A 43800-nucleotide genomic window follows, 5' to 3' on the forward strand; every position below is an offset into this window, starting at 1 on the left:
CTGAAGATTTCAATATTGTTTTCACCTCTGCTTGTGCAATTACAGGGAAGGTACGAGCATATAGAAGGAATAGAACAAAGAAGAAACCAATAGTTCCTACGAACGTTCCTATATCAACAAATGTTGGTTGGAACATTGTCCATGAAGAGGTCAACCTATCTTTTGTAATGTTTACTACGATAATGTTGAAACGCTCAAACCACATTCCGATGTTAATCACTAATGCAACAATAAATGTCCAAATAATATTTCTTCTCAATTTCTTAACCCATAAGGTCATTGGAACAACAAAGTTACAGATAATCAATGCCCAGAATGCCCACCAATAAGGTCCTGTTGCAGCACCGTATGAAAGGTAAGTGTAATCCTCATAAGGAACACCAGAATACCACATCACAAAATACTCAGTAGCATAAGCAACTGTTACAATACCTCCCGTTAGTAGGATTACTTTGTTCATATATTCAATATGAACTATTGTAATATAGTTTTCTAGGTTAGAAACTTTTCTCATTATTATAAGAAGCGTTTGTACCATTGCGAATCCTGAGAAAATCGCACCTGCCACGAAATATGGAGGGTAAATAGTACTATGCCATCCAGGAACTACAGAAGTTGCGAAGTCAAAAGATACAATGGTGTGTACAGAAAGTACAAGTGGAGTCGCTAAACCTGCTAACACAAGTGAAACTTCCTCAAAACGTTGCCAATCCTTTACACGCCCACTCCATCCAAAACTAAGAATTCCGTAAATCTTTTTCTGGAAAGGGCTTTTAGTCTTATCACGAATCATTGCGAAGTCAGGAAGTAATCCTGTCCACCAGAATACCAATGAAATTGATAAATAGGTAGAAATCGCGAATACGTCCCAAAGAAGAGGTGAGTTAAAGTTAACCCATAGCGATCCAAATTGGTTAGGTATTGGAAGTACCCAATATGCTAACCACGGGCGACCCATGTGTATAATCGGGAATAAACCTGCTTGAACAACGGCGAAAATTGTCATTGCTTCCGCAGAACGGTTTACAGCCATTCTCCATTTTTGACGGAAAAGTAAAAGTACTGCAGAAATAAGTGTTCCTGCGTGACCAATACCTACCCACCAAACGAAGTTAGTAATATCCCAAGCCCATCCAACGGTCTTGTTCAAACCCCAAACTCCAATTCCAGTAGAAACTGTATAAATAATACAACCTAATCCCCATAAAAATGCAATAAGGGCTATGGTAAAAACAATCCACCAAGATTTATTTGCTTTTCCTAGTACAGGAGCTGCTACATCTGCACTGATGTCTTGATAGGACTTTTCGCCCAGAACCAGTGGTTCTCTTATAGGTGCTTCGTAGTGTGACGACATATTTAATTATTAAATAATTGGTTCTTGATTAAATTATTATGCTTCAGAAGTGTTTTTAACTATCATTTGGTAGAAAACGTTTGGTTTAGTACCAACATTTTCAAGAAGATAGTACATTCTGTCATCTTTTTTCTTCTTAAGTATTTCTGATTCTTCATCATTTACATCTCCAAATACCATGGCTCCAGTTTCACAAGCATTTGAACATGCTGTTGCAAATTCACCATCTCTTACTGGCCTACCCTCACGCTTAGCGTCTAGTATAGTTTTCTGAGTCATTTGGATACATAAAGAACATTTCTCCATTACTCCACGAGAACGAACTACCACATCTGGGTTAAGTACCATTCTACCAAGGTCGTTATTCATGTTGTAATCAAACTCATCATTTTCACTGTATAAGAACCAGTTGAAACGACGAACTTTGTAAGGACAGTTGTTAGCGCAGTAACGAGTACCAACACAACGGTTATAAGCCATATGGTTTTGCCCTTGACGCCCATGAGATGTTGCCGCTACTGGACAAACAGTTTCACAAGGTGCGTGGTTACAGTGCTGACACATTACAGGCTGGAATGCTACTTCAAGGTTTTCATAGTTTGGCACCTCTACGGCTTCATAACTATCAAAAGCAGGAAGGTTTTCATACATCTCAGCTTCTTCCTTAAAGGTTTCCCCTGCAGAGTAATATCTATCGATACGCAACCAGTGCATATCACGGAACTTTCTAACTTCAGTTTTACCAACTACTGGTACGTTGTTTTCGGCGTGACATGCAATAACACAAGCTCCACATCCCGTACAAGCATTAAGATCTATAGATAAGTTAAAGTGAGTTCCGATAGTAGTATCGAATGGACTCCAGATATCCGCTTTTTTATCGCGAATTGAAATCGGAGCGTGATCGTAATCTACAACTGGAACAGCATTCCACTCGCTTACATCTTTAGTATTAAAAATTTCTAAAGTAGTATCTTTTATAATATCGTTACTACGTCCAGCCATTGTGCTTTGCAACTGCACACAAGCAAACTCGTGCATTCCGCTAGCTTTTTCGATATTTACCTTTTGAACATCAGAGAAATTCTGGTAAAGCGGGTAGGCATTAATACCTGTTTGCATTTCTTCTTGAATAGCAGCCGTTTTACCATAACCTAAAGCTAGACCAACAGATCCTTTAGCTTGTCCAGGTTGGATAATAACAGGAATTTTTTCAAGAACAACACCACCTACCGATACGTTTACATAACTACCGTTTAAGGCACCATTTGCAACGTTCTTATTAACAAGTCCTAACTCCTTAGCGTCTGCAGCTGAAACCGTAAGGTAGTTATCCCAAGATGCTCTTGTAATTGGATCTGGAAACTCTTGTAACCAAGGGTTGTTTGCTTGTTGACCATCACCAATACCTGTTGATGTATACAATGTCAACTCGTAACCTCCTTCTTGAGATAAAGCTGCAAGCGCACCATTAGATGTACTTTCTTGCATTAAACCAGAACCTTCAGTAGCTGGCTTAATTTCTTCCATTTTCATTTCTACATCACTAGAAACAAAACCATCGTGAAGCGCTTCATTCCAAGAACCTCCAGACAAAATAGAACTTGTCCAAACTTCTTTAATGTAATCGTAATATTTTTTTGAATTACCTGTCCACTGTAATATGCTATCTTGGAATTGACGCGTATTGAATAATGGACGGATAGTTGGCTGAGTAAGGCTATAAGTACCTTTCTTAATTTGTGCATCACCCCAAGACTCTAGGTAGTGAGGAGTTGCAGCAACTAATTGTGCCAATGATGCTGTTTCATCTTGCTTCATACTGAATGCAAGACTCATTTCAAGCTTTTGGTAAGCTTCAGCAAATTCTTTGCTATTTGGTAGCGAGTAAACTGGGTTTACACCTACTGTAATTAATCCTTTTATACTTCCCGAAATAACGCCGTTAACAACACTCATCACTTCGCTAGTACTTCCTTGTCTAACAAGTAATGGTTTATTAACATCAATTGCCTCACTATTAGCATTGAAATCCAAAGCTAACGTTTGCGAAGCTACATCTGGTAAGCCAGTCACTAATAATGCTTTTCCTCCAGCTTTCTGAAGTTGAGCTTTTGCTTTATTTACTGCGTCAGCAATATTTTCTGGTAAACCAGAAGTACTTCCACCAGTTAAAGCCTTAAGTATTTGTAATTGTTGAGATGGAGTTGCAGCAACACGCTTATCAGCTTTAGCACCAGTCAATGTAAAGTTAGCCTCAAACTGAATATGTCGAGACATTTTTCCATTTTTAGGCACTCTTCCTTGAGCATATCCTTTGCTATAGCTTCCTCCTTGCCAATCTCCTAAGAAATCTGCACCCACAGAAACAATAACTTCAGCTTTTGAAAAATCGTAATCTGGTAATGCGCGAGTTCCGAATTTATTTTGGAAAGCATCTAATGCAGCTGAACTAGACACGGTATCATAAACAACGTGACGCACATTAGGATACTTAGTAGTAAATTCAGAAATTAACTTAGATGTAGATGGACTCGCGAATGTTTGAGTAAGTAGAACTATGTCTTTCCCAGACATTTCGTTCATCTTCTGCGCAATAGCAGTATCAAACTCCGGCCACGACACTTCAGATCCACCAACCATAGGACCAGTTAATCTGTTTTTATCATATAATGATAAAACCGATGCGTGAACACGAGCATTTACACTTCCTCCATTTTTAGCTAAATCATTCTTCTCAATTTTGATAGGACGACCTTCGCGTGTTTTTACCAATATATTGGCAAAATCGAAACCATCCGCCATTGTAGAAGCATAATAATTTGCTACACCTGGAACAATTTCATCTGGCTGAACAACATAAGGGATAGATTTCACTACAGGTCCTTCACAAGCCGCTAAAGTTGCAGCCGCTGTAGAAAAACCTACATATTTTAAGAAATCACGACGCGTGGTAGAAGAAGCAGATAAAGCTTCTTTGTTTCCAAGAAATTCGTCCGTAGGTATTTCAGTTACAAACTCATTGTCTTGTAGCGCCTTCACAATAGTGCTGTCTTCATTCAGCTCTTCAACACTTTTCCAGTATTTCTTGTTTGATGCCATATTGCTATTTGTAATTATCCTTTTTTATTTATTAATAGTGACACTTGCCACACTCCAATCCACCCATTTCGGCGATTGTCAATTTTTCCACACCGTACTTCTTAGAAAGCTCTTCGTGTATCTTAGCGTAGTACTCATTAGACTCTAAGTTAACATTGGTCTCTTTGTGGCAATCAATACACCATCCCATTGTAAGTGGCGCAAACTGCTCCATAACCTCCATGCTCTCAACTTCCCCGTGACACTTTTGACAATCAACTCCCGCTACTGTTACGTGTTGTGAGTGGTTGAAATACGCGAAATCAGGAAGATTGTGAATACGAACCCATTTTACAGGCTTGGTTTCGCCAGTATATGCTTGTTGCTCTGGATCCCATCCAACAGCATCGTACAACTTAGCGATCTCACCATCGTAAAATTCTTTTGAGTACTCTTCAGTAGCAGTATCTTCTGCAACTTCAGAAATATTTTTATGACAGTTCATACAAACGTTTAACGAAGGTATACCTGCTGTTTTACTCTTTCTAGCTGAACTATGACAGAAGTTACAATCTATCTGATTGTCTCCTGCGTGAATTTTATGTGAATAGTGAATTGGCTGAACCGGAGCATATCCTTGGTCAACTCCTACTTGCATTAGGTACCCGTAAGCGAAGTAGCTTCCAAAAAGAATAAAGAAAATAGACGTAACTAATACCAAGAATTGATTCTCAGCAAAAGCCTTCCAGATTGGAGTACGCTTTTCTCTTTCTTCATAAACCACACCGTTAGCTTCAGCAATTCTCTTCAAGGTAGTAGATACCATATAAAGAAGAATAACCAACAACAAGAACACAAGAACTAGCGCACCTAACACTAAAGCATTAGAAACACCCTCACCTCCTCCTGTACTTGCAGCACCTCCAGCAGGAACTTCAGCAACAACAGGTGCAGCTTTTGGCTGACTTGTATACGCAAGGATGTTATCGATATCCTCATCAGACAGTCCCGGGAAAGCCGTCATGACAGCTTTGTTATTTTCTTCAAATAATCTCACTGCAGTTGCATCACCTGAAGCAATAAGAGCCGAACTATTTCGAATCCAGCTGTACAACCAATCACGGTCAAACTTATCGGCCACACCTCTTAAGGCAGGACCAACCGCTTTTTTGTCCATCTTGTGACAGGCAGCACAGTTTGCCTTAAATAATGATTCACCCGCAGCAACATCACCCCCAGCATCAGCCGGCGCATCCGCAGAAGTAGCTTCCGCTTCATCTTGAGAATACGAGGTAGTTGAAAAAGTTAGTGTAAGCACTAACAATAGAAGTGGCAATTTTGATCGTAGATGTATAAAATTCACCTTTTTCATACTAATGGTTAAATTATTGTCGATAGTTTGGCACAGAATTAGTTAGGTTATGTTTTAACAGAATTACTCTTTCCGTACCGCAAATAAAGGAGCAAAAATACATTATTAAGTCGATTTTGGAAATGCAAACAAAGTGTTAACCATTAATTTATATTAGTTCTAAATAATAAATTTGCGCTTCACTCAGTTATTAAGTTTTACATTTGCATTAAAGATATAATTATATGAAATCAACAACTTCTCACAAGATTTTTATAGCCAGCATTTTACTGATTTTAATATCAGCTAATAGCTATTCACAGAGCGCAACGCTTCAGGTAAATCAGGATCCAAAAATCACACAATTGTTAGATTTGAAAAAGAGTCTTGAAAAAGACAATAAGCTAACAGATGGCTACACCATACAACTTTATTACGGTGAATTGGATAAAGCCAACCAAATACTACGAAAATACAAGGGTAGTTTTAGCAATTGGCCTGCTTCTATTGAATACGAAACCCCGAACTACAAAGTATGGGCTGGAAGTTTTGATACCCGTATAGAAGCGGAAAGAGCTTTGCTTAAAATACAACAAAGCTTTAGTTCTGCTTTTATCTTAAAGCCAGAAAGAAGAAAGTAACTTTACACTTCCAATTACTCCAGTCTAGAAAACGAAATTTTATCCATTTTTCTAGACTTCTCAATTTCCATCGGTTTATTTTTAAACCAATTTATCATGCAGTAATAGCCGAAAATACTAGCTTACTCATAATGAAATATTATTAAGTTAAGATTTATCAAATTGGGTTTTGAAGTTACAATTAAAACTAATACCTGCATCGTTTACACAACCTTTCATAGCATTTGGATAAAACAATATAAGTTGGTTACCTGGAATAAACTACCAAGAAAAGCCCAGGCCATTTATATCATAATCTTTTGTTAGGAAACATACTTGGTCATTATATCTATGCTCGCAATTTATTTTACCCAAACCAGCAGTATCTTCCTCCTTAAATTTTGTAACTCCCTCCATTGCCCAACTTCCTTCTAGATAAGTAAATAAATTAATTGTTTTTTCTTCAGTAGTTTTTAGGATAATAATATCCTCCCGCGGAATAGTCTCGGTAGTTTGTAATCTAGTCAAGACGCCAATAACAAAAATCGAAATATATAGACCTTTTTGAGCGACAGTTTCATTCGGATGGTTGGTTTACTAATAGACTTTTAAATAATGCAATTGCCAAACTATAATTTAAGAAATAGTTAAAGTATACAAATCTGAAAAAAGGGAAAATCCCCAGCATAATACAGGGAATTACCTATTTTAATTTTGAAGATTTTTGCATAATTTTAAGAAATTAACTAACTTTAATCGTCAAATTATGAAATTACAACCACGCAACCACGCAACCACGCAACCACGCAAAAGTATAAATTTTTATGCTTAATGTTTTTTTTAATATTGCTAACTAACACAACTTTAATAGGACAAAACACTCAAGATTATTTTTTAAAAATTAAACAAGGGTATGATTTAGGTGTGATACAGAAAACAATAAAACCTGATTCAACCTTATCGCTATCAATGACCAATAGTAGTTTTGCAGCGGTCATGAATCAGAAACCCATCTACAAATTCGAAAAACCTTTTCCAAATTTAAACAGTGCGTTTTTAGATTTGGTATATCTTATTACTTTAGATGAAACAGCAACAACGACTGATATAATTAGTAGAAATGAAGTACAGTACCTAGAAATAATTGAAGATGATATTCAATTAGCAGATGAACCTATGCCCTTTGCCATAGTGCCAAATGATTATACAGACGCTCTTTTTGGTGGTAAAAATACCTCTCTAGATTTAATAAAGGCTCCTTTGGCTTGGACTATTTCAACAGGAGAAAATGTATTGGTTGGTGTCGCAGATACAAAAGTAGATTTGAACCATTTTGACATACCTGTTATTCAAGAAATAAATCAACCTATCACCAACACAGATAAACATGGTACTGGAGTTGTTGGGATGATTGCGGCTAAAACAAACAATGGTTTAGGCATAGCAAGTTTGGCTCATAACGCATCAATTGTTTCAGCTCCGAGATTAGGAGATCAAGCAGTATATGCTTTACCACAAATCCCAGGTGTTAAAATTATAAATTGTAGTTGGCAATCAACTTGCACTTACAATATAGCATTGGTCTGCGATGGCCAAATTCAAGATTCCAAAAACCTTTTAAAACAATAGATCATGAAAAAGACATTTTTATTAATTATTATGTGTGCTATATGTTCAACCAACTTTGCTCAAGATATAAGATTGTTTGAGAATCAATGGTTCTTATATTCTCTAGAGATTGAGGGAGTAAATCACCCCGTTCCGCAAAATAACGAAGTAGGTGATGTAGAGTTGAACATTATGGAACTATTATTTACAACAGAGTTTTGTGATTTTCTTATTCAAGGAGACGAGATAACTATTTCCAACAACGAGATAATAATACCAAATTTTATTATTACCGGCTTAATTACTTGTGAAATTCAAGAAAACATTGATTATATTGATTTATATTTCTTCCAATTCTTCAACGTTGAATTTGAAAATAGAATTTTTGAGTATGCCATTGACACAGACGGTAGTGGATTTGCACTAACCCTCACTAACCAAGAAGGCTACAAAGCATATTATGGCAGTGTACCTCTAGGAGTTTCCAAGTTTAAAACCGCAGGGTTAACGATATATCCGAATCCCACTAATGAATTGTTGGTGATAAAAGCTTCAAATGGAACAGGCAAATTTAAAATCCAAATTTATTCAACGGAAGGAAAACTTCTAAAATCACAAAATTTACATTCTAATGGTCAATTATCAATAAACGTCTCAAACCTTTCCAGCGGCATCTATTTTTTAAATATTGAAGATGAAGAAGGGAATACTGAAACAAAAAAGTTCCTTATAGAGTAAACTGTTAATTATACCTACAAGGAGATTGCTTAGTGCCTCGCAATGACACCTTTCAGGATACTTAGGATAAAATAGTTTAAACAAAAAAAACGCTCTGGAAAGTTAATTTTCAGAGCGTTTTAAATATTTATAGAAACTAGTAATTACTTCAACTTCTTTTTCACTGCTACTTCTTGGAAAGCTTCAATAATATCGTTTTCTCTAATATCGTTGTAGTTTTTAATTTGAATACCACAGTCGTACCCTTTAGATACTTCTTTCACATCGTCTTTGAAACGTTTTAAAGAAGCTAGTTCACCTGTGTAAACCACAACACCTTCACGAATCAATCGAATACCCGAGTTTCTAAAGATTTTACCTGTAAGCACCATACAACCTGCAATGGTTCCAACTTTAGATATTTTGAATGTTTCACGAATTTCGGCTGTACCAGTAATCTCTTCTTTCATCTCTGGGGATAGCATTCCTTCCATTGCATCCTTTACGTCGCCAATTGCATCGTAAATGATAGAGTATGTACGGATATCTATTTCTTCCTTATCAGCTATCTGACGCGCATTACCCATTGGACGCACGTTAAATCCAATTATAATTGCATCGGAAGCAGAAGCTAACAACACATCGCTTTCGGTAATTGGCCCAACAGCTTTATGGATTATATTAACCTGAATTTCTTCAGTAGATAGTTTTTGGAATGAATCTGTCAATGCTTCCACCGAACCATCAACATCACCCTTAAGGATAATATTAAGTTCTTTAAAGTCTCCAAGAGCAATACGTCTACCAATTTCATCAAGTGTAATATGACGTTGTGTTCTTACCGACTGCTCACGTTGTAATTGGGTACGTTTAGTAGCGATAGATTTTGCTTCACGTTCATCTTCAAACACATTAAACTTATCACCCGCTTGAGGCGCTCCATCTAAACCTAGTACGGATACTGGAGTTGACGGACCTGCTTCCTGAACATTTTTACCACGTTCATCTTGCATAGCTTTAACTTTACCACTATGCTGACCAGCTAGTAAGTAGTCTCCTACCTTTAATGTACCTCCTTGCACTAGAACCGTTGAAACATAACCACGACCTTTGTCAAGGAATGCCTCTACTACAGTACCATCTGCTTGGCGGTTTGGATTTGCTTTAAGCTCTAATAATTCAGCTTCAAGCAATACTTTTTCTAGTAATTCTTTAACACCAACTCCTGTTTTAGCAGAAATATCGTGTGATTGTATTTTTCCACCCCAATCTTCAACCAATAGGTTCATTTGAGCTAGTCGTTCTTTAATCCTTTCTGGATTAGCAGTAGGCTTATCTATTTTGTTTATCGCGAAAACTATTGGCACACCCGCAGCTTGTGCGTGACTTATTGCCTCCTTAGTTTGTGGCATAATATCATCATCTGCCGCTACAACAATAATTGCAATATCAGTTACTTGAGCACCACGAGCACGCATCGCTGTAAACGCTTCGTGACCAGGAGTATCAAGGAAAGCCAGTTTTTGACCTCCATCAAGCTCTACGGCGTACGCACCTATATGCTGCGTAATACCTCCAGACTCACCTGCAATTACATTTTCCTTACGTATGTTATCTAGCAATGACGTCTTACCGTGATCAACGTGACCCATTACTGTTACAATCGGAGCTCTTGGCAATAAATCTTCAGGAGCATCCACGTTGCGCTCTATAGACTCTTCAATATCTGCAGTTACAAATTCAACGTCGTATCCAAATTCATCTGCCACTATACTTAGTGTTTCTGCATCTAGACGTTGATTCATCGTTACCATCATTCCCAAACTCATACAAGCTGAGATAATTTTGGTAACAGGAACATCCATCATAGTTGCCATTTCACTAGCAGTTACAAACTCAGTAACCTTAAGAAGCTTACTTTCTGCTTCTTGTTGCGCCATTTCATCCTCAGTTTTCTGACGGTGGAAATCTCGTTTTTCACGACGGTACTTAGCACCCTTCCCTTTAGAAGACTTCCCTTGAAGTTTTTCTAAAGTTTCGCGCACTTGTTTTTGTACTTCTTCTTCGCTAGGCTCTTCTTTAGGAGTATTTGGACGCGGCTTTCTGCCTTTTCCACGATTATCTCTAAAGTTTCCACCTCCGGCAGTTTTAGGAGCTTCTTTACTTATACGACGACGCTTACCTTTTTTGTCTTTGTTAGCGTCGGTCTTAGGATCTTTTTTCTTTTCAGGTTTTTTAAACTGAGAAAGATCAATTTTTTGACCTGTAAAGTTTGGACCTTCTAGTTTGCGGTATTTTGTAGTTACCGTATCCGAATCTTTTTTTGAAGGCTCCACTTTGGCTTCTTCTTTAGATTCAACCTTAGGCTCGACTTTCGGTTCTTCTTTAATTTCTTTTTTAGAAACAGGAGATTCAGCAGGCTTTTCTACTTCTTCTTTCTTAGTAGGAGGAGTTGGTTTTGTTTTTGGCTTTTCTTCTACAACATTTTCTTTCTCAGCCTTTTCTTCTACCTCAGGTTTTTCCTCAACTTTTGGTTTTTCGGCTTTAGGTTTTTCGGCTACAACTTCAGGCTTTTCTTCTTTTTCAACCTTTACCTTTTCTTCTTTAGCAGGCTCCACCTCAACTGGCTTTTCAGCAGCTTTAGGCTCTTCTTTTTTAGGTTTCCCTGTAGAAAGATCAATCTTACCTATTTGTTTAGGACCCTCAAGTTTAGCGCCAGCTCTGATTACTCGAGAGGCTTCTTCTTTCTTTTGCTTTTCTTCAAGCTCACGCTCACGCGCTAATCGAAGCTCTTCTTTCTCCTTGCGCTTTTCCTCACCAATTTCCTTGGATTCTACTTTTTTACTTTTGTCGGTTTCAAACTCTTCAAAAAGAACTTCGTATTCATCGCCCGTTATTTTAGTGTTTGGACTTGCGACCACATCGAAACCTTTTGTGCTCAAAAATTCCACGGCACGATCCAACGAGATATTAAATTCACGTAATACCTGACTTAGTCTTTTTTTCTTTACTCCAGCCATAAATGCTTTTTCCTGTTTTTCTTTTTAAAAAATTTGTATAAAAGTAGTCAAAGTTTCAACTACTCTTCAAATTCTTCTTTTAATATATTAATTACATCAAGAATGGTTTCTTCTTCCAAATCGGTTCGTTTAACCAAATCCTTGATATCGTGTTCTAGTACACTCTTAGCTGTATCTAGACCTATTTTATGGAATTCTTCGATGATCCAGCCTTCTATTTCATCTGAGAATTCACGCAACTCTACGTCTTCTTCTGCGCCTTCACGAAGCACATCTATTTCATAGCCTGTTAATTGACCTGCAAGGCGAATGTTATGCCCTCCACGACCAATTGCTTTACTCACTTCTTCAGGACGAAGAATTACCTCAGCTCGTTTAGTCTCTTCATTTATTTTAATTGAAGTTACTTTTGCTGGGCTTAATGCACGAGTAATATAAAGGTTAATATTACTTGTATAATTTATAACATCGATATTTTCGTTTCCAAGTTCACGTACAATACCGTGTATTCTTGAACCTTTCATACCAACACAAGCTCCTACAGGATCAATACGATCATCGTATGAATCTACAGCAACTTTTGCTTTTTCACCAGGAATACGAACTACTTTTTTAACAGTAATTAAACCGTCAAATACTTCTGGAATTTCTTGTTCGAATAATTTTTCAAGGAAAATTGGGTTTGCGCGCGACATAATAATTGTCGGTTTATTTCCTTTTAAATCAACGCTTTCAATAATTCCACGAACGTTATCTCCTTTTCTGAAAAAGTCTGAAGGAATTTGTTTATCCTTTGGAAGGATAACTTCATTCCCTTCATCGTCTAACAATATAACGGCACGGTGACGAATGTGATGAACCTCAGCAGTGTAAATTTCTCCTTCAAGATCTTTAAATTGCTTATAGATGATAGTATTATCGTGCTCGTGAATTTTTGAAATAAGGTTTTGACGCAATGCCAAAATAGAACGACGCCCTAGGTCGATTAACTTTACTTCTTCCGAAACATCCTCTCCAATCTCAAAATCCGGCTCAATTTTTTGTGCTTCGCTTAAAGAAATCTCTTCGTTTGGATCCTCTACTTCTCCATCTGCAACCACAACACGGTTTCTCCAAATCTCCAAATCCCCTTTATCAGGGTTTACAATTATATCAAAGTTATCGTCACTTCCATATTTCTTTTTCAGTGCATTTCTGAAAACGTCTTCAAGTATCGCCATAAGCGTTACTCTATCTATTTGCTTATCATCTTTAAACTCTGAAAAAGAATCGATTAGTGCTAAGTTTTCCATATCAATTCTATTAAAATGTTATCATCACTTTTGCTTCCATAATATCTTCATAAGGCAGTGTTGCCTCTTTTTGAACGGTAACTTTCCCCTTTCCTACTGGTTTAGGCTCTCGCACAGACCACTTCAAGGTACAACTTTCTTCGTTCGCAGCGATTAATTCGCCTTCAATTTTTTCTTCGTTTTTAGTTTTTATTTTAAGCGTTCTTCCTAAGTTCTTTTTATACTGCCTAGGTAAAGTCAATGGTTCTGAAACACCCGATGACATTACTTCTAAAGAGAAATCATATTCCTCACGGTCCAAATTATGTTCAATTTGTCGGCTAACAGCTATACAATCTTCAACCGTAACGCCTTTATCGCCGTCAAGGATGACCCGTATTTGGTTATCTTCAGTAATATTTAGGTCGATCAAAAACAGAGATTGGTTTTCTGCTAAAGCAGTTTCTAGTAGTTGTGCTACTTTTTCTCGCATCGTTTTTTAGCTATAAAAAGAGGGGACTTTTAGTCCCCTCAGATATTTTCGTATCAAAATCGGTGCAAATATACTATAATTTTTTAATATTATAAAAATCAAGGGTAACCGATTTATTTTTGTAAATTATCATCGCTTAAAAATTAATCCCAAATCTATTTATGAAACGTATTTTAGTTCCCACAGATTTTTCCGAACAAGCTGAAAACGCCCTTAAAGTAGCTATAAAATTAGCTAAAAAACACAATAGTGAAGTTTACGTTTTGCACTCTTTGGAAATTCCAATGCAATACGCTACTGCTAAAGATTCTGGCAGCCTTCCCGAATCGTTGTATTTTATAAAACTTACTGAAAAACGCTTTAACGACCTTAGAAACAGCGAATTCCTTGAGGGAATTACGATAAACGAGACAATTGGTCACAACGAAATTTTTGAAGATATTAATGAAGCTTGTAAGAATTATGACATAGATCTTATAGTTATGGGATCTAATGGTGCTAGTGGATTTAAAGAAATGTTTGTAGGAAGTAATACAGAAAAAGTTGTTCGCACCGCCGAAGTTCCAGTATTGGTGATAAAGAATAATCATTCGGAATTTAATGTGGAAGATTTTGTATTTGCAACTGATTTTTCTGAAAATTCACGCGGTACATTGATTAAAGCTTATGATTTCGCTAAAAAAATTGACGCAAAACTACATTTGCTATACGTGAACACGCCTGCAGGTTTTAAAACTTCTGGCCAAGCTCAGAAATTAATGGAGGATTTTGTAGATGGTATAGGAATTGAAAATTACTCTCTAAACATCTATAACGACACTACCGTGGAAAAAGGAATACTAAATTTCACAAAATTTATAAATGGTGAATTAATTGGAATGGCCACTCACGGACGCAAAGGTATTTCACACTTTTTTAATGGAAGTATCAGTGAGGATATGGTAAACCATGCTAATATGCCAGTAATTACATTTAAGAAATAAAGAAATACCTACTTATTTTTTTGAAGCCTGTGATCTATCAAGTCCACAGGCTTTCTACTTAAAGGTGGAAACCTTAGTGCTTGAATCTCTTCAGATGAGGCATATTCTAACTTAGGCGCTACTCGTAATTTTGCTCTAAAATGATCTTTGATATCTAAAAGAAGCTCTTCGGAAATATTATCGGATGCAATCTTTATTAAAATTTCATCGGTACCTAATTCATTGTGAAACACTTCAATTACGTAGCTTTCAACTTCTGAAAAGTTATTTAAAATATTATACATCGCCGGCGGATACAAGGTAGTTCCCTTATATTTAATCATTTGCTTTTTACGCCCAACAACCGGCCCTAAGCGCATGGTATTACGCCCACACTTGCACTTTTCATCATTTGCTTGAACCATATCACCTGTTTTAAAACGCAATAACGGCATCGCTTCAACACCTAATGTGGTAATTGTAAGTTCGCCCACTTCACGATTTTTTACCGGATTATTATTTTCATCCAAAATTTCAGCAATAATCAATTCCGGATGGTGATGACCGCCAACGTGATATTCACATTCATTAAATGCTGTACTCATTTCGGTAGAAGCATAAGTTGAAAACAACTCAATATCCCAATCTTTTTTAATTTTTTTTGACAGTATATTCAAAGAAAAATCTTGATCGCGAATAGGTTCACCAATGCATATAGCTGCTTTAACACCTGTATTTTTTAAATCTATATTATGCTGTTTTGCATATTCTATAAGTTTTAAAAGAAACGAAGGCACTGTAATTAAGTAAGTAGGATTAAATTTTAAAATCGAATCCCATTGTAGCTCAGGAATCCCAGATCCAACTCGAATGATTCCCGCTCCCAATTTTCGAGCACCTAAAAAGTAAGCCAACCCTGCCATAAACCTGCGGTCGATAGTGGTCATCAACTGCATCACATCGGTCTTCTTAACTCCTGCACACTCAAATGAAATCGCTTCGTTATAGGCTAAGCGATTTAAATCGTTATCGGTAAGTGCAAATATTACAGGGTCACCCAAAGTTCCAGAGGTTGTAACATAGTCTATAATCTCAGCTCTTGGCACACATATAAAATCATCATTATAACGCTGCAGAAAATCTTTAGTAGTAACAGGAATTTTATAAAGGTCTTCGAGCTTCTTTATTTTTAAAACATTAATATTGTTTTCCTTAAAAAAGCGCTTGTAAAATGGAGATTTCTCATTTAGATATTCTAGCGTGTCTTTAAGCTTCTCTTCTTGAAAGGCTTTTATTTCTTCTTTGGATGCTTTTTCTATTTTTGGAATCATTTACTGTTCTTTTTGGAAGCAAGACTTTAAGGCTTACTAAACACCACGCCTTTTTAATTCTGTTAGTTTAATTTCCGAAGATATTTTTTAATTGCCTGTCTATCGGTAACTGTTGTTATTTCTTTGGTCAACGCTTTTTCAAAAGCAAGTTTTGCGGCGGCGTCATATTTTTTTCCAAAGTAATACTTTCCTATTAAATAATAGGCTTTCCAATACTCTGGGTTTTTTTGTTGTAAAGCTAAAATTGTTTCCTGGGAAAGTGTATCTTTTTTCGAAATAGCTTTTTCAACTTTCCGCTCCAAAACTCGGTATTCTTGGTAGTCTTTAAATTCTTTTGAATGTATAAACTTATCTTCAGGAATATTCCCATTCCCGTTTGAAACGGAAGTAATTGCTGGATTGTCTTCCCTATTCATAAAAATCTCGTTTAAATCGTATTCCACAAATTCACCCAATTGATAGGGATTTGAAGAAACCCATACTTTTTTACTTTCAGGTTTAAAAACAATTCCATGATGGGCCAAAAGTTGGTTTAAGGCTTTTTCATTTCCAAAACCTATTTCTTTGTTACCTAACCCCTTTTTATTTCGAAGAATGGAAACCGCATCTTTAACATCAATTTTTTCTTTTTCTGAAATCAGTTCTAGCATTCTTTCAAAACGATACATAGAATGACTCTCTTCTATCCATTTTATATTGCGTTCGTCATTTTGATATTCTTCACTTTGAAAGTGATTACTACATATAAGTTTATTGGTGTTTTCTACTTCATAAATACCAAAATTATCCGGTGAAACTTCAATAACAATTGCTTTTTTATCCTTAGCACTGCCAATAAAAATAGCTTCAGATACAAATACTTCACGCTTTTTTGCAATAGCAATTGCCTCATCTATAGTAGATGCATATTGAAGAATTTCGCGTGTTACTATAGATATTGGTGTTTTAGCAACTAATGGAATTTTAGATTTTCCGGCATTTATAGTAACCGTTAAACCTTGCTCGTTCATTCCAGAAACTACGCCTATCATTCCGCCCCAAGTTACCGACATAAAATTGTGTCCTTTTGAAGGGTTTACAAAAGAGATTATTTTCTCCTTCGCAAAGTCATCTCCAGCATAAAAATCAAAATTTCTTCCAATTAGCAGGTCATTATCGACTGTTTTATCTCCCCAAACAGCGAAAGATGAACAACCAACCAGCATTAAATCTTGCATTGCATGGCCTATATCGTGAGCGCCGTGCAAGTATAGAATTCGCAAATAAGGCTCGCCAATTTCACTGAAATTTGATGATGAATATTGTGAAAGACCATAAATTTCGGCTTTATATTCCTCAGGGATATGTTGATACATTTGGCGATTGTACCAAGCCAAAAACTTACGAAGTAAGAATTGTTGAAACTTTGAAGGGATTATATCTTCCACCATATTGAAGATATAGGCCTCCTGACTTTGAAGTTGTTTCTGCGTAAGGCTTCCAGTTATTTCCCCAATTTGTAAGGGATTTCCTTCTACATATAACTCCCACAGACCTTGTATGTTTTTTAAGAAGAAGTTATTTCCAGCTATAAAAGTAGAATCGTTGATTTTAATTTTTTCAGGAATTGAAGAATTGTAGCCACTAACATCAGGTCTATTATTAATAGATTTTGACACTCCACACGAATTCAAAAGAAATATTAACAACGCAAATGCAAGTAACTTTCCTGAAATCTTCATCCTTATAAATTTTGATTATTCAGCTTGGCTACCCTATTATTTGTTTTCTTATAAGTACGATTTTCTTTATAATCAATCCACTTCTGCCCAAATGATTTACGCATTATATTTTCGAAATGTCGCATAAAGAATACGTTGTAAAGCATATTTCCAAAACGCCCTAAATGCCGTGGAAAAGCCCGAAGTGTCATAGAAAAACCTCCATTTAGATATTTTATATAGTGCCAGTAGCCGCTTGGCATATAAAGCGCATCACCGTGTTCCATTGTCGCGTGAATTCCTTCAACATATTTTAACGCAGGATACTTTTCAAAATCGGGATTATCTAAATCGATGGTTTCTAAATTATGTACTGCAAATGGAATTTTATATAAATACTTAGTTTGCTCGGGAGAGAAAAGCAAAACACTCTTAGTCCCCTGAAAATGGAAATGCACTAAATCTGCTAAGTCCATGTCGTAATGTGGTAACACCTTAGACCCTTCACCTCCAAAGAATAGTACCGGAAGACGTTTAAAAAACTTTAAACCAATATTTGGGTATTCAAAATCTTTTAGAAGTTCTGGCAACTTCACCTTAAGATCGTAGAAGAAAATTCGTAAATCGGTAGGTTTGGATTTTATAAGATCGATATAGTCAGACATTTTCATTTCAGTAGCAGGCTCGGCCGAGTTCTGCTTCCCTTTTGTAGGCTCATTATTATAAAGCGGAACCACTTGATCTCCAGCGTGTTTTTGAATATAGTCCAAGTTCCACATTTTAAATGCCTTCCAATCTTTTGTGAGTCCTTCAATTAAAACAGGCTTTTGAGGTTTGTAATATTTCTCAATAAACTCTTCCTTAGAAATATTCCGAACCCTTTCAATAGGTTTTGATTTGATTTGTGACATCTCTAAACTCTTTAAGTTATCCTTTCCGTATTTGAAGCTTCTAAAATTTTATTTAAAAGGTATTCCCCTCCTAATATTTCCGAACAAGTTACTACTCCACTAATTGTAACGCCCAAAATCCCGTGCATATTTAAACTTTGCCCAGTAAAATAAAGATTGTTGATTTTAGTTCGTGGAGACACGAAAGATTTTAATGGACTATTAGCGTCTTTAACAAAGCCATACATCGATCCTTTACTACACCCTATATAATCACGGTAAGATAAAGGGGTTGAAGCGTAAACTGCTTCTATACAATCTCGTATGTTGGGGAATTTTTTCTCTAACTCCTGAATAACTACCTCAGCCTTTTGTTCCTTAAACTCTTCATAGGTTTGCCCTCTCTCATTTTTATCAGCGGCTGTGTTGAAAGTATTTATCCAAGGTTCCATTTCTTCAAAATGCATATAAGTCATAACCGTTAAGTTATCCCCATACTCATCTTCATCCTTCTTAATTCCCATAGAAACCATATACACTTCAGGCCAACTTTCTTCAGTATACTTATGTGCATCCCAAATAGCGTTATAGTCTTTAAAATGATAGTAATTATGGTTTAAGTATTTAAAACTATTGGGTTTCAATACTAAATAAAGACTAAAAGCAGCAATTGTACTTTCAATATTTTCAATACGTTTGGTATAGGATTTTCTAAAATGATTTTTACCAATCATCTGCAGGGTCATCTTAGGGTCTATATTAGAAATAAATATATCGCCTTTTATTGCCTTCCCATTTGCAAGTTCGACTGCTGACACCTGTCCATCCTCTGTAACAAACTTTGTTACTTCGTGGCGTTTATATGCCTTTCCTCCATTTTCACGTAGCCTAGCAAGCAGTGCCTTGGTTATTTGACTTCCACCATTTATACAACGATACGAGCTTTCTATATAAGAGTTTACTGACAATGCGTGCATATACAAAGGAGTGCGTTCCCCCTCACCAGCATATAGCAAATTACTTCCTCCTAATACAGCTCGAAGTTTTTTATTATCTGTAATAGAATCTATAAAGTCTTTTATTTTCACTTCAAAAAGTGAAGTGTTTTCATAATATGGTTTTCCAAGTTTAAGTCTGTAAAGCGGAAAGAAATCGCAAGTTTCCTTCATTTTATTGCAATAAGCATCTATTGCCTTTTCTTCTTCAGGAAATTCCTCAAGGAGCGTTTTTTTAAATCTTTCGTAACCTTGTGCGTATTTGTACTCCTTTGGGTCATTGTCAAAAGTGATTCTATCAAAACCATCTTCGTCCATTTTCTTTAGTGTAATATCGTCAAGAATACCTAAATACTTAAAGTACCTATTCAAATTTTGTCCTTCCGAAAGTCCTCCTATATAATGAACCCCTGTATCAAAAATGGTTTTATTACGTGAAAAGGTTTGTAGATTCCCACCAAATTGTTGGTTCTTTTCGAGCACACAAACACTATACCCTTCTTTGGCTAGTATAATTGCCGATACCAGCCCTCCTAGGCCGCTACCAATAATTACTACATCGTATTTCTCAGTCATTCTGCTGTGGTTCTCGATAGATTAAAAATACTAATATTCGTGTTTTGATATACTCTTTGATAGTCTAATGTAACAATATTTTCCTTCTCAACAAGGGATACATCTTTCAGAAAGACAATGGTTTTCACAGAAATTTGCGGTAAAATGTCTATTACTTCAGCAAGGTGTTTTTCTGAAGAAATTACTAGCACTTCAACATCTGCGTTCAATACGGCTGAGATAGAAGATTTAAAATAGACCTTACTGTATTTATTAGTTATATAACTATTTTGAAGTATTGCTCTCATATCTAAATCTTCAATGTAGCTGAAAATTTTTCTATCTGGCCCATCGAGATTTAAAAGAAAGTCGAGTTGCCCATGATCATCTGAAATATGTGCAATATTCCCACGCTTTTCAATGTTTCTTAGGGTTTCGAAATACGGCGCAGCATTTTCTTTTAAATCCTTCTTTACAGCCTTACAAATTGAATCTCCCTTGTATCGGTATTCTTCTAAAACAATATTGTGAAAATATTTTACACCTTCAATTTCGTTTCTAATTTTTAAAAACTCATCTCTAAAATACGCGCCTATTTGTTTTGCTTGTTGCCTATGAGTTTCTCCATAAGAAGTGTCTTCGGCTTTTATACGCGGTAAAATCTTTACAGTAATGCTACCATCTTTAATAATAAAGCTTCCCTTAGGATTTACTTCGCTATTTCCGTGAATTAGTACCGGTAGAATATCCAAATTGAATTGGTTTGCCAAATAAAAAGCACCTTTGTGAAAACGCTTAATTTTATTGGAGTCACTTCTAGTGCCTTCTGGAAAAGCCATCAACGAATATCCTTCCTCAATTTTCTTTTTTAAGGGCTCTAAGCTATTTTCAATTCCACTTGATACAGGGTAGAAATCTGCTTTTTGCACTGCTTTCCCAAATATTGGAGAATTATAAACCCAATCGTTTACCAAGAAACAGATTTTTGGATTCAACATCCCCACCGCCAAAATATCTAGAAAGGAAGTGTGATTGGCTATAATTACCGCAGGTTTTGAAAAATCCTCACCCGATTCATTGATTATAGTTTTCTTCACAAAGGGATTGGTGTATAATACCGATTTAAAGAATTTCGATATTATCTTATGAAACCATCCCATAGATGTTTTCTTACTGATTGGTAAGATTGGCATTAAGGTTACACTGTAGATTGAAAGCAATATTCCTCCTAATCCGAAATAACTAAACGACAGTATAGAATGCACAAACATCCTAGGAGTTATAGGGCGTTTTTTTGAGCTGCCTATAAAAAGTTTAAACAATAACGGTTGCACTGTGAAAGCTGTAAACATTGCCGAAAAAATTCCAATGATCGAGACTATAGATATTGAATACAATGCCGGATGTTTAGCAAAAATTAGAACTCCAACTCCAAGAATCGTGGTTAAAACCGACAGAATTATTGATGTTCTATTGGTTACCATTACTTTTTCACCCGTGGCAAGCTCTTTCATTAAGCCTTTAGTCATAAAAATGCTATAATCGATTCCCAATCCAAAAATGAAAGTGGAGATTATAATATTGAAAATATTGAATTGAATATTGAGCAATCCCATTACCCCTAAGGTTAGAAACCAGGTTAGGAAAATTGGGGTTGCAGTAACCAAAGTGAGAGAGAAACTTCGGAAGAATAAAAACAGTATTAATAAAACCGCCAGCAAGCAATACCCAATCAGGCTGTTGAAATCGTTTTTAAGATTTCCTAAGAAGGTTTCATTCATTTCCTGCCTATCAATAACATAGGTATTCGGGATTTTCTTAAACCTATCTTTTATGTCAGAAACATCTACATCCTCTAGTTTAACTAGGGTTGTAATTGTTGTAAATCCAGCTTCTGTAGTGATATAATCCTCTAGAATAATCGATGGAATTTGCTGATAATCCTCAGGCTTTAAAGTGTTGAAGTCTTTATTCAGAAAATTGTAAAACTTACTAAAAGTTGAAGGTTTAAAACCAAGTTCTTCCCCACTATTAATAAGATTGTTTGCCGTACTATCCTTTCGAGATTCACTCCAAAACTGTTGCCAAACAGATATTTTATTTCTTTGGTCACGTTGTGAATGTACTAAAGCTCCAATAGAACTAAAACTGCTTATTTTATCATTTTCTTTAAGTAATTCTAAAGTTGCGTGAATTGAATCGTTTAGCTGAAGCGTACTTTCTACAGATTTCCCATAAGTCGCTAAGTAGACCGATTTTGAGGAAATATCTGTCAACTCATCCAAATGCTGCATTGCAGCTTTCAACGCTTCAGGCTCATAATTTAATTTTGAAATATCTTTATCAAATTCAACCTTATTGAAGGTGAACAGACTTACCGCTAAAACCGCTCCTAGACCTATTAACAACCATTTATTTCTATGGTAGTAATAATCGGCGATTTTATCCAGCACATTAACTTGCTGCTTTTGCGAAAGTGGATTTTTGTAAACTAATGGAATAAATAAAAGTGCAAAAACCGAAGCACCTAAAACACTTACTGCAGCAAACATCCCTAAATCCTGTAAGGCTTGAGAATCTAAAAACAACAAGCATAAAAATGCTAACGCCGTTGTTAAACTGCTCATCAATATTGGTTCTGCTACATCTTTATATAAACTTTCTACCGTTTCGTTATTGCGGATATGGGTGAGTATATGAAGTGAATAATCCAATGTCACCCCCAGCAAAACTGAACCTATCCCTAGTGAAATTGCAGAGATATTGTCTCGAACTAAATACAATAGTGCAACTGCTAAAAGTCCACCGAAAAGCGTTGGTACAAATAAAATTATGGGAACATATATCTTTCGGTAAAAGAATATAAAAACTAGAACCAATAACGAAAAGGCGATACCTACGGTAAACTGTATATCACTTTTAATTTGCTGGGCATTGGCAACTGCAATTAACGCAGCTCCAAAATATTCACTTTTTACTTTTCCTGAATATTTAAGATCTAAAGATTTTTGTAGCGCATATAGTTTTTCGGCAAACTTGCTGTTTTCAGAAGTCTCACTACTTGCATATTGCGGAGTGATAAAAAGAAGAAGATTTTCTTCATCCTTACTTACTAAAAACCCGTCTTTCAATACAAATTCGTCTGTGACTCCAAGCTGTCTAAGCTTTTTTAAGGCGATTAGTGAAAGCCCTAAAGGGTCTTTTAGAATAATATCTTTCGTTACTATTCCAGAAGGGGAGATAAGTGTTTTGTAATTCGCTGCTGTTATAGCCGAAACACTGTCTTTTTCAAGTTTATTGGCAATGGTTTTATAATCATCTTTATCAAGAAATAAAGGCAAATTTTCGTACACAAAATTCATAGTACGAAGTAAATCGTCATCGTTTACTTTCCCTCTAATATTTTTGATGTATTGAGATGAGTGAGTTTGTAAGCTATCGATAAATTCTGAAGCGTAATCGGTAAGTTCTTCAACGGCTACATCTTCATTTTTCTTAAGGGTTACAATAATTTTATCAGTAAAATTTACTGATTTTAATACTTTCTGAAGGTTTTTAGACTCTCCTTCTACAGGTATTAATTTAGAAATATCTTCTTCAAATTGAATTTTGGTAACAAGGAACACCAAACCTGAGAGCAACAATAAAAAAATAATTGCGCTTCGGGATTTATTATTTTGAAGAAATTGATATGCCTTAAAAAACCATTTACCCATTCTTAAAAATCTTTTTACGCTCAAACAACGTTAAGACTAAGTATCCTGCAAGTCCGCAGAAAATTGCTGCAGAAATTGAAAGAGCCAAACTGCCAACAATATAAGATTTTAAATATTTCACTAGCTCTAAACTGGGATCTATTTCATTAAATGAAAGGACAAAGTTTTCACCTAAAAGCCAACTCCCAAGTTTTAAACTGAAATAAAGAATAAAAGGAATAAATGGAGGCAAGCTTACATTAGAAAAAGCAAATGCAATCACCTTATTTAGCTTCAATAGAATGGCCAAAAATATAACCGATACAGTATGAAAACCCCAAATTGGAGACAAGCCTATAAACACTCCTAAAGCGATTGAAAAAGCTTTCTTTTCGGCAGAATCATCGCTTTGAAGTAGGTCTTCCATCAAGAACCTTTTAAGTCCTTTTTTTTTTAGTTTCCTAAAGAGATCTCGTGGTTTAATATATAGGAAGGTAACAAGTACAAGCCAAGTGTTTAAGATACTAATTCGTGTAAAATCTTTAAACGGACGAAAATGTGATACTCTATTTTCCAACTCATAGTGAATTTGAATTGGAATGTTCTTCACTTCTATCCCACTCCAGGCAGATTTGACTATGGCTTCAATTTCAAATTCAAACTTATTGGTGTAAAAGCTTAAGCCTTTCATTGCGTAAAGCGGATATAACCTAAAGCCAGACTGGGTGTCTTTTAAGCGAATTCCCGTTTCTACCCAAAACCAAAAATTTGAAAACTTGTTTCCAAAACTACTTTTCTTAGGTACTCCCGTTTGCCCCATATTTCGTGCGCCGATAAGGAGTAGCTTTTTATTTTCTGACTTTTCTAAAGCTTCTGTAAAAACTGGAATATCTTCTGGAAAATGTTGACCATCACTATCAATGGTAATGGCGTAATGGTAACCCAAACTTTCAGCGTGTGCAAAGCCTTGTCGCAGCGCATTCCCCTTTCCTTTATTTTGTGCAAGGTTAATTAACTCCAATTGCGGAAACTTTAGCAATATTTCTGAAGTTGAATCTGTGGAACCATCATTCACCACAATTACATTTTCAGTGTAAACCAAAACACCTTCAATTACCTGTTGCAAGGTCTTGTGATTATTATAAGTAGGAATAATCACGCAACACTTCAGGGAATTAAATTTATCTGAATGTAGTTTTTGGCTCATTATGAAGTTTTATTCTTAGTGTCCTCTGTGTCTTTGCGGTGTGTAACTACCACTGAGGAATAGAGCACGCAACAAATATAAGTTATTGCAGTTGAAGTAATGGTTTTGCTTAGTTTAATTCAACCCTAACTTTTCAGTTTCATTAAAACTATTAGAGTTTAAAACAAAATCTTTTACAATGGTTTTTAAAGTCTTAGAAGGTATAGTTCCGAAATTCTTTAAAATAAAATTTTTATCATCCTCAATATTTTTGTGATACCCTAAGAATTTTGGCGAATTTTCTTGAACTGATAAACGGATGTATCTAATTTCGGTATTCTGCGAATCTAACTCTATAGCAGATTCAAGTAAAGAAACGCCTTCTTTAAAAAAATCTTTCTTATCGCGTTTATTTTTTGAAAACTTGGCTTTCAACGTCAATATTGCTCCTTTGTAGGCATGCAATACAGGCTTGGTCGATGTATTTATTTTTAAAAGTTCGCCATACAGTTTCTCGGTTACTTCGGTGCTCTCAACTGCTTTTGGGTATTGAGTACGAATTTCTCCTAAATCTTGGGCGTTTCCAATAAAGGAAATGAAAAAGAATAAAATAAATATGTTTTTCATAATTGTAAATTCTAATTCTAAAAGGTTTTAAAACCTTGTTAGGCTTAAACAAAAATTAAATAATTTTAAACGTAGCACTTAACTTTAGAGCTATAGTATCTTCGAAAGATGTAGTGTTTTTCACCTTTACCTCTCCATTTTCTTCAGTAATATCTATAGCAAGCTGCAATTCTGAATTCTTTTCAGGATTGATAATTGCCATAAACTTTATATTGGAAGAAACCGCCAAAAACAATTCCTTTTCTACTGTTTTTTCAGTTAACTCCTTTATAATCTGAATCATACAAACTCCTGGCATAACTGGATTCCCAGGAAAATGCCCCTTAAAAATATCGTGATTTTTGTCTAAGTGTACTTTTGCCAAGATGCCTTTTTCGGTCTTCTCGATAGCAATTATTTTGTATAAACCTTCTATGAGCATGCTATTCTTTTTTGAATTTTTCCAAGTCTATCGTTAACTTGAAGTTGTTGTGTTTTATACTTATGATGTCTGCGATTTCTTTTTCAGTTGAAGTAAAATTAACCTCAACTTTTTCTTTTCTTTTAGTTGTATTTATAATTTTTTGAAGCTTTCCTGTTTTTTTTTCAAAAAAGTAATAATTGAATCGTTCCTCGGACTGTGTTTTCAAAACATTATGTACTTCAGAACTAAAAGTTTCCAAAATATCAGATTTTTCGGTTATCAATAATTTGAAATCGTCTCTCAAAATATTAATTATAAATTTTTTATCTAAGTCTTCAACAACAAAATTCTTGGTAAACTTATCTCCATCAAACTGAAAGTCTAATAATTTACTTCCAAATTCAGTTGTAAAAACTACTCTGTGATTTTCTGGACCTGTCTTTTTTACAATTAATATTCCGCCGAAATTTTTATTGTAAACCTTGATTTTCGCTTTATAAACATAGTCTATTTCTGGATTAGAAAAATATAGATTTTCGACCACTTTATTCAATTTAGCAACCTCATTCAAATCTATTGGTCGCAATCCTTCTGTGGTCTTTAACGAGCAAGAAGTTAAAGAGAAAACAAGGGATAGACTAATTACTGAAAACCGAATCATTAATCTTACTGTTTAAAACTCGATTGCCAAATATAATCCTTGTAAAGTCTTTTGATGGCTCAATCATTTTTACCTCGTGAACCTGTGCGTCGTCTTTGTTGAAAAGCAATTCGAAAGAAGCTATATAATTAGCTATTTTTTTGTCTTTAGGCACAAAAACCGCTTTGTAATGTTTCGATACTTTATAAAATGAAACCGTAAAATCGGCGTCGTTAAACATATTGCCTTTTACGCTTTTCACGATTAACTCGTTTAATTTCTTAAAGAGATTGCTATTCCCAATATCGACTTTACTTTTAGTGCCTCCATCATTGATAAGCAGCTTATCTTCTTTAAAAATAACGCTGTATTGATAAGGATTTGTGTACTCCCATTTTACCAAATTTGGAGCTTTAAATACCATTTTCCCTGAAGTTTTTACATCATTCGCTAAAAAGTCTAGGTGCTTGAATTGCACAAAATCAGCTTTAATTGAATTGGTGCTTTTTGCAGTAGAGATAACTTTTTGTTTGAAAGCAGAAATTTCAGAAGCATTCATCGCAATTTCTTGTGCTGCAATGCTACCGCCGATTAAAACAAAAACTAGTAAAAAAAGATAATTACGCATAAGGTTCTATTTCTAGCAAACGATCCACCGAAACCGACTGCAATTCGTGCGGAGTCAAAGTTAACAATAACTGTTCCAATACGGCAACGGATTTTAAACTGCTATCGTGAAGTAATACAATATCACCTTTTCTCAGGTTGGGAATAATGCGTTTTAAAATCTTTTCTTCCGAAAGATTCGTAGTATCCAAACTGCGTTTACTCCAACCAATAGAGTGATGCCCAGTTTTTTTCAAAGCTTTCTTGATATTCGGATTTGTTACACCAAATGGAGGACGAAATAATTTAATTTCCTTTCCTGTGATTTCTTTCAGAACAGAATCAGATTTTTTTAAATCGGCTATAATTTTTTCAGAAGAAAAAAATCCAAAAGTATTGGCGTGTGAAAATGAATGATTCCCTATAGAATGTCCATCTGCTATTATTTCACGGACTAAGTCCGGATGCGTTTCAGCATTTTTTCCTATTATGAAAAAAGTAGCTTTTGCGTTGTGTTCTTTTAAAAGTGAAAGAATTTTTGGTGTATAATCTGGATTTGGTCCATCGTCGAAAGTGATGGATATATAGTTTTTTGAAGTTTTATAATTGTGGTTTAAAGACTCTAAATGATAATTCCATTTTATTTGAAAAGACCCAATAGCAGTAATTACTATCCAAATAATTACAAATAACACATAAAGCCAAACCGGAACATCACCAAAAAAACCTGTTAGCAGCAATCCAAAAAAGATTACTAAAGCTAAGGCGTTTATGGTGTAGAATTTCAACATTTTTTCAGGAGTACAAGACTGTGGTTTTCACCGCGATATTGGTTGTAACACAGAACAATGTTAGTTTCTGCTGATTCAATATCGTTCAAATTCACTATAGCAGGAATTTGTTGTGTTTTAATAATTTTTGAAGCCAACCAAACCCCGAATGCCGACACTGTATTATTTTCACCAACTAGGTGTTTGTAGTAAACCTGCTTAGTGTTTTTGAAGATGTTTTCAGATAGTTGATTGTAATATCCATCAAAATCTACATCACCATTATTACCGAGCACCACAAGATCTAAGTCTTCAGGTTTTAAGTTATTTTCTTCTAAAAAGTTTTTAATTGTTTCAGAAAGCTTGTCTTTTTGAAGAGTATTGTATGTTTCAACAGCAAGTAATTCAGCATAACTGCTATCTTTCTTATCGTTAGAAACCACGAAGAAATTAGCACCTTCACTAAATACAGCTCCTTCAGTATTGGAGTTTAAAACTTCTGAAATTGTTACTGGCTCAGGTTTAACGTGATTAATAACCCGATGAACATTGGTGGTATGTGCGCCTAATTCTTCTACGCCCCCCACTAATATGTTATTAGCTTCGTTATTTTCTAGTTGCATTTTAGCGTCTATCAAAGCCGATTCAAACGAAATAGCAGAGTGAACATAAGTGAAATTATAAGCTTTACACTCCATTCCTAAAGCTATCTGCCCAGCAACTGTATTATGTGTACTTTGTATAAAGGAAGTAGGGGTTAAGTATTGCTCGTTGTTATCAATAATAGCACTGACAAATTTTTCAGAATCGATCATGCAACCCATTCCTGTTCCTGTAATTATAGCATCTACCGTTTCGATCCCTGCTTCTTCCATTGCAAGTTTTGAAGCTACAACACCCATTTTAATTCCTTTTGCCATCCGTCTAGCAGCTGCAGGCGGTATGTGCTCTTTATAGTTTGGGTCGAAGGCTGGAATTACATTGTCATTATATTCAATAATATCATCTAAAAAGGATGCACTCTCAAAGGTTTTTTGAGGTGAAATAGAAGCGATACTATTAATATACACCTTTTTCATTAAGCTTCTTTTGAATAGATAACAGTTGAACAATTACCGCCAAAACCTAATGAATTTGAAAGCACAGTATTTAATTCTTTCTTCTTTAATTCGGTTTGTGGAATTAAATTGAATTCCTTCATCTGAGTTTTAAAATTCAGGTTGGGAAAAATTACATTTTCTTGTAATGCCAAAACTGAATATACAGCTTCAATCGCTCCAGCTGCGGCCAAAGTATGACCGGTATATGCTTTTGTTGAGCTAAATTCTGGCATTTCATTCTTAAAAATGCGAAGTATTGCTCTCCCTTCCGAAAGATCGTTATTTCCTGTTGCAGTTCCGTGAGCGTTTATATAATCTATATCAGACGGATTTAAATTGGCAACTTTTAATGCCTTTTTCATCGCTAGTGTAGCGCCATCACCATTATCAGAAGATGCAGTTTGGTGAAATGCATCATTGGCATTTCCATATCCTTTTACGTAAGCGAGTACCTTTTTATTTTCAGCTTTTACCACTTTATCACTTTCTAAAACTAGATAAGCTGCTGCTTCTCCAAGGTTTAGTCCTTTTCTATTTTCGTCGAAAGGAGTGTTGAAGGTATCGCTTAAAATCATCAAGGTTTTAAATCCGTTGATGGTAAATTTGGAAAGACAATCGGCTCCGCCTACTACAACTCTATCTAATTTTCCAGATTTTATAAGTCGGGCTCCCAACATAATTGCATTGGCAGCAGAAGAACAAGCAGTACTTATAGTTGTTACAAAACTTTCTTCAATGCCTAATTGCTCTGCAATTTTTTGTGTAGAATCTCCAGCGTGATGACTTTCAATATATTTCTGAGGTTCTTTTTCGGTGAGATATTCGTAATAGTACTTTTCGGTCATATCCATGCCGCCTACACTCGTACCCGAAACAATGCCTGTTTTATATTTTTTAATATCGGTTATTCCTGCCTGAGTAATGGCTTCTTTAGCTGCAATAACACCTAACATCGCAGTACGCGAGAAGTTGTTCTCAGGTGGAAGACCTAGTTGAGCGATTAATTCATCGTTTGTGAATTTAATTTCGCCAACCATAATTTCTTCGCGTTGTATGGTTTTAATATTATCAACACGAGTAATCCCTTTTTTTTGATTTATAAGCGCATCAAAGTTTTCAGCTACATTGTTTCCAATGGCCGAAATTATCCCCATTCCGGTTATCGCTACGCCTTTACTCATTTAAACTAGAGACTTTATAATAATTTCAATAAGGTTTTGACTGCCCTCAGTCTATAAATTCAAAAATTACTTAGTGCGGTTTGCTTCTATATAATCTGCCATTACTTGTACAGATTCAAATATTTTGCGTCCTTCTTTCGGATCACTCAAACGGATACCGTAATCTTTGTCCAACATTACGATAAGCTCCAAAGCATCAATAGAATCTAAGCCAAGACCATCACCAAAAAGTGCGTCATCGTCAGCAATTTCTTCAACTGAAACATCTTCAAGGTTTAATTGCTCAATTATTTTCGCCTTTAATTCTTCTTTTAATTCGCTCATAATAAATTATATAATCTGTTTATTTCTTCAGTGTTATGTACTATTTCGCCTTTGTTTTCAACTAAATATAAAAAAGCTTCATAGCTATTTTCATCAAAATCTACCCAGCCGCATAATACCTTTTCTGCTTTGTTATTTTGCAATAAATTATTGGCATACAGATATAAATGCTCGGCATTGAAGCGGTCAAAGATAAAAAAACTATTCTCAGAATAAAGTTTGTGTTTTATACTTATCTCCCCAAGACAAATATTCGGTAAAGTATAAACAAAAACTGCCGGACTAGGGAAATATTCGTCTTGGTTTTCAATTGATTTTTGGTGTTTTCTATCTGTATCTAAACTCGATGCTTTGTTTGAAAATATAAGGGCAATATTGTTTTCCTCTTCACTTAAGCTTTCTTGCTTCAACAATACATCGGCCGCTAGAAATGCCAGCTTACTGAGGTTATCCATCTTGAAGAACTTAGAATAACTTGTCTCCAAATATTTATATGCACTCTTTATAAAGTTTGGAAAATCAGCATCATCTCCTTTAAAAATCACATTTCCGTTTACTGAAACAGTTTGGCTTTTAATATGTGAGTAGCTTTTTATGTGAAATTTATTCGTCAATTTTATAATTCTTTAGAATCTCAAGTTCGTATAGATGCCCAATTACACCGTTTTATTGTGATTTCTTTTTACAAACTAGCATAGTGTGATACTCCCCGATTTTACAATCATCGTGTAATTGCAAGCCGGCTTTTTCAATCAGTTTAATAAATACACTCGCAGGGTACATTTTACTATTTCCATTTGCAAGTACTGTAAAATAAAGTGAAGTTGCTTCTAATATAAACTGCGAAGCCTTAAATGCTTGTCTATCTGTAAAGGTTTCAACAATGATCAACTCGGCATTATCATTCATCGAATCTGCGCAAGTTTTCAAGATTTTTAAAATTTCATCCTCTGAAAAACAATCTAAAAACTGACACATCCAAATAAGATCTGCACCTGTTGGTATCTGTGGATTTTCTGAGAGCCAATCTATTGGGTGACCTGTAATTCTGTCTTTAAAGCCTCGTTTTTCGGCATTGGCTAAAGCCATCTTTAATTGTCCAGGTAAATCAACAATGGTAATGTTTACGTCTTCATTAAATTCGGCACATTTAATTGAAAACTTCCCTGTATTACCTCCAATATCAAATAAGGTTTTTATGTCCTTTTGAAAAATTTTCTGAAGTGCTTCATCAAAAATATTATCTGAATAATGATGATCAAAATCGAACCAAGCTTTTTGTTCCTCTGGTTGTAATTTTGAAAGCCCTTCGTATATAGTTGGCCATTCGCCTAATTCTTTAAGCCCTTCAGGTTTTCCAGTTTTTATAGCATCGTTTAAATGGAACAGGCCTTTGTAGCAAACTTCATTGGTAAAGTTTAGGTTTACGCTTGTTGTAGTGTCGTAATTTAAAAAGTAACCAACCTTAGACAACTCATACTTTCCTGCTTTACACTTATTAACGATATTTGATGTTTCTGCAATTTCAAGAAGCACCCCCACACCATATGGACTTAGTGAAAGTTTTTCAGAAATTTCTTCGGCTGTAGGTCCTCCACCTTTTCTATTTTCAAAGATATAATCTAGGATTCCTAATTTCCGAAGCGAAATTGAAGCCTGAAAAACAAATGGCGCAAAGGCTATGCGATGCGCTTCTTCCAAAGCTTCAAATGCGTTAATATTCTTTTTATTTGCTTGCATTATGGTTGGTTAATTGGTTGTTTTTTGAAAAACTATTGCTGTATTACAACCTCCAAAACCTGATGCAGTTTTTAGGAAAACATTCAAGGTTTTCGGTGTATTAGACGTTATTATGTTTATATTTTGTGAAACCCCAAGTTCGGTAAATCCTTTGGAAGAAAAAAGTAAATTTTTTTTTACAGAATGCATCCCCACGATAGTTTCTAATAATCCAGAGGCACCTAAAGTGTGTCCGAAATATCCTTTTAAGCTATTTAAAGGTACGTTTTCTAATCCTAATCTATTGAATGCAATTGCTTCCATTTCATCGTTAAATGCGGTAGCAGTTCCGTGAGCCGACACATAATCAATACCTGATGCCTTTACACCTGCCTCTTTCATTGCTGCATTAACACTTCTATATAAACCTTCACCAGTTCGTGATGGGCCTGAAATATGATTAGCATCATTGCAAGTAGCGTCACCTAAGATTTCAACCGCTTCACTGTTTAAGTGTTTTTTTGAAGAGGTAACCAAAATACTTGCTGCCACTTCGCCTAGGTTAATTCCTATTCTATTTTTATCGTAAGGCTTACAAGGTTCTGATGAAAGGGCTTGAAAAGAATTAAACCCCGATAATATAAATTTAGTAACTAGATCTCCACTTGAAATAAAAATGTGGTCGTATTTTTTTTCAGCAATAAAACGCTTTGCTGCCGAAATTGCTAAAACTCCCGAAACACAAGCATTAGAAACGACTATTGCCTCACTTTTAAACCCGAAGAAATCCTTCAGGGTTTTTCCTAACTCACTTAAATATGAGCGACTTTCGTCAAAACTACTTTCTTGTTCAAGAACGTCAATATTTCCCTTGGTTGTTGAAATAATAAGCCCAATCCTATCATTTAAAGTTATTGAAGATGCATCTATAACTTTTTTTAACGACAGAATTAACATCTGTTCAAGCTTAGTATATTTTGAAGCGTCTGATATTTTGTTGAATTCTTCCCTTACTACTTCCGAAGAAAGTAAGGAAGCGCAAAATGGTTGAGGTAAGAGAGAATTGTTGTCATATCTATCTAATCCTGAAACGTCATTAGACATTTTTTCAATAACAGTTTCAGAATCAAATCCAAGACTTGAAAATATATTATTATATGAAAGATATGTTTTAGCCATTTTTAAACTCCCATTTTCTCTCTCCACTTAGCAAAAAACTCAGGCATAGTAAGTGAGAGCTTTCCGTCTTCATTTAAAAAAACTTGAATAGTTTCACCTACACATACTTCTTTCCCTTCAGGGTTATAGATTTTGTATTTAAAAATCATTTTTGCTGCGCGCGAGGGTACAAATGTGGTTTTGATAGTTGCTACATCTCCATATCGCAATGGTAATTTATGCTCACAAGTAGATTTAACAATTGGCGAGGTGTAACCATTGGCCTTTTGCTCTAAATATGAAATACCGTGTTCACGCCCAAAGGCTTCTCTACCATCTTCAAAGTATTGTATATAATTCCCGTGCCAAACAATCCCTAATGGATCGGTTTCGGTGAAACGCACTCGTATTTCAGAAGTGAAACTTATTTCATTTTTTTTATCAGACGGCATTTTTACTACGATTATAAATTATTGCTATTAAAATTGTTAGCAGGAAAAACAGCAATAATAATGAAATTTCAGGAAGGATTTTAACAAAACTCACATTTCTTAAAAATACATCATAAAATGCTTCCAAGCCCCAATTCATAGGAGATATTTTTGAAATCAACTGCATAAATTTTGGCATCACAAATACTGGAACCCAAACACCACCGAGTGCGGCTAATATTACTACCATTGTTGCTCCAAACGGCGCTACTTGCTCTTGCGTTTTTGCTATCGTCCCTAAAAGCAACCCTAAGCCAATGGCAGCCAATCCTGAAAATAAAGCTACAACATAAAGCAAAGGGAGTTTACCTGTTACATCCACACCAGGAAGTCCGATGGCTGGAAAAAGATATATTCCCACCAATAACATTAGTGTAAATTGAATAAGGCAAACCCCTAGATACACTATCGTTTTCCCTCCTAAAACTGTGGCATAGTTCACAGGTTGAGTGCGTAATCGAACAAAAGTTCCTTGATTCTTTTCTTTTACTAAATTTATTGAAAGCGGAACAATAATGAAAAAGATTGCAAACAACGTCCAAGCTGGAACGTTGTGTTGTGCCGAGTTTGGAATAATTTCTTCATTGTTCTTGGTTGGTAAAATTTCCTTGAAAGCAATAAAATTTTCTGTATCAAATATCGATTCGTCCTCGTCTTCCCCCAATTCAGATTGAAAAGCTTTGTAAATACTTTGGGTTTCAATTTTTGAAATCATTTTATCGATTCCATTTTTAACTGAAGACTTAAAACTCACTTGTGTAGCTGGATCAAAGTAAAGTCGGACTTCCTTAACGGGAATAGTTTCTTTTTCAACAAGCAAACTATCTTCCTCCAACCCAAATTTGGATAAAATCCCTTCAACATTTTGATTTACTTTTTTCTGAAGAGACGTAGAGAGACTTTCAGGAATTACGATAGCTAGCTGATATTTTCCTGCGAAAACAGCTTCTTTTGCTTCTTCTTCAGTGTCTTTTTGAAGAATTTGAAAGGAATTAGATTCAGAAAGGTTATCTATAATATTCTTAGAAACTTCCCCTTTATCATTATCCACTAACAGCACAGGAATTTTAATGTCGCTAATGGTTTTAAACGTACTATCCTGAACCAAAGTAATAACAACAAGCAATAACATTGGCATCACGAAAAGGATTGCTATTCCGCCTAAATCGCGTAAAAGCAGTAGCATTTCTTTGTATGTTGAAGCCCAAAGTTTATGCATAATCGCGAAGTGCATTACCCGTTTTTGCCAAAAACACATCTTCGAGGTTGTTGGCAGCGGCTTGATTGTTTATTAATTCAGAAGGAACTCCTTCTACAATAATTTCTCCATTGTCGATTATAGCAACACGCGTACAAAAAACCTCAGCTTCGTTGAGATGATGCGAGGTGTAAACAATAGTTGTTCCCTGCTCGTTTAAATATTTTAGATGGTCTATTATTACGTTTTTTGACTGTACATCTACTCCAACTGTAGGTTCATCGAGAAATAATACTTTTGGTTGATGAAGAATTCCCGCTATTAAGTTTACACGACGTTTCATTCCTCCAGAAAAAGTTGCTGTTTTCTTATTGGCAAATTTTAAAAGCCCCATTATCTCCAAATGTTGCATGATAGATTTTTTTAAGGCCCCTCCTTTTATACCGTACATACTCCCGAAATACTCCAAATTCTCATACGCAGTAAGTGTTGGGTAAAGTGCGTATTCCTGAGGAACAATTCCTATTAATTGTTTTAGCTGATTTTTATGCTCTTTAAAATTCAAACTATTAATAGTAAACGTACCTGAAGTTGGCTTTAACAGTGAAGTTAGCATAGAAATTAACGTGGTTTTACCTGCTCCGTTTGGGCCGAGTAAACCGTAAATTTCACCCTCCTCAACTTTCAAATCAAGGTCTTTAACCGAAAATAATTCGGCGCCTTTGTATTTTTTTGAAAGTTGATTAATCTGTATCATATGCTGTACTAAATCCCACTAAGGGATTTTAAAACTTAATTAGATTGCCTTTTTCAATTTCTTAAAAAACACTTTTTCTAAGTCGGCTATATGGTCTAACTGATTTGCTACTTGGTTATAATTTTCGGATTGTCCTACATCACTTCGCGATCTATTTTTATAAATCCTTGAAGCTTCAACGGCAAAGTCACGCCATAAATCCCCGATTTCAGTCATTTCTTTTGCAAGTTCTGTCAGGTTTTCATTTCCTAATAACTTACCAGATTCTTGAAGAAATGCTGCATAAATATATCGGAATCCACCGCCTCCAGTTCCTATTTCTTCCTGCATTCGCACTACTTGACCTAGATAATGATTCGCAGTTTTAATTCCTTTCTTCTTAGGCCATTTACGAATTAAATTTGCAATAGTTTTAATTCCCTTCACTCCTACAATTGGAATGGGCGCAAGCATGGTTTTACAAGTATCTTTAATTCCTGAAACAATAGCTTTTTCAAGTTCCAATTTTTCAGGAAAAGAAATAGGATAATACATATGCCCTTTAGGTGCAAAGGCCCCCTTAGCAAAACGCACTTTTTCCAATTCTTTTTCAGAAAGTGAAGTAACTTCTTCCATTACTGGGTCGCTAATTAAATAACGGCCATCTTGCTTTCCATACACCACCATATTGTGAGCGTTGAAATGGAAACGGTATTCATCAGGAAAATATAAAAGGTTATAGACGCCCACTTGTAAACCAACAGGATTGTTGCGCTCCAGATTTTCATCTAATTTGCTTTGCGCTTCTTTTGGATTACTGAACTTTTCACGCTTCATTTTTATACCAGTACGCTTGGCAAATTTTTTAAAAATATGACCAGGCATAGCGCGATATGTAATTACAGGTGCGTGATTTACTTTTAGAAATGGTATATAACAAAACAACAATCCACTGCCGATACCAAAAACCATAGGCTCGCTAACGCTAAAGCCGTTGTGTTTCATCAAGTTTGAAACTACCCCGTTCTCACAGTGAGCAGCTTGATGGTGGGTAAAGTTAATTATGGTTTCTTCTTTCAATATTAATGTTTTTAACCACAAATCTAAATAAGAAACAACTATCGTATTTATAGAGTTGCGGCAATTTGTATTCGGTTAAAATTTAGGTTTTAACTGGATGAATTACGAAGTTTTAAAAGCGCTCATTAAAGGAATTAAATGTCTATTATTTTGAGAATTATCACTTTACAGTTTTTAACTCATCGACTGAAATTTCGAAAACCTCAGCGTATTTTTGCAAAGTATTAGTTTTTAACTTTTTAAAAACCGAAGGTTTAAAATGTCTTTTTACCCTCCATTGCCATAAACCAACATAGCTCGCTAAAATCCCAACATCCATTTTATGGAGTTCCATATAATATTCTATCGGGCTAGTTTTTCCTTCTAAAACACGCTTTTTTGCATCTTCAATTCTTTCGTTTATTTCATCAATAGCATTATTTAATGCCACTGTTTTAGGCTCCCAACCAGTGCTATTTGCTGTGGTATATTCACCATTTTCGTCAATCGCATAACAGAGTTCGCGAAAATTTGCAGATTCTAAATTACTCTTATCTTGTGGTACTTCTTCCTTTTTCATTATCAGACCTCATGTATTAAAAAATTCATAGTAGAAGATACAATTAATTTTTCATCGATATAGGTTTCAGTGTCTAAACTGCACATTGTCATTTCGCCTGTGTCAAACCGTGAAAGTAGTTTTGCCTTTGTTATAATAGTTTCACCTACCTTCGGTAACTGAAGTATCTCCACTTTTCTTACAGCACTTATATAACCAACTAGCTTGTTGCCCGTTCCTTTTACGTCGTCTTTTTCAAAAAATGTTTGTCCAACTACCCCAGAAGCTGCTTGTGCAGCATTTTCAATAAGTCCAGTTTCCGATAGACTTCCGTTTTTTATAAAAACACAATCTTCAGCTATATAAAATTTCGTTGCAACAGAATCATCGTTTATATCCACAACCGAATCTACCATTAACATCGGCTTACGATGTGGTAGAAAATTTGAAATATCAATATCTGAAATATCGGTAGACTTCATTAGTTAGCTAATACTGTTTTCATTTCACTAGATGCAATTACTTTTCCATCGTATTCAGTTTCAACATTAACAAGTGTAACTCCCATAATATCGTGGAGTATATTTACAGTTGTTTTTAATTCTGCTCCCACTTCTGGAAGTTTAAAAATTTCAGCTTTTTTTATGGCTCCAATATAACCTATTGGTGCTTCTTCATTTTTTAAATGATATTTATAACCCGTATAAAGTGCAACCGATTGAGCCATATGCTCTATTAAACCTGTCGCAGTAAACTTTTTGTTTTGAGTGAAAATATTTTCTTCGGAAATGCTAAAGCCTGCTACTACTTTATTTTCTTCAAAGTGAAGTAGTTTGTCTACCATTACAAACGGCGCTTTCTGAGGAATCAATTTTCCGATGAAATCTTTATCCGTTATTTCTTCCGTGAATTTAATCATTTATACTACTGTTAGGTATGCGTAAGAATATGCAAATCGCGCACTTTCAGGAACCTGAAGGAAAATTCTATCTCCTTTTTTAAGTTTTCCGGAATTAATTAATTCCTCCAACATAAGATAAATTGAACCTGCACCTACATTCCCTACCTTTTGAAGGTTTAAAAACCATTTTTCCCAAGGCATATGGAGCCCTTGATTTTCAATTTCTTTATATAGGTTTTCTTTAAAGTAATATGAAGAAATATGCGGTAGGTAATAGTCGATATCATCTTCTGTGATATTGTGCTTTTCCATAGCCAACTTCATACTTGCCACACCTTTTTGAAGGATATTTTCACCAAGTAATTTTACATCTTGCTTCATAGCAAAAAGTGACCTTTTCCCCCACTCGTCTGCGGGATATTCACTCCACGGCTTTAGGTGTCCGTTTTCTAACTTATCTCCACCTGCATACATACATGTTTCAAGCTCGAAGGCATAGCTATAGCCTTCCATCCATTCAATTTTTAGGGGTGTTTTTCCGTTTGGTTCACTTTCTAAAAGCACAGCTCCAGCACCATCAGAAAGCATCCAACGCAAAAATTCTTTGTTGAAAGCTAGAATAGGTTGCTCTTCTATTGATTCTAAATGAGCCACTTCATCTTCAAAAATATCAGATTTCATCCAAGAAGAAGTTCTCTCGGAACCTGTACAAACTGCATTTTTTACTTGATCAGACTTCACAGCCATATAGCCGTACTTTAAAGCATTCATTCCCGCGCAACAAGCACCCGAAGGAGAATTAACTTCAAGGTTTCCATTCTTTAAAAATCCGTGTACCATAGCTGCGTGGCTTGGTAGGATTTGATCTGGACTTGAAGTTCCGCAAGAAAGTAGTTCGATATCGTTTTTGCTAAAAGTATCGTCGCACAAAGCCTCGACTGCTTCTGCTACTAACTGTGCATTGTTATGAGTTACATTTCCATCTTTATCGATGGCGTAATAACGCGTTTTAATTTGGTTGTTTCTAAGAATAATTCGGCGTGCTTTTGAGTTCTTGCCGTTAATTATACCAAGTTTCTCCTCCATTTCCTCATTTTCAACGGGGTCGTTAGGTAAAAACTTCGAAATTCTAGTAATGTAAACGTTCTTCATTAATCCTTCTTTAATTCAACTGATGAATAATAAGCTATATCTTTTTGTATTTTACGATACATGGGGAGATAGGTAAGTAAAAATACAATAAATACTATTGGGGCTATAAGCCATATTGCAAATAACAAATAATATTTAAAATAAACGAGCCATTTCTTTCTTTCTTCGCCTTCTTTTTTAATTAATTGATTAGCCCATTTTGTAAAAACCATGTTTCCTCTAATGTCCGTGGCAATAAGTGATGCTTCAACCTTTACTGCTCCAATACTCAATAGATTACTTTGTAAATCTGAATAGTCATTTTTTAACAAAGCCGCTTTAATTGGGCCTCCGAATCGCGATGAAGCTTGAATATCACTATCAGAAACTCCTGGCTTCGGGAAGACGCCAAACATTCTTGTTTTTTTACCGCCCATTAGCCAATGTACGATTGTTATAACACTAATGTGATTTAGGTTTTTATCTACCAAAGCTATGTTCCCAACTAGTTTAGCACTGTTTGCTTGTAGCAACTTCTTAACTTTTTCCTGAGCCATAATCCACATATTTCTACTTGCGGAAACAGTAACTACAGGAGTGTTGTTAAGTAAGACTTTAGCTTCTTCCGATTTTAAAAATGAATTTATAGGAATTGACGGGGTTAAATACCAAGTTGTATATCCTAAAATTACTAAGTCGTATTTCTTTTGAAGCACATTAGGTGGTACTGCTTCTAAAGGTGTTGGAATTTGAAGAAAAGTTTCAGGAAAAACGCCATAAAATTCTTCTTGAGTCCAAGGGAAGGGAAATTTTTTCTTCGGAACTATTTCGTGATAAGAAATATTTACTTCTTCACCAGAGAGCGTTGTTGCAATATTATTTAAGATATTAGTTAACTGTCCAGTTTGAGAATAATATACTATTAATACTTCTTTCATAAGCTGTTTATTTACACCTACAAGATCTTGGACACCTTGCTGGATACGCTGGGATAATGACTTCCTACAGAAAAACTTTTCTTACCATAAAAGGTCTTGCTAGTCCTTTAGTTAGGTGGCAAAAAAGATAAAAATTAGTCATCTGTTTCCCAAAAATCAAAATAATTAAACCACTGCAAAGGATACTTTCCCAACATCCACTCTACACTTTCTGTATATTTTTTTAACAACCCTTGTGCATCTCGGCTTTTCACTTCGGCTTTTCGAGCGTATAAGTGGTAATGCTTGTTAGTTTCTTTCATAACATAAACAAACAATACAGGCACTTTTAATCTGCTGGCTAAAAGAAATGGTCCTGCTGGAAAATTAGCTTCTTTCCCCAACAACGATTCCGACAACACCTTTTGATCTTTCATATATCTGTCGCCAGTGAAGCAGACTAATTCTCCATTACTCAATGCGTTATTAATTTCAAATATATGTGACATATCGTCCTTCACCAAAATAAATTTAATCTTAGAACGCACAGTAACTTTCTCCATATACTCTTTGATATTTCGATGTTCAGCATCTGTGGTTACAAGACTAATTTGAGATCTAGTATCAATTTCTTCGAAAAAGAATTCAGCGATTTCAAAATTCCCAACGTGAGCACTAATAAGTATTCCTCCTTGTTGCTTGTCAAGCAAGTCGGTTATATTTTCGACACCATCACATTCATGAGTGAATTTATTTTTTAAGCCTGAAGAGATTGCGGCTTTATCGATAATAGTTTTTCCGAAAACGTAATAACTTTTATAAATACTCACCAAGCTTTTGAAGCTTGAATATTTAAGTCTTTTTCGAAAATAGTAATAAATAGATTGGGTGCTCTTTCCTGCGAAGAAAACATAATAAAGCGCAACAAAGTAAAGCAAGCCATAAGCTGCCCTAACACCAAGTTTTCTTATAAAAAAAATGAATATTTTATACCCTAAAACGGTGCCTTTGCTTTTGCCTTCCCACTCGCCCGCCATATTAAAATAGGGTGTTTTATCCGATTTTTGTTTCGATTAAATCGTAAAAATCTTGAAGAGTTAGAATGTTTTGAAAATCTTCACCAGTTAATTTAACTCCAAAGTTAGCTTCAATAGCAACCACCAAATCCACGAAATCTAAGCTATCTAACTCAAGCGTTTCCTTTAGGTTTGCATTTGGTTCTATATCATCTTTATCCACCTCAAATTCATCTACCAAAAAGTAGTTGATCTTTTCTACTATAACTTCTTTGTTCATTTCTAAAGTTTGCATTTTTTAATAATTAATGCGGAATTGGTACCACCAAAGCCAAATGAATTCGACAAAAATACATCAATTTTTTTGTTTAACGTTTTGTTAACAAGGTTTAATTTTGAAGCAGCCTCGTCCACACTTTCCAAATTGATGTTTGGTGCAACAAAAGAATGCTCCATCATAAGCATTGAATATATTATTTCGCTAGCTCCAGCCATCCAACATTCGTGTCCTGTCATTGATTTTGTTGAACTAACGCAAGGGCCATTTTCACCAAATACATCGGTGATTGCAAGGGCTTCATTGGCGTCTCCTACAGGAGTTGAAGTTGCGTGTGCATTTACATAATCTACTTCTGATGCTTTAATATTTGCTTGCTGTAAGGCCTTTTTCATTGCTCGAGAAGGGCCATCGACGTTAGGAGTAGAAATATGATCCCCATTGGATGAAAATCCGTACCCAATAATTTCGCCTAAAATTGGTGCGCCACGCTTTACTGCACTTTCGTAACTTTCTATTACTAAGGTAGCAGCTCCACCACTAGGCACCAAGCCATCGCGATCTTTATCGAAAGGACGACTAGCTTTAGTTGGATCTAATTGAGTAGAAAAAACTCCTAAGCCATCAAAACTTCCCATAGCAAATTCGTTTATTTCTTGAGCTCCTCCTGAAATTACGCAGTCTTGTAATCCGTTTTTAATTAAAAAATATGCCATCCCAACAGAATGCGACCCACTTGCGCAAGCTGCACTAATTGTAAAATTAATCCCTCTCAACTTAAAAATAGTTGCAAGATTCATCGTTACAGATGAGTTCATTGCTTTAAAAATGGCACCTGACCCTACAAGAGTAGTATCTTTCTTTTCTCGAATTTTATCTACCGATTCAATTACCGATTTTGCTGTACTATCATTGCCGTAGAGAATTCCTACTTCATTTTTTTCTAGAAATTGCTCGTCTATTTTTGCATTTTTTAGGGCTTCCAAAGTAGCTGCGTACGCATACGCTCCTTCTTCACCTAAACTAACACGTTCGCGACGAGAAAGTTGTTTCTTTAAATCTGGCTCTTCTACCCATCCTGTCAAACAAGAACGGTAACCAAAATCTTTGCGTTTTCCGTCGCAGATAATGCCAGATTTTCCGTTGTATAACGATTCTTTTACTTCTTCTAGGTTCTTCCCTATACAAGAATAAATACCCATACCGGTTATAACTACTCTTCTCACTTTTCGTTCAATTTAGGAATAAATACCTCCATTAATATTAATAACTTCCCCGGTAATATATGAAGCTTTATTGGATGCTAAAAAACTTACTAAATGCGCTACCTCCTCTGCTTCACCAAAACGATTGGCTGGAACCATTTTTTTAAGCTCTTTCTGGTCAAGCTCAGCAGTCATATCACTATTTATAAATCCTGGTGCTACTGCATTTACAGTAATATTGCGTTTAGCAACTTCTTGAGCTAAGGCTTTTGTTGCTCCAATAACCGCCCCTTTTGCAGCAGAATAATTTACTTGGCCCGGTGTTCCCTTTAGTCCAGAAACTGAAACCATATTTATTACTCTCCCGTATTTATTAACCAACAGTTTCTGAATAAGAGCATTGGTAACATTGTAAAAACCATTTAGACTAGTGTTAATAACACTATTCCAATCGTCCTGGTTCATCCACATAAACAACCCGTCTTTGGTAATACCTGCATTGTTTACAATTACCTCAATAACAGCTTCTTTGTTTTCTGAGTGCCAAGCGTCCAGTGCATTATTTACAGCTTCGGCATTGGTTACGTCGAATTGCATAATTTCACCTTTTCCTCCTAAGGCTTCAACTTCGTTTAGGGTTTGTTGAGCTGCTTCTTTGTTGCCGTTATAGTTTATTAGAAGACCATAGTCTAAATCTTTTGCTAATTGTATACAAATGGCACGACCTATCCCGCGTGACCCTCCAGTTATTAATGCGTATTTCGGTTTGTTTTTTTTCTCTTTCATATAAAATTATCACACGGAGTAACCCCTCCGCCTTCGGCACCTCCCCTTTAAAGAAGGGGAGGAACTTTTTATAATATATTTAAATCTTAGTCTTTTACTAAAATATTACAACTAATAATCAATCAGCAAAAACATTTAAATTATTCTTTGTAATCGGCCCCACA

The 43800-nt window shown here is 35.4% G+C and carries 41 protein-coding genes (1 of these 41 running past the window's edge); 4 read left to right on the plus strand and 37 right to left on the minus strand.

The window, feature by feature from the left end; translation table 11 throughout:
* The 3 genes in view from nrfD to FHP04_RS08020 are tightly spaced (at most 36 nt apart) and all read right to left on the minus strand, a layout consistent with a single transcriptional unit that may run on beyond the window.
* Nucleotides 1-1357: the 5' portion of an NrfD/PsrC family molybdoenzyme membrane anchor subunit gene (nrfD, locus tag FHP04_RS08010; RefSeq protein ID WP_139855573.1), read on the minus strand. The gene continues 380 nt to the left of window position 1, outside the view; 1357 of the gene's 1737 nt are visible here — the first part of the coding sequence; it begins with the start codon at nucleotides 1355-1357; its stop codon lies beyond the left edge, outside the window.
* A gap of 36 nt (nucleotides 1358-1393) precedes the next feature.
* On the minus strand, nucleotides 1394-4459 hold the full coding sequence (locus FHP04_RS08015) for a TAT-variant-translocated molybdopterin oxidoreductase (RefSeq protein WP_139855574.1): 3066 nt from the start codon (nucleotides 4457-4459) through the stop codon (nucleotides 1394-1396).
* 31 nt (nucleotides 4460-4490) lie between these two features.
* Nucleotides 4491-5810: a c-type cytochrome gene (locus tag FHP04_RS08020; RefSeq protein WP_139855575.1), complete on the minus strand. Its 1320-nt coding sequence runs from the start codon at nucleotides 5808-5810 to the stop codon at nucleotides 4491-4493.
* A gap of 224 nt (nucleotides 5811-6034) precedes the next feature.
* On the opposite strand from FHP04_RS08020, the gene FHP04_RS08025 reads away from it, so the two are divergent.
* Nucleotides 6035-6430, plus strand: a complete 396-nt coding sequence (locus tag FHP04_RS08025) for an SPOR domain-containing protein (protein WP_139855576.1) — start codon at nucleotides 6035-6037, stop codon at nucleotides 6428-6430.
* 261 nt (nucleotides 6431-6691) lie between these two features.
* Here FHP04_RS08025 and FHP04_RS08030 read toward each other — a convergent pair whose 3' ends face one another.
* Nucleotides 6692-6937: a hypothetical protein gene (locus FHP04_RS08030; protein WP_139855577.1), complete on the minus strand. Its 246-nt coding sequence runs from the start codon at nucleotides 6935-6937 to the stop codon at nucleotides 6692-6694.
* 303 nt (nucleotides 6938-7240) lie between these two features.
* On the opposite strand from FHP04_RS08030, the gene FHP04_RS08035 reads away from it, so the two are divergent.
* Nucleotides 7241-8038, plus strand: coding sequence for a S8 family serine peptidase (locus FHP04_RS08035; RefSeq protein ID WP_139855578.1), 798 nt, complete (start codon nucleotides 7241-7243; stop codon nucleotides 8036-8038).
* Between the two features lie 3 nt (nucleotides 8039-8041).
* The gene (locus FHP04_RS08040; RefSeq protein ID WP_139855579.1) at nucleotides 8042-8755 is read left to right on the plus strand and encodes a T9SS type A sorting domain-containing protein; all 714 of its coding nucleotides are present in this window, start codon (nucleotides 8042-8044) and stop codon (nucleotides 8753-8755) included.
* Between the two features lie 143 nt (nucleotides 8756-8898).
* Here the strand turns inward: FHP04_RS08040 and infB are convergent, their stop codons facing one another.
* Genes infB through rimP form a run of 3 tightly spaced genes read right to left on the minus strand, consistent with a single transcriptional unit; the run spans nucleotide 8899 to nucleotide 13518 of the window.
* Complete coding sequence (gene infB, locus FHP04_RS08045; protein ID WP_139855580.1) at nucleotides 8899-11754, minus strand: translation initiation factor IF-2; 2856 nt, start codon at nucleotides 11752-11754, stop codon at nucleotides 8899-8901.
* 59 nt (nucleotides 11755-11813) lie between these two features.
* On the minus strand, nucleotides 11814-13046 hold the full coding sequence (nusA, locus tag FHP04_RS08050; RefSeq protein WP_139855581.1) for a transcription termination factor NusA: 1233 nt from the start codon (nucleotides 13044-13046) through the stop codon (nucleotides 11814-11816).
* Nucleotides 13047-13056: 10 nt separating this feature from the next.
* Nucleotides 13057-13518, minus strand: coding sequence for a ribosome assembly cofactor RimP (gene rimP, locus FHP04_RS08055; protein WP_139855582.1), 462 nt, complete (start codon nucleotides 13516-13518; stop codon nucleotides 13057-13059).
* 161 nt (nucleotides 13519-13679) lie between these two features.
* Here rimP and FHP04_RS08060 point away from each other — a divergent pair, with 161 nt between their 5' ends.
* Complete coding sequence (locus FHP04_RS08060) at nucleotides 13680-14501, plus strand: universal stress protein (protein ID WP_139855583.1); 822 nt, start codon at nucleotides 13680-13682, stop codon at nucleotides 14499-14501.
* 8 nt (nucleotides 14502-14509) lie between these two features.
* Here the strand turns inward: FHP04_RS08060 and FHP04_RS08065 are convergent, their stop codons facing one another.
* The 30 genes from FHP04_RS08065 to fabG all read right to left on the minus strand — a co-directional run bounded on the left by FHP04_RS08065 (nucleotide 14510) and on the right by fabG (nucleotide 43636).
* Nucleotides 14510-15811 carry a phenylacetate--CoA ligase family protein gene (locus FHP04_RS08065; RefSeq protein WP_139855584.1) on the minus strand — a complete coding sequence of 434 codons (1302 nt, stop codon included), beginning with the start codon at nucleotides 15809-15811 and terminating at the stop codon, nucleotides 14510-14512.
* A gap of 62 nt (nucleotides 15812-15873) precedes the next feature.
* A complete protein-coding gene (locus tag FHP04_RS08070) occupies nucleotides 15874-17532 on the minus strand; it encodes a C45 family autoproteolytic acyltransferase/hydolase (protein WP_139855585.1) in 1659 nt (552 codons plus the stop codon).
* Between the two features lie 2 nt (nucleotides 17533-17534).
* Complete coding sequence (locus FHP04_RS08075; RefSeq protein WP_139855586.1) at nucleotides 17535-18422, minus strand: cupin-like domain-containing protein; 888 nt, start codon at nucleotides 18420-18422, stop codon at nucleotides 17535-17537.
* 11 nt (nucleotides 18423-18433) lie between these two features.
* On the minus strand, nucleotides 18434-19972 hold the full coding sequence (locus FHP04_RS08080; protein WP_139855587.1) for a phytoene desaturase family protein: 1539 nt from the start codon (nucleotides 19970-19972) through the stop codon (nucleotides 18434-18436).
* Nucleotides 19969-23667: a 1-acyl-sn-glycerol-3-phosphate acyltransferase gene (locus FHP04_RS08085; RefSeq protein ID WP_139855588.1), complete on the minus strand. Its 3699-nt coding sequence runs from the start codon at nucleotides 23665-23667 to the stop codon at nucleotides 19969-19971. Before FHP04_RS08085 ends, FHP04_RS08080 begins: the two co-directional genes overlap by 4 nt.
* The gene (locus tag FHP04_RS08090; protein WP_139855589.1) at nucleotides 23660-24853 is read right to left on the minus strand and encodes a DUF2062 domain-containing protein; all 1194 of its coding nucleotides are present in this window, start codon (nucleotides 24851-24853) and stop codon (nucleotides 23660-23662) included. The genes FHP04_RS08085 and FHP04_RS08090 overlap by 8 nt, the downstream gene beginning before the upstream one ends.
* Before the next feature lie 114 nt (nucleotides 24854-24967).
* A complete protein-coding gene (locus FHP04_RS08095; protein ID WP_139855590.1) occupies nucleotides 24968-25459 on the minus strand; it encodes a hypothetical protein in 492 nt (163 codons plus the stop codon).
* Nucleotides 25460-25514: 55 nt separating this feature from the next.
* Nucleotides 25515-25880 carry a hotdog family protein gene (locus FHP04_RS08100; RefSeq protein WP_139855591.1) on the minus strand — a complete coding sequence of 122 codons (366 nt, stop codon included), beginning with the start codon at nucleotides 25878-25880 and terminating at the stop codon, nucleotides 25515-25517.
* 1 nt (nucleotide 25881) lies between these two features.
* Complete coding sequence (locus FHP04_RS08105; protein ID WP_139855592.1) at nucleotides 25882-26523, minus strand: hypothetical protein; 642 nt, start codon at nucleotides 26521-26523, stop codon at nucleotides 25882-25884.
* Nucleotides 26501-27130, minus strand: coding sequence for an outer membrane lipoprotein carrier protein LolA (locus FHP04_RS08110; protein ID WP_139855593.1), 630 nt, complete (start codon nucleotides 27128-27130; stop codon nucleotides 26501-26503). The genes FHP04_RS08105 and FHP04_RS08110 overlap by 23 nt, the downstream gene beginning before the upstream one ends.
* Nucleotides 27123-27899 carry a polysaccharide deacetylase family protein gene (locus FHP04_RS08115; protein ID WP_139855594.1) on the minus strand — a complete coding sequence of 259 codons (777 nt, stop codon included), beginning with the start codon at nucleotides 27897-27899 and terminating at the stop codon, nucleotides 27123-27125. Before FHP04_RS08115 ends, FHP04_RS08110 begins: the two co-directional genes overlap by 8 nt.
* Nucleotides 27893-28957, minus strand: coding sequence for a beta-ketoacyl synthase N-terminal-like domain-containing protein (locus FHP04_RS08120; protein ID WP_139855595.1), 1065 nt, complete (start codon nucleotides 28955-28957; stop codon nucleotides 27893-27895). Before FHP04_RS08120 ends, FHP04_RS08115 begins: the two co-directional genes overlap by 7 nt.
* Nucleotides 28957-30159 carry a beta-ketoacyl-[acyl-carrier-protein] synthase family protein gene (locus tag FHP04_RS08125; RefSeq protein WP_139855596.1) on the minus strand — a complete coding sequence of 401 codons (1203 nt, stop codon included), beginning with the start codon at nucleotides 30157-30159 and terminating at the stop codon, nucleotides 28957-28959. The genes FHP04_RS08120 and FHP04_RS08125 overlap by 1 nt, the downstream gene beginning before the upstream one ends.
* A 66-nt stretch (nucleotides 30160-30225) precedes the next feature.
* Nucleotides 30226-30483 (minus strand): phosphopantetheine-binding protein, encoded by a 258-nt coding sequence (locus FHP04_RS08130; protein WP_139855597.1) that lies wholly within the window; start codon nucleotides 30481-30483, stop codon nucleotides 30226-30228.
* The gene (locus FHP04_RS08135; protein ID WP_139855598.1) at nucleotides 30480-31097 is read right to left on the minus strand and encodes a 3-oxoacyl-ACP synthase; all 618 of its coding nucleotides are present in this window, start codon (nucleotides 31095-31097) and stop codon (nucleotides 30480-30482) included. The genes FHP04_RS08130 and FHP04_RS08135 overlap by 4 nt, the downstream gene beginning before the upstream one ends.
* A gap of 52 nt (nucleotides 31098-31149) precedes the next feature.
* Nucleotides 31150-32223 carry a methyltransferase gene (locus FHP04_RS08140; RefSeq protein WP_139855599.1) on the minus strand — a complete coding sequence of 358 codons (1074 nt, stop codon included), beginning with the start codon at nucleotides 32221-32223 and terminating at the stop codon, nucleotides 31150-31152.
* A gap of 9 nt (nucleotides 32224-32232) precedes the next feature.
* On the minus strand, nucleotides 32233-33381 hold the full coding sequence (locus tag FHP04_RS08145) for a beta-ketoacyl synthase N-terminal-like domain-containing protein (protein ID WP_139855600.1): 1149 nt from the start codon (nucleotides 33379-33381) through the stop codon (nucleotides 32233-32235).
* 2 nt (nucleotides 33382-33383) lie between these two features.
* Nucleotides 33384-33812, minus strand: a complete 429-nt coding sequence (locus tag FHP04_RS08150) for an acyl-CoA thioesterase (protein ID WP_139855601.1) — start codon at nucleotides 33810-33812, stop codon at nucleotides 33384-33386.
* Nucleotides 33802-35070, minus strand: a complete 1269-nt coding sequence (locus FHP04_RS08155; RefSeq protein WP_179951776.1) for an ABC transporter permease — start codon at nucleotides 35068-35070, stop codon at nucleotides 33802-33804. The genes FHP04_RS08150 and FHP04_RS08155 overlap by 11 nt, the downstream gene beginning before the upstream one ends.
* Nucleotides 35063-35806: an ABC transporter ATP-binding protein gene (locus FHP04_RS08160; protein WP_139855603.1), complete on the minus strand. Its 744-nt coding sequence runs from the start codon at nucleotides 35804-35806 to the stop codon at nucleotides 35063-35065. Before FHP04_RS08160 ends, FHP04_RS08155 begins: the two co-directional genes overlap by 8 nt.
* 39 nt (nucleotides 35807-35845) lie before the next feature.
* On the minus strand, nucleotides 35846-36865 hold the full coding sequence (locus FHP04_RS08165; RefSeq protein ID WP_246051405.1) for a BtrH N-terminal domain-containing protein: 1020 nt from the start codon (nucleotides 36863-36865) through the stop codon (nucleotides 35846-35848).
* A 160-nt stretch (nucleotides 36866-37025) separates the two neighbouring features.
* A complete protein-coding gene (locus FHP04_RS08170) occupies nucleotides 37026-37424 on the minus strand; it encodes a hypothetical protein (RefSeq protein WP_139855604.1) in 399 nt (132 codons plus the stop codon).
* Between the two features lie 2 nt (nucleotides 37425-37426).
* Nucleotides 37427-37885 carry an ABC transporter permease gene (locus FHP04_RS08175; protein WP_139855605.1) on the minus strand — a complete coding sequence of 153 codons (459 nt, stop codon included), beginning with the start codon at nucleotides 37883-37885 and terminating at the stop codon, nucleotides 37427-37429.
* Entirely contained in the window at nucleotides 37885-38322 is a 438-nt protein-coding gene (locus FHP04_RS08180) for a hypothetical protein (protein ID WP_139855606.1), read from the minus strand. Before FHP04_RS08180 ends, FHP04_RS08175 begins: the two co-directional genes overlap by 1 nt.
* On the minus strand, nucleotides 38323-39456 hold the full coding sequence (locus FHP04_RS08185) for a beta-ketoacyl-ACP synthase III (protein WP_139855607.1): 1134 nt from the start codon (nucleotides 39454-39456) through the stop codon (nucleotides 38323-38325).
* The gene (locus FHP04_RS08190) at nucleotides 39456-40373 is read right to left on the minus strand and encodes a dialkylrecorsinol condensing enzyme DarA (protein ID WP_139855608.1); all 918 of its coding nucleotides are present in this window, start codon (nucleotides 40371-40373) and stop codon (nucleotides 39456-39458) included. The genes FHP04_RS08185 and FHP04_RS08190 overlap by 1 nt, the downstream gene beginning before the upstream one ends.
* Before the next feature lie 134 nt (nucleotides 40374-40507).
* Nucleotides 40508-41389 (minus strand): LpxL/LpxP family acyltransferase, encoded by an 882-nt coding sequence (locus FHP04_RS08195; protein WP_139855609.1) that lies wholly within the window; start codon nucleotides 41387-41389, stop codon nucleotides 40508-40510.
* Nucleotides 41390-41405: 16 nt separating this feature from the next.
* Complete coding sequence (locus tag FHP04_RS08200; protein ID WP_139855619.1) at nucleotides 41406-41648, minus strand: acyl carrier protein; 243 nt, start codon at nucleotides 41646-41648, stop codon at nucleotides 41406-41408.
* Nucleotides 41649-41650: 2 nt separating this feature from the next.
* Entirely contained in the window at nucleotides 41651-42871 is a 1221-nt protein-coding gene (locus FHP04_RS08205; RefSeq protein WP_139855610.1) for a beta-ketoacyl-[acyl-carrier-protein] synthase family protein, read from the minus strand.
* A gap of 12 nt (nucleotides 42872-42883) precedes the next feature.
* Nucleotides 42884-43636, minus strand: coding sequence for a 3-oxoacyl-ACP reductase FabG (gene fabG, locus FHP04_RS08210; RefSeq protein ID WP_139855611.1), 753 nt, complete (start codon nucleotides 43634-43636; stop codon nucleotides 42884-42886).
* Nucleotides 43637-43800: the final 164 nt, after the last annotated feature.

Source organism: Aequorivita sinensis (assembly GCF_006346335.1).
Taxonomy (GTDB): domain Bacteria; phylum Bacteroidota; class Bacteroidia; order Flavobacteriales; family Flavobacteriaceae; genus Aequorivita; species Aequorivita sinensis.

Excerpts from the sequence above, each read along its gene's own strand:
- FHP04_RS08145 (WP_139855600.1), bottom strand. The coding sequence starts at position 33,381 with ATGGCTAAAACATATCTTTCATATAATAATATATTTTCAAGTCTTGGA.
- FHP04_RS08190 (WP_139855608.1), bottom strand. The coding sequence starts at position 40,373 with ATGAAAGAAGTATTAATAGTATATTATTCTCAAACTGGACAGTTAACT.
- FHP04_RS08075 (WP_139855586.1), bottom strand. The coding sequence starts at position 18,422 with ATGTCACAAATCAAATCAAAACCTATTGAAAGGGTTCGGAATATTTCT.
- FHP04_RS08120 (WP_139855595.1), bottom strand. The coding sequence starts at position 28,957 with ATGAAAAAGGTGTATATTAATAGTATCGCTTCTATTTCACCTCAAAAA.
- FHP04_RS08140 (WP_139855599.1), bottom strand. The coding sequence starts at position 32,223 with ATGCAAGCAAATAAAAAGAATATTAACGCATTTGAAGCTTTGGAAGAA.
- FHP04_RS08105 (WP_139855592.1), bottom strand. The coding sequence starts at position 26,523 with ATGATTCGGTTTTCAGTAATTAGTCTATCCCTTGTTTTCTCTTTAACT.
- FHP04_RS08035 (WP_139855578.1), top strand. The coding sequence starts at position 7,241 with ATGTTTTTTTTAATATTGCTAACTAACACAACTTTAATAGGACAAAAC.
- FHP04_RS08060 (WP_139855583.1), top strand. The coding sequence starts at position 13,680 with ATGAAACGTATTTTAGTTCCCACAGATTTTTCCGAACAAGCTGAAAAC.
- FHP04_RS08155 (WP_179951776.1), bottom strand. The coding sequence starts at position 35,070 with ATGCATAAACTTTGGGCTTCAACATACAAAGAAATGCTACTGCTTTTA.
- FHP04_RS08100 (WP_139855591.1), bottom strand. The coding sequence starts at position 25,880 with ATGCTCATAGAAGGTTTATACAAAATAATTGCTATCGAGAAGACCGAA.
- nusA (WP_139855581.1), bottom strand. The coding sequence starts at position 13,046 with ATGGAAAACTTAGCACTAATCGATTCTTTTTCAGAGTTTAAAGATGAT.
- FHP04_RS08115 (WP_139855594.1), bottom strand. The coding sequence starts at position 27,899 with ATGTTGAAATTCTACACCATAAACGCCTTAGCTTTAGTAATCTTTTTT.
- FHP04_RS08090 (WP_139855589.1), bottom strand. The coding sequence starts at position 24,853 with ATGAGCCAAAAACTACATTCAGATAAATTTAATTCCCTGAAGTGTTGC.
- FHP04_RS08130 (WP_139855597.1), bottom strand. The coding sequence starts at position 30,483 with ATGAGCGAATTAAAAGAAGAATTAAAGGCGAAAATAATTGAGCAATTA.
- FHP04_RS08065 (WP_139855584.1), bottom strand. The coding sequence starts at position 15,811 with ATGATTCCAAAAATAGAAAAAGCATCCAAAGAAGAAATAAAAGCCTTT.
- FHP04_RS08015 (WP_139855574.1), bottom strand. The coding sequence starts at position 4,459 with ATGGCATCAAACAAGAAATACTGGAAAAGTGTTGAAGAGCTGAATGAA.
- FHP04_RS08040 (WP_139855579.1), top strand. The coding sequence starts at position 8,042 with ATGAAAAAGACATTTTTATTAATTATTATGTGTGCTATATGTTCAACC.
- infB (WP_139855580.1), bottom strand. The coding sequence starts at position 11,754 with ATGGCTGGAGTAAAGAAAAAAAGACTAAGTCAGGTATTACGTGAATTT.
- FHP04_RS08025 (WP_139855576.1), top strand. The coding sequence starts at position 6,035 with ATGAAATCAACAACTTCTCACAAGATTTTTATAGCCAGCATTTTACTG.
- FHP04_RS08150 (WP_139855601.1), bottom strand. The coding sequence starts at position 33,812 with ATGCCGTCTGATAAAAAAAATGAAATAAGTTTCACTTCTGAAATACGA.
- FHP04_RS08180 (WP_139855606.1), bottom strand. The coding sequence starts at position 38,322 with ATGATTAAATTCACGGAAGAAATAACGGATAAAGATTTCATCGGAAAA.
- FHP04_RS08175 (WP_139855605.1), bottom strand. The coding sequence starts at position 37,885 with ATGAAGTCTACCGATATTTCAGATATTGATATTTCAAATTTTCTACCA.
- fabG (WP_139855611.1), bottom strand. The coding sequence starts at position 43,636 with ATGAAAGAGAAAAAAAACAAACCGAAATACGCATTAATAACTGGAGGG.
- FHP04_RS08195 (WP_139855609.1), bottom strand. The coding sequence starts at position 41,389 with ATGGCGGGCGAGTGGGAAGGCAAAAGCAAAGGCACCGTTTTAGGGTAT.
- rimP (WP_139855582.1), bottom strand. The coding sequence starts at position 13,518 with ATGCGAGAAAAAGTAGCACAACTACTAGAAACTGCTTTAGCAGAAAAC.
- FHP04_RS08185 (WP_139855607.1), bottom strand. The coding sequence starts at position 39,456 with ATGAAGAACGTTTACATTACTAGAATTTCGAAGTTTTTACCTAACGAC.
- FHP04_RS08125 (WP_139855596.1), bottom strand. The coding sequence starts at position 30,159 with ATGAGTAAAGGCGTAGCGATAACCGGAATGGGGATAATTTCGGCCATT.
- FHP04_RS08020 (WP_139855575.1), bottom strand. The coding sequence starts at position 5,810 with ATGAAAAAGGTGAATTTTATACATCTACGATCAAAATTGCCACTTCTA.
- FHP04_RS08110 (WP_139855593.1), bottom strand. The coding sequence starts at position 27,130 with ATGCGTAATTATCTTTTTTTACTAGTTTTTGTTTTAATCGGCGGTAGC.
- FHP04_RS08080 (WP_139855587.1), bottom strand. The coding sequence starts at position 19,972 with ATGACTGAGAAATACGATGTAGTAATTATTGGTAGCGGCCTAGGAGGG.
- FHP04_RS08095 (WP_139855590.1), bottom strand. The coding sequence starts at position 25,459 with ATGAAAAACATATTTATTTTATTCTTTTTCATTTCCTTTATTGGAAAC.
- FHP04_RS08200 (WP_139855619.1), bottom strand. The coding sequence starts at position 41,648 with ATGAACAAAGAAGTTATAGTAGAAAAGATCAACTACTTTTTGGTAGAT.
- FHP04_RS08070 (WP_139855585.1), bottom strand. The coding sequence starts at position 17,532 with ATGAAGATTTCAGGAAAGTTACTTGCATTTGCGTTGTTAATATTTCTT.
- FHP04_RS08160 (WP_139855603.1), bottom strand. The coding sequence starts at position 35,806 with ATGATACAGATTAATCAACTTTCAAAAAAATACAAAGGCGCCGAATTA.
- FHP04_RS08170 (WP_139855604.1), bottom strand. The coding sequence starts at position 37,424 with ATGAAAAAGGAAGAAGTACCACAAGATAAGAGTAATTTAGAATCTGCA.
- FHP04_RS08085 (WP_139855588.1), bottom strand. The coding sequence starts at position 23,667 with ATGGGTAAATGGTTTTTTAAGGCATATCAATTTCTTCAAAATAATAAA.